The 57,671-nt window shown below is 40.4% G+C and carries 42 protein-coding genes (1 of these 42 running past the window's edge); 24 read left to right on the top strand and 18 right to left on the bottom strand.

All coding sequences use genetic code 11. The annotated features are described in order from the left end of the window. A protein-coding gene (locus tag B5X70_RS11805; RefSeq protein ID WP_079558110.1) for a PLP-dependent transferase crosses the window boundary here: on the bottom strand, positions 1-1,193 show its 5' portion. It extends 43 nt beyond the left edge of the window; only the first 1,193 of its 1,236 coding nucleotides appear in the window; its start codon is at positions 1,191-1,193; its stop codon lies beyond the left edge, outside the window. 453 nt (positions 1,194-1,646) lie between these two features. Here B5X70_RS11805 and B5X70_RS11800 point away from each other — a divergent pair, with 453 nt between their 5' ends. The 5 genes from B5X70_RS11800 to folK all read left to right on the top strand — a co-directional run bounded on the left by B5X70_RS11800 (position 1,647) and on the right by folK (position 4,351). Then, positions 1,647-2,165, top strand: a complete 519-nt coding sequence (locus B5X70_RS11800) for an RNA polymerase sigma factor (protein ID WP_079558109.1) — start codon at positions 1,647-1,649, stop codon at positions 2,163-2,165. Between the two features lie 255 nt (positions 2,166-2,420). Then, a complete protein-coding gene (locus tag B5X70_RS11795) occupies positions 2,421-2,885 on the top strand; it encodes a GAF domain-containing protein (RefSeq protein ID WP_079558108.1) in 465 nt (154 codons plus the stop codon). Positions 2,886-2,888: 3 nt separating this feature from the next. Beyond that, positions 2,889-3,611 (top strand): SDR family NAD(P)-dependent oxidoreductase, encoded by a 723-nt coding sequence (locus B5X70_RS11790; RefSeq protein WP_079558107.1) that lies wholly within the window; start codon positions 2,889-2,891, stop codon positions 3,609-3,611. 4 nt (positions 3,612-3,615) lie between these two features. Then, entirely contained in the window at positions 3,616-3,966 is a 351-nt protein-coding gene (locus tag B5X70_RS11785; RefSeq protein ID WP_079558106.1) for a FolB domain-containing protein, read from the top strand. 10 nt (positions 3,967-3,976) lie between these two features. Beyond that, positions 3,977-4,351, top strand: a complete 375-nt coding sequence (gene folK / locus B5X70_RS11780; protein ID WP_079558105.1) for a 2-amino-4-hydroxy-6-hydroxymethyldihydropteridine diphosphokinase — start codon at positions 3,977-3,979, stop codon at positions 4,349-4,351. On the opposite strand, the gene B5X70_RS11775 is transcribed toward folK, so the two are convergent. The 3 genes from B5X70_RS11775 to B5X70_RS11765 are packed head-to-tail and all read right to left on the bottom strand — an operon-like array spanning position 4,348 to position 6,858. Then, on the bottom strand, positions 4,348-5,019 hold the full coding sequence (locus B5X70_RS11775; protein ID WP_079558104.1) for a DUF4956 domain-containing protein: 672 nt from the start codon (positions 5,017-5,019) through the stop codon (positions 4,348-4,350). The genes folK and B5X70_RS11775 overlap by 4 nt on opposite strands. Positions 5,020-5,035: 16 nt before the next feature. Next, the gene (locus B5X70_RS11770; protein WP_079558103.1) at positions 5,036-5,776 is read right to left on the bottom strand and encodes a polyphosphate polymerase domain-containing protein; all 741 of its coding nucleotides are present in this window, start codon (positions 5,774-5,776) and stop codon (positions 5,036-5,038) included. Between the two features lie 5 nt (positions 5,777-5,781). Then, a complete protein-coding gene (locus B5X70_RS11765; RefSeq protein ID WP_079558102.1) occupies positions 5,782-6,858 on the bottom strand; it encodes an HlyD family secretion protein in 1,077 nt (358 codons plus the stop codon). Between the two features lie 373 nt (positions 6,859-7,231). On the opposite strand from B5X70_RS11765, the gene B5X70_RS11760 reads away from it, so the two are divergent. After that, positions 7,232-9,670 carry a TonB-dependent receptor gene (locus B5X70_RS11760; protein WP_079558101.1) on the top strand — a complete coding sequence of 813 codons (2,439 nt, stop codon included), beginning with the start codon at positions 7,232-7,234 and terminating at the stop codon, positions 9,668-9,670. A gap of 240 nt (positions 9,671-9,910) precedes the next feature. Here the strand turns inward: B5X70_RS11760 and tsaA are convergent, their stop codons facing one another. Then, the gene (gene tsaA / locus B5X70_RS18075) at positions 9,911-11,017 is read right to left on the bottom strand and encodes a tRNA (N6-threonylcarbamoyladenosine(37)-N6)-methyltransferase TrmO (protein WP_079558100.1); all 1,107 of its coding nucleotides are present in this window, start codon (positions 11,015-11,017) and stop codon (positions 9,911-9,913) included. A gap of 219 nt (positions 11,018-11,236) precedes the next feature. On the opposite strand from tsaA, the gene B5X70_RS11750 reads away from it, so the two are divergent. Then, on the top strand, positions 11,237-11,617 hold the full coding sequence (locus tag B5X70_RS11750) for a hypothetical protein (RefSeq protein WP_079558099.1): 381 nt from the start codon (positions 11,237-11,239) through the stop codon (positions 11,615-11,617). Here B5X70_RS11750 and B5X70_RS11745 read toward each other — a convergent pair. From B5X70_RS11745 to B5X70_RS11725, 5 genes are all read right to left on the bottom strand, one after another. Beyond that, on the bottom strand, positions 11,606-12,361 hold the full coding sequence (locus tag B5X70_RS11745; protein ID WP_079558098.1) for an ABC transporter ATP-binding protein: 756 nt from the start codon (positions 12,359-12,361) through the stop codon (positions 11,606-11,608). The two genes, B5X70_RS11750 and B5X70_RS11745, sit on opposite strands and share 12 nt — an antisense overlap. A 1-nt stretch (position 12,362) precedes the next feature. After that, on the bottom strand, positions 12,363-13,403 hold the full coding sequence (locus B5X70_RS11740) for a FecCD family ABC transporter permease (protein WP_079558097.1): 1,041 nt from the start codon (positions 13,401-13,403) through the stop codon (positions 12,363-12,365). Further along, positions 13,391-14,473 (bottom strand): ABC transporter substrate-binding protein, encoded by a 1,083-nt coding sequence (locus B5X70_RS11735; RefSeq protein ID WP_079558162.1) that lies wholly within the window; start codon positions 14,471-14,473, stop codon positions 13,391-13,393. The genes B5X70_RS11740 and B5X70_RS11735 overlap by 13 nt, the downstream gene beginning before the upstream one ends. Before the next feature lie 25 nt (positions 14,474-14,498). Next, entirely contained in the window at positions 14,499-14,897 is a 399-nt protein-coding gene (gene nikR / locus B5X70_RS11730; RefSeq protein WP_079558161.1) for a nickel-responsive transcriptional regulator NikR, read from the bottom strand. Between the two features lie 733 nt (positions 14,898-15,630). Further along, entirely contained in the window at positions 15,631-17,046 is a 1,416-nt protein-coding gene (locus B5X70_RS11725) for a LamG-like jellyroll fold domain-containing protein (protein WP_079558096.1), read from the bottom strand. 611 nt (positions 17,047-17,657) lie between these two features. Between B5X70_RS11725 and B5X70_RS11720 the strand changes: the two genes are divergently transcribed. The 4 genes from B5X70_RS11720 to B5X70_RS11705 all read left to right on the top strand — a co-directional run bounded on the left by B5X70_RS11720 (position 17,658) and on the right by B5X70_RS11705 (position 21,997). Next, a complete protein-coding gene (locus tag B5X70_RS11720) occupies positions 17,658-20,036 on the top strand; it encodes a TonB-dependent receptor (protein ID WP_079558095.1) in 2,379 nt (792 codons plus the stop codon). Between the two features lie 53 nt (positions 20,037-20,089). Further along, on the top strand, positions 20,090-20,554 hold the full coding sequence (locus B5X70_RS11715) for a DUF4625 domain-containing protein (protein ID WP_157666443.1): 465 nt from the start codon (positions 20,090-20,092) through the stop codon (positions 20,552-20,554). A 29-nt stretch (positions 20,555-20,583) separates the two neighbouring features. After that, on the top strand, positions 20,584-21,066 hold the full coding sequence (locus B5X70_RS11710; RefSeq protein ID WP_079558093.1) for a DUF4625 domain-containing protein: 483 nt from the start codon (positions 20,584-20,586) through the stop codon (positions 21,064-21,066). Between the two features lie 166 nt (positions 21,067-21,232). Further along, positions 21,233-21,997: an Eco47II family restriction endonuclease gene (locus tag B5X70_RS11705; protein WP_079558092.1), complete on the top strand. Its 765-nt coding sequence runs from the start codon at positions 21,233-21,235 to the stop codon at positions 21,995-21,997. Here B5X70_RS11705 and dcm read toward each other — a convergent pair. After that, positions 21,973-23,211 (bottom strand): DNA (cytosine-5-)-methyltransferase, encoded by a 1,239-nt coding sequence (gene dcm, locus B5X70_RS11700; protein ID WP_079558091.1) that lies wholly within the window; start codon positions 23,209-23,211, stop codon positions 21,973-21,975. The two genes, B5X70_RS11705 and dcm, sit on opposite strands and share 25 nt — an antisense overlap. Before the next feature lie 269 nt (positions 23,212-23,480). Between dcm and B5X70_RS11695 the strand changes: the two genes are divergently transcribed. Together B5X70_RS11695 and B5X70_RS11690 are read left to right on the top strand one after the other, a co-directional pair. Beyond that, entirely contained in the window at positions 23,481-29,369 is a 5,889-nt protein-coding gene (locus tag B5X70_RS11695; protein ID WP_079558090.1) for an alpha-2-macroglobulin family protein, read from the top strand. Between the two features lie 141 nt (positions 29,370-29,510). After that, a complete protein-coding gene (locus B5X70_RS11690) occupies positions 29,511-30,491 on the top strand; it encodes a tetratricopeptide repeat protein (protein ID WP_143255073.1) in 981 nt (326 codons plus the stop codon). 420 nt (positions 30,492-30,911) lie between these two features. Here the strand turns inward: B5X70_RS11690 and B5X70_RS11685 are convergent, their stop codons facing one another. Next, positions 30,912-32,732 (bottom strand): glycoside hydrolase family 15 protein, encoded by a 1,821-nt coding sequence (locus B5X70_RS11685; RefSeq protein WP_079558088.1) that lies wholly within the window; start codon positions 32,730-32,732, stop codon positions 30,912-30,914. Positions 32,733-33,180: 448 nt separating this feature from the next. On the opposite strand from B5X70_RS11685, the gene B5X70_RS11680 reads away from it, so the two are divergent. From B5X70_RS11680 to galB, 4 genes are all read left to right on the top strand, one after another. Further along, on the top strand, positions 33,181-35,394 hold the full coding sequence (locus tag B5X70_RS11680; RefSeq protein WP_079558087.1) for a bifunctional alpha,alpha-trehalose-phosphate synthase (UDP-forming)/trehalose-phosphatase: 2,214 nt from the start codon (positions 33,181-33,183) through the stop codon (positions 35,392-35,394). 25 nt (positions 35,395-35,419) lie between these two features. Further along, the gene (gene hflK / locus B5X70_RS11675) at positions 35,420-36,406 is read left to right on the top strand and encodes an FtsH protease activity modulator HflK (protein WP_079558086.1); all 987 of its coding nucleotides are present in this window, start codon (positions 35,420-35,422) and stop codon (positions 36,404-36,406) included. 12 nt (positions 36,407-36,418) lie between these two features. Next, positions 36,419-37,360: a protease modulator HflC gene (hflC, locus tag B5X70_RS11670; protein WP_079558085.1), complete on the top strand. Its 942-nt coding sequence runs from the start codon at positions 36,419-36,421 to the stop codon at positions 37,358-37,360. 227 nt (positions 37,361-37,587) lie between these two features. Then, entirely contained in the window at positions 37,588-40,326 is a 2,739-nt protein-coding gene (galB, locus tag B5X70_RS11665) for a beta-galactosidase GalB (RefSeq protein ID WP_079558084.1), read from the top strand. A gap of 78 nt (positions 40,327-40,404) precedes the next feature. Here galB and B5X70_RS11660 read toward each other — a convergent pair whose 3' ends face one another. After that, a complete protein-coding gene (locus B5X70_RS11660; RefSeq protein ID WP_079558083.1) occupies positions 40,405-41,697 on the bottom strand; it encodes an aminotransferase class I/II-fold pyridoxal phosphate-dependent enzyme in 1,293 nt (430 codons plus the stop codon). A 485-nt stretch (positions 41,698-42,182) separates the two neighbouring features. Here B5X70_RS11660 and B5X70_RS11655 point away from each other — a divergent pair, with 485 nt between their 5' ends. The 6 genes from B5X70_RS11655 (at position 42,183) to trhA (ending at position 49,798) form a co-directional block, all read left to right on the top strand. After that, the gene (locus tag B5X70_RS11655; protein ID WP_079558082.1) at positions 42,183-42,842 is read left to right on the top strand and encodes a LuxR C-terminal-related transcriptional regulator; all 660 of its coding nucleotides are present in this window, start codon (positions 42,183-42,185) and stop codon (positions 42,840-42,842) included. Positions 42,843-42,887: 45 nt separating this feature from the next. After that, positions 42,888-44,441 (top strand): T9SS type A sorting domain-containing protein, encoded by a 1,554-nt coding sequence (locus B5X70_RS11650; RefSeq protein ID WP_079558081.1) that lies wholly within the window; start codon positions 42,888-42,890, stop codon positions 44,439-44,441. 176 nt (positions 44,442-44,617) lie between these two features. Continuing rightward, positions 44,618-47,419 (top strand): LamG-like jellyroll fold domain-containing protein, encoded by a 2,802-nt coding sequence (locus B5X70_RS11645; protein ID WP_079558080.1) that lies wholly within the window; start codon positions 44,618-44,620, stop codon positions 47,417-47,419. Between the two features lie 163 nt (positions 47,420-47,582). Beyond that, complete coding sequence (locus tag B5X70_RS18340; protein WP_232468361.1) at positions 47,583-47,957, top strand: SulP family inorganic anion transporter; 375 nt, start codon at positions 47,583-47,585, stop codon at positions 47,955-47,957. Between the two features lie 84 nt (positions 47,958-48,041). Beyond that, a complete protein-coding gene (locus B5X70_RS11640; protein WP_317045067.1) occupies positions 48,042-49,154 on the top strand; it encodes a SulP family inorganic anion transporter in 1,113 nt (370 codons plus the stop codon). After that, positions 49,151-49,798 (top strand): PAQR family membrane homeostasis protein TrhA, encoded by a 648-nt coding sequence (gene trhA / locus B5X70_RS11635; RefSeq protein ID WP_079558079.1) that lies wholly within the window; start codon positions 49,151-49,153, stop codon positions 49,796-49,798. The genes B5X70_RS11640 and trhA overlap by 4 nt, the downstream gene beginning before the upstream one ends. 97 nt (positions 49,799-49,895) lie before the next feature. Here trhA and B5X70_RS11630 read toward each other — a convergent pair whose 3' ends face one another. From B5X70_RS11630 to B5X70_RS11610, 4 genes are all read right to left on the bottom strand, one after another. Further along, positions 49,896-51,182, bottom strand: coding sequence for an O-acetylhomoserine aminocarboxypropyltransferase/cysteine synthase family protein (locus B5X70_RS11630; protein WP_079558078.1), 1,287 nt, complete (start codon positions 51,180-51,182; stop codon positions 49,896-49,898). A 353-nt stretch (positions 51,183-51,535) separates the two neighbouring features. Next, complete coding sequence (locus tag B5X70_RS11625) at positions 51,536-51,964, bottom strand: OsmC family protein (protein WP_079558077.1); 429 nt, start codon at positions 51,962-51,964, stop codon at positions 51,536-51,538. 423 nt (positions 51,965-52,387) lie between these two features. After that, a complete protein-coding gene (locus tag B5X70_RS18180; RefSeq protein WP_198314200.1) occupies positions 52,388-53,668 on the bottom strand; it encodes a flavin reductase in 1,281 nt (426 codons plus the stop codon). Next, positions 53,665-54,813, bottom strand: a complete 1,149-nt coding sequence (locus tag B5X70_RS11610) for an FMN-binding protein (protein ID WP_079558076.1) — start codon at positions 54,811-54,813, stop codon at positions 53,665-53,667. The genes B5X70_RS18180 and B5X70_RS11610 overlap by 4 nt, the downstream gene beginning before the upstream one ends. 508 nt (positions 54,814-55,321) lie before the next feature. Here B5X70_RS11610 and dinB point away from each other — a divergent pair. Beyond that, entirely contained in the window at positions 55,322-56,494 is a 1,173-nt protein-coding gene (gene dinB, locus B5X70_RS11605) for a DNA polymerase IV (protein ID WP_079558075.1), read from the top strand. A gap of 223 nt (positions 56,495-56,717) precedes the next feature. Here the strand turns inward: dinB and B5X70_RS11600 are convergent, their stop codons facing one another. Next, complete coding sequence (locus B5X70_RS11600; RefSeq protein WP_079556234.1) at positions 56,718-57,617, bottom strand: IS1595 family transposase; 900 nt, start codon at positions 57,615-57,617, stop codon at positions 56,718-56,720. Positions 57,618-57,671 lie beyond the last annotated feature (54 nt).

Genomic DNA, 57,671 nt, shown 5'->3' with positions numbered 1-57,671 from the left:
CTTACATCTTCCAGCCCAACAGATAGTCGCAGCATGTTGTCATTAATTTTCATCAACTCTTTCTCTTTTGCCGGAGTATCCCAGAAAATGGTGGAAGCCGGATGTATGATCATCGATTTATTATCGCAGAAATTGGTGCCACGCCTTATCATTTCAAGGTTGTTCATAAACCGAAAACAGTTCTCTTTTCCATCGAGCTCCAGGTTTATTAAACATCCTGATTTCCCTTTTAGGAATTTTTGGGTTAAATCGCAGTATTTAGCCCCTTTTAATGCTGGGTAATCCACATGTTGTACTTTATCAGAGTCATTGAGGAATTCAGCAGTTTTGAGTGCGTTTTCGCATATCCGGTCAATTCTCAGGGTAATGGTTTCCAGACCAAGTAGCTGTAAGAATGCACTGTTGGGGGAGAGGCATGCCCCGGTATTTCTGTAAATTTCTTTGTGCATGCGTTTGTAGAACGCCTGCTGTCCGAATTTATCGTATTGCTCTGCAAGCTTGGGAACTGCTGCCCACTTATCCGATGGATAGCAAAGTATTGTGCCACCAATGGAAGTGGCTCCACCTGAAATGAATTTTGTGTTTGAAAAAATCTCTATGTCAACTCCAAGGTTTTTACTTTCAAATATGTAGGGTGTAAGCACGCTGTTGTCGGCAATCAATGGAATGTTTTTGTCTGAAGCGATATGAGAGATGGCTTCAAAGTCATATACGATCAATTGAGGATTGGTAAGTACCTCCATAAATATTGCCCGCGTATTGCGGTCAATGTTGCGTTCTATTTCTTCGGGGTTTTCCAGATCGACAAATCTCACTTCAACGTTGAACTCTTTCAGGGTCTTTGCAAAAAACGACCAGGTGTTACCAAACAGGTAAGGAGAGGTAATAATATTATCGCCACTGCTACATAACGTGAGGAATACATTTGACACGGCCGCCATTCCAGAACTAACGCAGAGTGCATTGTCTGCATTACTGAATAGAGCAAGCCTTTTTTCAAGTTCTGTCACTGTTGGATTTCCTATCCGGGAGTATATATATGCTTCACTCTCGCCACGAAAGGCCTTTTCGGCATCCTCTGCGGATTCAAAATCATAGGATGCTGTCTGGTATATGGGGGTTTTCAGACTTCTGTATTGCTGATCTTCTTTTCCGGATGATCCGTGTATTAGTTTTGATGTAATATGTCGCATAATAGTTTAAAATGTCCTTTACTTTTTCCGCGAAGAGTGAATTATGTCTCAATGTCGCTAATGGTGTGGTTCGCGATGAATTGATTGTAAAGGTATTTATTTTCCTTCACTTTTCAATTTTAAGGACAGTTCAAAATATATTCTTTTTGTTTTGGAGCCCCATTATTTTCATTTTGATAGTTCAAAACCCCTATCAAACAGGTAAATAGGTAATATAATAAGTGAATGTGGTTATTGTTTATGAGAGAAAGTGAATTGTTTAACGCTGGGTTAACGTCGAAAATGCAATTGTTACATGGTAGGTGTATATGTGTATTGATTATCAATACATATAAGTTTTGGTTATTTGTAATTGATCTAATTTATATAAAAAAAAGCAGTAAAACTATTTGCATCTGTTTATATATTACATATATTTGTTATACAAAAATAAACCAAAAAAAATCTTCAGCCATGACGACAATTCAATTTAACAACCATTTGTTAGGATTACAAGACAAGTTGCGTTATTTCGCGTTAAGTTTAACAGCCAACGATGAAGATGCACAGGATTTATTACAGGAAACCATCTTGAAGGCTTTAACCTACCGGAATCAGTTTACGGCCAATACCAATTTCAAAGCATGGGTGTTTACCATCATGAAAAATACTTTTATAAATAACTACCGCCGTAATCAAAAAACAAAAAACACCTTTGATGGTGGAGACGATGCCAACAGGTTAGCTTACCGTAGTAATTATGCATCTGAAACCCCTGAAATGGTTCACAGTGTTACTGAAATGAATCGCTACATTGACCAGTTGGAAGATGAATTTCGCATTCCTTTCAAAATGCATACAGATGGTTATAAGTACAAAGAAATTGCCGAACAGCTTGATTTACCCATAGGTACAGTAAAAAGCAGAATTTTCTTCACCCGCAAAAAGTTGCAGGAAATGTTAAAAGATCGTGAAGGAAGCTATGTCTACTAATTTTTTATTAAAATAATTAGGTATTAAAGAACTTAATTCATTAAATTTGCATAGTTTTGGGTTTAGGTTTAGTAGATGAGTGAACAACCGGTTTTGACAATGGTCGAAACCGGTTGTTTTTTTATAGTGGTTTATTTGAAAACAAATAGACCGTATTAAACTCCTTCTTCATTATTCTTCTCAATCGAACCATGAATTTATCTGTTCTTATCTTATCTTTGGTTTTAACTTTCAAAACAATAACATTAATTACGCATGAGTACTGATAAATCTAAAGCAGGACGATATGATCGTGTATATGATCAAATAAAAGAATTGGTCTTACCTGTAAATAATCCGGTTTCGCGTATGTCAACCATCGCTGCGTTGCTGCATCATAAAATGAAAGGTTATTTCTGGACCGGATTTTATTTTCTTGATGAGGGGGAATTGATTGTTGGTCCATACCAGGGACCAATTGCTTGTCTCAAACTTAAAAAAAATATGGGGGTTTGCTGGGCCGGAATTAACTCAGGGGAATCGGTCGTTGTTGATGATGTTCATCAATTTCCAGGTCACATTGCCTGTTCATCACAGAGCAACTCAGAAATTGTGGTGCCCGTAAGAAACAGCCACAACAAAGTTGTGGCCGTTCTGGATGTGGACAGTCGTGAATTTGCTATGTTTGATGAAACTGATCGCATTCATCTCGAAAAAATAGTCGCATTGATTTACATGTAATTTATGAGAAAAACTGTTCTGATTACCGGAGGAGCACAAAGAGTGGGAGCCGCTCTTTCACGTTTTTTTGCTCAAAATGGATGGAATGTGGTGATTCACTATAATCGCAGCAGTGATGTTGCCAGGGAATTGTCGAAGGAGCTTTCCGGTATATATCCGGAGCAGTATTTTCCAGTTGTTTGGTGCAATCTGTCTGAGTTCCCTGAAAAAATGATAGAGTTTTTCAATCATTTACCACAAGAACTGAATTCAATTGATGTATTGATTAACAACGCATCGGTATTTGATCCGGGAGTACTGAGTGACACAACACCAGAGCTGCTAAAAAGCCAAATGAGCGTCAATTTTGAGGCACCTTTATTTCTGATGCAGAGCTTTGTTAATTGTTTTAAATCCGGCGTTATCGTTAATGTTATTGATACAAGGGTAACCGAAAACAGCTTTTCGCATGCAGCATACAGCATATCTAAGAAAGCACTGATGCACCTGACAAAAATGGCTGCTTTGGAGTGGGCGCCAGATGTCAGGGTAAATGCTGTTGCTCCGGGGCCGGTTTTGCCTCCACCGGGCAAAACCGATGATTATCTTCATGCAGTTATTAAGGAGACTCCTCTAAAAAAGCAGGTAAAACTTGATAATTTGTCGGAAAGTGTCTATTTTTTGGTGGAAAATGATTCCATTACCGGCCAGATCATCTTTTGTGATTCCGGAACACATTTAACCTGAATGAATGGCACAAATAAAAATCAAAAACTTACTGTTGAGAACTCAGATCGGGTTCAATGATCATGAAATAGGGAAGAAGCAGGATTTATTGCTGAATATAATCATTGATTATGACTTGGAAGGAGAGGAGGTATCTGATGAACCCAATCAGGCATTGAATTACAGAACTATTTGCAAGGAGGTGATTCGATTGGTTGAAAACGGCCATTTTAACCTGTTGGAGAGAGTGGCTGAAAAGGTTGCATCATATATCATCTCAATAGACAGGGTAAAAAGTGTTTCTCTGGAAGTTGATAAACCGCATGCCCTTCGTTTTGCCGAGAGTGTGTCTTTTTCTTTAACAAAAACTAAGTAGGAGAAGAGCCATGAACAGAATGATCATCAGCATTGGATCCAACATTGAACCATTTCACCACATAAAGGTGGCACTGGGAAAATTACAGAATCATTTTGAGGTTCTGTCTGTCTCATCCTTGCAAACCACCAAACCCATTGGCATTGTTGATCAGGCAGATTTTATTAATGGTGCTGTTTTGGCTACAACGAATGAAGACAAGAAGAAGGTGAACACCATTCTTAAAAAGATTGAGAATGAAATGGGGCGCGACCGAACAGTTCCTAAGTTTGGCCCACGCAACATTGATCTGGATATCTTAATCTGGAACGATGAAGTGGTGGACGATGACTATCATACACGTCCGTTTTTGCAGGAAGCCGTTAAAGAACTTCAGAGCATTTAATCTTCATCAAAGAACAGGTTAACCTGGTGAACACCCTCAATTTTTCTGAGTTTTGAAACCAGTTCACTTCCCTTTTGCTGATCTTTTAAATTCACATAATAGGAGTACTCCATAATTTGATCGTAATCGTCGCCAATGGTTTTAACATTTACCAGTTTATGTGTTTTACAGTATTGCTTAAATGAGTCTCCAAAAGGATTTTCCGGTAGACCATCCCCTTCGGTGGTGATGTGCATTAAAAATTCTCTTTTCCCCGAAAGGGAAAAGCTGAACTGTGTAACCAGTAAATAGGCGGCTCCAACCATAAATGTTCCTAAAAATGCAATAGCATAGAGTTTTACGCCGGCTGCCAGACCGATTGCCAGAGCAAAGAAAATGAACATGATATCTGATGCGTCTTTAACAGCCGTTCTGAAACGTATGATCGACATGGCTCCAACCATACCAAATGCTCTTGCCAGATTGTTCCCAATAACCATGATGACAATGGCTGTGATCATGGTCAGCATAATGATAGAAATGGTGAAGGCCGAAGAATAATTTAATCCTTTATAGGTGTGTTTGTATAGTAATGCAATTATGAAACCACAGGTCATTGCCACCAATACGTTGGCAAATACATCCCGGGCTGTTATACTAAATGTGAAAATCGATTGAATATCTTCCATTCTGATGTTGTTGTTTTTAATAGGTAAGCTTCCGATTATACTTGCTTACATCGTATCCAATAGTATATTTTGAAATAGCATCGTTGCGGAGTTTGAACTCCTGCACCAGCGAACGAGCCCATATGGGCATTTCGTTGGTGAAATATTTTATTTCAAGAACAAAGTGGTTGTTAAACAGTCTTTTAAGGTGCTTGTCTTCGTATAAAGCATCAAGTTTTGGGTAAACCTTGCTTCTGATGTTCTTATCAAATGTAATTCTTACGCCGGCATCTATTTTTCCCTGGTAGGCTTCTCTTTCATAGACTATCAGATTACTGGGACGGTACTGTTTTTTCTTCAAATGGAAGAAAAAACGTTTTGCATCGTCTAATGCCTCTTTTCTACTTCCCGTAATGATGTAATCTTCCAGTCGTGAGTATTTCATCATGTCCTCCAAATCTTTATAAAGAAGTGTGGAGCGATGTTTTTTTATGCGATTTCCTATTTTTCGTTTAATCTCCAGGATGACTTTGCTTTTATCGTTGAGCTTATCATAACCCCTGATGCGTAGTTTGCGTCTCAGTTTTATTCCACTGTCCTTCTGTGTATAGCATTCCATGTCCAAAGAGTCCAGGTAGATGCTGCGGACTGTATATTGATGTAAACCATGTTTATTGGGATGAGCATATTTATCGGGCACAACAAATGGCATCAAACGCTTGCGCAGTGCATCCATTTGCTCATTAGGAACCAGATATTTTCGCTCGTATCTAAGCATTACAATTAGTTGTGATATATGTTTTTACTCATTCTGATTATGTACTGTGCCAGTGAAATTTTCCCATAGTCGATCCGCGCATTTACTTTCAGGTTGGGGCGCAGTTGTCCATCGGGATTTTCAAAAATTGCAGTCACAAATACTGCCTGCCGCTGGTTGATATGCTCTATGTTATCATCTATATGGATGATATTCCCCAAAAGGGAATTTCCTATATTATCAATGATTACTGCCATTCCATCAGTTACATAGTCCAGGTTGTAAACTTCAACCGGCATTAACAAAACCATTTGCTGGTTTTGTATTACTCGCATGAGGGTTTCATTGCTGGTTGTGTTTCTTATTCCTGAAGAAACTGTACCCGAAATCGGAGAGGTGATGTAAAAGGCTTCGAGTCTTTGGTTTACATTTTCGATTTGTTCATTGATGGCTCCTATAACGGCTTCCACCCTTTCTACCTCTTCGCGTTTCGCCCCCGATGTAAGCACTTCATAATTGGCTGTGGCTATATTGATTTGTTGTTTCTTTATGTTGTAGCTGTTTTGAGCCAGTTCATACTCCTGAAGTGCAATGACGTTTTCTTCATAAAGGGATTGTGCCCGTTCCCATAGTTTTTTCTCAGTTTCGTATTCGGTTTGAGCCAAAATCATGTGCTGATAAGCAGCTGCAATTCTTTCAGGAGTTTCACCCGTAAGGGTTATCTGCTTCACTCTCATTTGCTCTTCCAGATTTCCTTTTAGTTCAAGAAGCTTGAAATATTCCAGGTGAGAATGAATTTTTCCAATGGTATCGCCGGCAGTAATTTTTCCGCTCTGGTTTATCTCGGCAAACTTCCTGAATTCAACGTGATCGCCACGTTGGAATTCGGTGGCAGAGAATTTTGGGATGGTGTTGGTTCTGTTATCTTTAAGAGTATTTACAATAGTTCCGTCAAATGATTTCTCCAAACGCCATTCCATTACTGGCAGCAAAACCCCATTTGTATTAATGGTGTACGGTACTTTGATGTAAAATGTTACTGGTATTAAAAGTAGAAAAAATACTATAACAATAATTGGTCTCAGACCCTTTCCAATATTCATCCCGTATGTTTGTGTTTTGATTTTAATGAGATGCGAAAATAGTCAAAAATACTCCCTTAAGCAAATATCTATGAGTAGATGTTAAGCAATTGTTAAATTTGTATTACATTTTTTTAATTTCCTGACTTTCTTTAGCTGTTTTTGTTTTTCTGACAGGAATATTTGAAAAATTATGGGCCTTGTAAACAATCGTCAAAATATTGCCAACATAGGAGCCTCGACCAAAAAAGTATTTACAAAATCAAAATTTTAATGTTTTCTGTGCTTATTTTTAATTTGAATGATTGCATGCGCAATCATTTTTTTATCTTTGCATCGTGTTACTATATTTGTCTTTCGTAACACTATTAGTATTAATAATTAATTTTTATCAATGAAGATACCAGTAAAAGATTCGCATTTTATTATTCTAATCATGCTATTCGTTTTTTTTAACGGCAGTGCTCAAACAATAAGAGGCGTGATTACCGATATCGAAACATCCGAACCACTGTCGGGTGCTAACATTACCATTGAGGGTTCTAATGAGGGAGCAATAAGTGATTTAGATGGAGCTTTTCTGATTGATATCATAGATTGGCAAAATAATACTCTGAATATTACTTTTATTGGGTATCAAAGTAAAGAGATTAATCTGGCCCCTCATAGTGCCGATCATGTTTTGAATATTCAACTGTACCCCGACCACCATACACTTGGAGAAATCACTGTTGACGGAGTCATTTCTAATCCTGTAAGAAGAAATGGCGATGCACTTTTTACCGGGACAGCGCTCACTTCCAAAGGACTGAGTATTGGTGGAGCACCCGCATCTACCAGTGTTTATCATGCGCTTGACATTCTTCCCGGTGTGTTAATCGAAGGCGTCGACGGTTATGGTTTGTCCGAAAAGTCGGTGCGAATCCGGGGCATTCGCAGCTCTTTTAGCGGGATGACATTGGAAGGTTTTCCTAATTACGGAATTATGCCCATTGGAGCCCGGGATGATATTTACGATATGGAAAATATAGAAAGCATAGCTTTGTATAAAGGGGCATCCCCGGCCGATTTAGGAACCGCAACCGGTAGTAAAGGTGGTGCCATTGAATTGAGATACCGCCGGCCAAATGAGGAGTTTGGAGCAGAAGTGAATCAATCAATTGGCAATCATAATTTTTTCAGAGCATTTACAAGGGTTGACCTGGGTAAAACTGCATTTGGAACATCGGCATTCGTATCTTTTTCGGCAACTGAAGCTGATAAATGGAAAGGCCCTGGGAAAATGGGACCCCGATACAATGCAGTAACAGGAATTACTCAGCAATTTAATGAAAATTTTGAGGCCGAAATATTTGTGAATTACAACACCATTAAACGAAATGCTTACAGGAGATTAAGCTATTCAGAAGCCATTAATTTGAAAGAGAATTATACGAAAGGTTTTTCATCAGAATTAACAGGGGTTGCGTCGCAAGATTTTTATTATTACGGTTACAATGACGGAACATTTACGAATATCGATTTTATGGGAATCGTCAGATATACTCCTGATGATAATACTTCTGTTTCGATAAAAGGATATGTTTCCAATGAAGAAGCTGACTACGATGGGACAGTACAGCGTGGACCTAATTTCTTCAAGACAACCAGTTTTAGAGATATTAGCCGAATGGGTATAATACCTGAAGTTCAGGGTAGAATGAATCAAATTTCATATTCTGCAGGTTATTGGTTGGAAATTTTTGATAATGATGCGCAAGTATATAACACGCGTATTGCTGATCAGGGACTAATCCCCGTTGGCTATGGTTTTTTCTCAGTGAATGAAAAAAAAGGGATAATCCACAGCCCTTATGCTAAAGTGGCATATTCTCCGGGCAGGTTTAACCTTCAGGCCGGCTTGAAATACTTCCACTTTACTGATCCGGCAACAGACAGGTTCAATTCAGTTTCAGCGACTGAACTATCCGAAACACCAAACGAGTCATTATATACAAGAAAAATGACGCACCACGCATTACTGCCTTCATTTGGTATTGGATACTCTCTGAAAGATAATATGCAGTTATACATTAACTATGGAAAGAACTATATGCGCCCTTATATGTATAATCCCATTATATCGTTGTATGTGAACAATATGGCAACATTTGCTGATGCCGGGATGGATCTGCAGGACATTTTCGACAATTGGAAAATGGAAACCTCACATCATTTTGATTTTGGGTTTAGATACGTATCCAATTACCTTACTTTGTCGCCGTCAATCCATTATGCCAGGCACAATAATGTGTTGGCTTCAGCCTATGACTCCACTGTTGAATTGGACTATTTTCAAAACGTTGGCGAACAAACAGCCTGGGGAGTTGATACTGAGTTTTATCTGCACCCGGTTTCGTGGTTCACTTTGATTTTCAATCCCACCTACACAAATATAAGCTATGATAAAAATCTGGAACGTCAGGATGGAATCATTGAGATAAAAGGCAACCAATCGCCTGCCACACCCCGTTTCAGCCTGAAATCTGGGGCTTTATTCTCAATGAGCGATATGGACATATCATTAATTTACAAACACATTGGCAAAAGATACGGCGATGCCACCAACATCGAAAAGATCGATGCTTACGGACTTTTTGATTTCTCAATAAATTACAGTTTTGAGAACATAAACATTTTTAGAAATATTACCGCAGGAGTCTATGTTAAGAATGTTTTTGACAAAAAGCACATCGGAATTATAAATACATCGGATGACAGCCGTCAGGGGAGTGCCACATATTTCGCAGGGCCTCCAAGGATTCTTTCAGGAAAAATTAGTTTGAAGTTTTAGCGGGTAGAAATATAAGAGGCTGTCTAAAAAGTAAATTTAAATTTTCCTTATCTTTCAAATCGTAAATTACACGTTAATAATTCACCCCTAAATCGCCCAAGGGGGACTTTAAGCCTCCCACTTGGGGGAGGTTTGGAGGGGTGAAAGCAAGGTTGTTTTACAAATTGTAAGTATTGGATATTATTAACAGACTTTTTAGACAGCCTCTATTTTTTTAAAAAACATCGAGTTTTTGCACCTTCATGTGGATTTTATTCCATGGCCATCCAAAACATATTGAGAGGTCGAACTACAGTCCAGACATAGTTTCTCATTATTCTCTTCAACAGTTCTCGATTTCATCGTATTTTCTTTGCAATTATCACAAACAATACTTTCCATAATGGGGGCGTAGGGAGGGATGTTGGTTTCTTTGTCTTCAATATTAAAAATATCGTCGAAAGGAATGGTCAGTGTTGCAAAAGATGCTTTGGAAGCTGCTTTTCTGAATTCTCTTTTGATGTTTTCATCATGGTTCTGTTCAATGACTACCTGTTGGAAGAGAGAACTGAATTCGGGCGACTTTTGATTGATGATTTGTCTGGATTCGTTTCTTGCACAAACTCTTATTCCTTTACCATTGCGGGTGGTTAGCGTGAAAGCATTTTTCCCAATATCCCGAAAAATTAGAGCATTGTTGCCAAACGAACAACCTGTTATGTACTGAATACCATCGGCAAAGCAGTTGTTGGTTTCGGTAATCGCCAAAAGGTCTTCCATGCCGTCCGACTGACTTTTCATAAGGTTCATGGCTTTTACGGCAGCTATAACACCCATGGCTAAGCCCGGACAGTAATGTCCGTGTATTTGAGCTGCACCAATGAGTAGTTTTTCCAGATTTTCTGATTTAATATCCATGATGATTTCTGCTCTGGGGTTACTCTTTAACCGTTCAACGCGGATTTCATTCTCTGATTTGCTGTTTTCGTAAAAACTGTAATCAGTTGGTTTTATATCGAGTATGGGTGTTCCATTCATGGCGTCGAGGCCTGAAACGGTGAGTTGGTTGCCTTCTACTGAATGTAGTTTTACCGTAGTAACTCCAATGCCATTTGGTCGGTGTGGACTTCGACTGGCAAAAACTCCTTTAATTTCTCCGGTATAAATGGGGGTTATCAGTTTATAACTCTCCGAAAGGTGGAAGTTGAACACGACATCAACAGCCGGTAGTTCATTTAAGTTTTGCAAACCATCGGAAAATTCAGGCAGAATCTCGAGAACGCTCTTCTCCTTTTTCAATGGAAACCCGTCTTTGGGGTCAATGATTTGATTTTTAACGTATCCTATTGGTTGGAATTGAATCTTCATAGTTGTCGGTTTTTATTTGATTACGAATGTTATATATTTGCTTATTCACAATGGGTTGTTAGGCTAAAAGTATGATGAGTGCAGCGAAGACCCGCATGGTGGGATAAGAGCAATAGATTGGTTAAATGATTTACATATTTCTATCCGGATATATAAATCAGGACTACGTTACACTTCGTCTATCAGTCTAAATTTTGAAAACTCTAATAGTCTTAAAAAATGGTTATTACTTCATTGGAACAGGTTAAGGATATCAGGGAAAAGAAACCCAAAGAGGTTTCTTTTGATATTGCCGGATTTGACGATGATTTTAACAGCGAATGGACTCAGCGTTTCAATCATCTTCTTGCCGAATGCGGATGCAGTTCCGGTCAGCAATACATCATGTATGCATCCCCAGTTTTTCTGCTGGCATTAATTGCTCTGGCCTCGTTCAGTTCATTGGGTAAACCATTGATTGTAGGTCTTTTCCTAGGTGCCATTGTTGTTACCGGTGCTACCGGAAAAATTGCCGGCCTTATTGAAAAAAACAACAAACTTAAAGTTCTTACCCAAGAGTTGTATTCAGCCACTGGTTATATTGACTCATCAAACGGGTAGGATATAGGTCTGGGTACCATGTGATATCTTCTGAACTTCTGTTTCGTAAAGGGTTTTTATATTTTCTTCATTGATGACTTCTTTTCCACCATGGGCAATTATGCGGCCTTTTTTCATTAAGATAAATCTGTTTGCATATCGGGTTGCCAGATTTAAATCGTGAATGACTGTTACGATGGTTATCTTTTTGTTTTCAGATACCTGTTTTAAAAGCTGCATTACCTCAATCTGATATTTTAGGTCGAGGCTTGATGTGGGTTCATCAAGCAGCAGTACAGACGGTTCCTGCGCCAGAGCGCGCGCAATCTGCACGCGCTGAAGTTCACCACCACTGATTTCATCAATGTTGCGCATTATTAAATCGGAGAGTCCTAGTTCATCAATAATCCGATTAACCAGCTTTCTGTCCTTTTCTCCGGGGAGCCATCCCACATGGGGTCTGCGCCCAAGCAATACGGTGCTGAACACATCTAACGGAAAAATAATTTTAGATGTTTGAGCCACGTAAGCCACTTTTTTTGCGAGCTCTTTCTTTCGGATTTTTTTTATGGATACACCGTCCAATTCAATGGTACCGGTATGTGGATGCAGTATGTTGTCCAAACATTTAATAAGCGTGCTTTTCCCGCATCCGTTGGGTCCCACTATGGCGTAAAATCTTCCGGATTTTAAATCTCCGGATACGCCATGCAAAACATCCTGGTTTCCGTATGCAAATTTTATATTTTGAAATGATATGGTCATGTTATCTTTTTTTGATACGGTTAAACAACAGGTAAAGGAAAAATGGAGCACCTATAAATGAGGTGATAATTCCCACGGGAATTACCACCGGAGCCACTATGGTGCGGGCCACAATATCGCTGGCAAGGAGAAACAGTGCGCCAAATATGGCCGATCCGGTTATCACGTAAGTTTCATTAAAACCCACCAATCGACGTGTTACGTGAGGAATTATCAACCCCACAAACGCAATTACCCCAAAAAAAGCAACGGTAACAGCCGTGCAAAGAGAGGCCGTTAGCACGGTAATCATTCTTAAACGGTTCACGTTAATTCCAAGACTGGAGGCCACTTCATCGCCTGCATTTAGGGTACTTAAGTTAAACGTATTGTATATAAAATAGGCCATGGAGGGAATTATGACGACGAGCAGAAATAGGGTGTTTTGGTTGGTGGCTTTACCTAAATCGCCAAACATCCATGATACAATGGCTGCCAGTTCCACATCATTGGAAATATACTGCATCAGTGAAGTGGCAGAGCCAAAAAGTGCTGAAAGTATTATTCCGGCCATTATTAGTGTCTCAGGAGAGGCTCCACGCCATCGTGCAAAGCCTGTGATGAGAAATGTACATGCCATTCCCCAGATAAATGCCGATAAGGTAATAAGATAAGGACTGTTTTTAAGTGATTGGGCGATGCCATGTTGCGCTGCGTAACCTAAAAGCACAATTGCCAATGCCGCACCAAACATGGATGCCGCACTTAGACCAAGTGTGTAGGGCGATCCAAGGGGATTGCGAATAACAGTCTGAATAACCGCTCCCGATACCGAAAGAGCTACTCCTGAAAGTATGGCAGCCAATACGCGTGGCCACCTGATGTGAAACAGAATTTGTCTGCTTACTTCGTCTCCCTTTCCCAGAAGAAGTTCCGGAATATTTAAAATGGTCAATCCCGAACTGCCAATGGTCAGTCCTGCAACAGACAACAACATCAGAACAATAAAGCCTGTCACCAGAATAATTATTCGATTTCGTTTTTGTCTCTTTATTGCATGCATACCCAGCCGTTGTACATATGTATCAATTCTTCACTCACGTCATTCCCAAGCACATACTCATAAATGGTTTTGCTTTTTTCTTTAAACAGTTGCGGAGTAACCGCATCAGGATATAGTACTGAAGCAACATACCATGCGTTGGTTAGAATTGTTTCGTAATTTGTAGAATACCAGTTATGTGGCATCAGGAAATGAATCTTGTTATTCTGAACGGCTTGAAGTGTTGCATGAAGAGGTGTCCCATCAGCAATTTGAGGTTGAACCAATTCTCGTCCTGCAGCGTCTATAAAAATCCTGTCTGGATTCCATGTGATAAGTTGTTCAATATCAATTTCAACTGTGGAACCAATGGTGAGTGGTAGATTGCTTTTCAGGGCTAACTCTGAAGCTACATTTTCAGCATTTACAAATAAAAATGCATCAAAAAGGGGTATGGTGGAAGTGATGCTGCGTGCACCGCTATAGGAAATACCACCGGCATAAACCGTTTCAGTTTTTTTCCGGCTTTGGGCTGACAGTCTGTTTAGTTCTTCAATTTGATGATCAATAAAGTGTATAAGGGAGTCGGCTCTGGCCTCTGTGCCGGTAACTGCGGCAATGGTTTTAAGTGACTGGTTAAAATCGTTTCGCCGGTTTGTTAAGTTCCCGGGTTGAATTACCACAACAGGAATTCCGGTTCTTCGCTGAAGGTCATTGGCTTCTCCTATGGTGGCGTTGGTCATAAATATTACATCGGGGGCATTTATGGCTATCAGCTCAGCATCGCCTCCATGCATTGGGCCTATTATTGGCTTTTCAGTAAGTTGTGGTTGTGCAAATGCGTATGCTCGTCCGGGGCGCCGTTCAACATCTTCAACGCCTGATATTTTTTCTGTTAGTCCCATGTAAACCAACATTCGTAAGGCTCCGGCTTTTAAGCCAACAATCCTCTCAATATTAACGGGGACGATAACTTCTCGGCCTAACATATCGGTGATGGTAACGGTTTCCTGACCAATGCGCGGTTGAGGACTCCCGCATCCCAAAATGAGAATGAAAAGAAACGATAGTATTTGTTTGCTGTTTGTCATATATGGGTGCATGTAATTCTCAAAATCAGGCTCTGCTCATGGTCAGTTTGCCATGCTGAATACCTTTTATGGCAATCAGTTTGTCCGACAACTCTGTTAATAGTTTTGCTTCACCTTTTACGGCAATTATCTCCATACATTTTTCATGATTCAGATGAAAGTGTTGCGAAGAGAGTATTTCATGATGATAATGGTGCTGTATATCATGGAGTTTGTGAACCAACTCCCGTTTGTGGTGATCGTATATTAACGTAATGGAACCAACCACTATGTTGTTACACTCCCATTTGGAGCGTGCAGTGTTCTCTGCAATCAGTTGTCTGATGGCTTGTGAGCGATTGGTGAACCTGTTCTTTTTTACAAATTCATCCAGGTCGTCCAATAACTCTTTTTCAAGGGATACTCCAAAGCGTACTACACTCATGGTGTTACAAATTTTAATAATCGTGTTATTTTTACAAAAGTATTCTTTTTTGATGTTCCATCCAATATTTTGGAAAGAGAGTTTTTTCGATTGGATGTATGGTTTATGGTTGGAGGGTTGAATGAAGACTGGAAACCGGACAAAGGTTTGGGTTGTTAGTTTATGGTTTCTCATTGACAAAATTTTAGGTCATTAGGTAAATAGGTCAAGAGGTTCTTAGATTAAGGGAGAGTGTATAGTCGATGGTTGAGTGGTTTCGTAGCGATGCGGAGTTTCACATGGCGAAGCCGGAATGAAACAATTTCCGAACCTTTTGGGAACACTGAATAACTCCGCCGTAGGTGGTAAATGTTGATAGAATCTCAATTTTCATAATGATAAAAGCACTCCGATGGTGTGCAATTATTTTAATCAAAGAATGAGCTTCATATTTGTATGTATGGGCTAAAACTCATGAAAATGGTAGATATGCTTTTACAAAGAAAATATGAGGCTGTCTAAAAAGTAAATTTAAATTTTCCTTAACTTTCAAATCGTAAATTACACGTTAATAATTCACCCCTAAATCCCCCAAGGGGGACTTTAAGCCTCCCACTTGGGGGAGGTTTGGAGGGGTCAAAGCGAGGTTGTTTTACAAATTCTAAGTATTGAATATTATTAACAGACTTTTTAGACAGCCTCATTCTTATATTAAAAGTGTCTGTTGTTTTAGGAATCAACTTATACTATAAACCTATTTCTTAATAAATTTAAGAACTTCAGACTCATCTTCAGAGCTAAGTTTTATGTAATATATTCCCTGTTCAAGCTGTGATATATTAATGGAGGTTTTACTCATGAATTCGCCTGTTAGCATGGTTATGCCTTGTGAATTCAATATTATAAACGTTGTTACAACATTACTTCTTTCTGTTTCTATATTTAGCTGATCTGATGCGGGATTTGGGTAGATGACCGTTTTGTTATCCTTTTTTAATTGATCAACGTTTGTTGCTATTTCAAATGCAGCAGTTAGTTCAATGTCTCCCACTTCTGTAATCAACTCAATATTTCCTTCATCAACCCATAATCCTTGTTCTAAATGGTTAATGATTGTGATTTGCGCGGGAGAGAGTGCATAGTCGTATATTCGCATTAAATCAAGTTTGCCCTGCATTTGATGTTTTTCGTGCCATCCATCCCAGTTCCAGGCTCCAAATCGGCATGTTAAGTTGTTGTGGTATGAAATTCCTCCGGGTGAGTTTCCTGTACTTTTTAGTTCTCCATTGATGTATAGGCTTCTTTCTACGCCTTTTTCCCAGGTAGCAACAACATGTAGCCAAGTGTTAAGGGGCACGTTTGTTGAAGCTGTAACTCCGCCGTCTTTTATGCCAAAAACAATTCTTCCACCTTCATGGATATTGCTGCTTATGGAAAAGTCGTTTGCGGTGTTTTCGTTTCCGTAGTTTGCTCCCTGAACAACCAAAATCCCTGCCTGACTGGCAGGTCCATAGCTCTCAAGTTTTGTCCAAAAGCTGAAAGAAAAGGCATCAGTAAAATTGAAATTTGTATTGGTATCGATGTATCTAACACCTCCGTCAAAATAATATGCACTATTCGGCTCGCTTGTAATGCCGGTTGTTAAAACTGCCCCGTGATTGGTGGCATTATAATTACCGGTTTCATCATTTGTGTTTCCGTTAAATTTGTAATATGCTATATAGTCTGCAGCTTTATCTTTTACCCATCCTTTAAAAGAGAATCCTTGTTTAGAAGCACTATTTAATTGTATGGGCAGATCGTTTACGGTAAAAGTAGTGGGATTATCGTGAGTGGTTCCCTCAGCGTTTCTATAATTAATTTGATAAACTATGGCATCGCTCCATTTAGCCCATAACTCAATGTCGGTTGGCTCATTTAACTCTGTTAAAGGCTCTCCGTTATATAATTGGTTATTATACCATCCTTCAAAATTGTAGCCGGATTTTTTAGGATTTTCCAAAGAGAGTGGCAAAACATCGGTAAGAAATGTTTCCGGGTTTTCCGGATGATTCTCACCACCATTTAAATGGTAGGTTATGGAAAAGGATTCTCCTAAGGCCGGAAAGCATAAGAATCCTGTCATTGTTGTTAAAATAACAACAATTAAATCTAGTTTAGCGCTTTTCATGGTTGGTTTAATATTTAACTGGTTGCTAATGGTTTTAATTGATTTCAAAAATACTGATAATTCTCTGTTTTTTTGCTATAGTAGAATTATAGTGATTTGTTGAATTACTTTTTTGGCTATACTTACCCAGATGTGTTGACAGATTATGCTGTTTTTTTATCAACATAATTAATATTGATTTGACTTTTAAGATAATAGTTCGTTAAGCTTTTATATTTAGCTGATTTTAAGGTATATATAATCATACGCTAAGTAAGTAATTTGCTTGTAATTAAGTATTTGTCTATGTCTATGTCTAAATTTCTAATCCCAATGCATCGGGACTAACGATCTATTGTTAAGATGAAGGATTATGATATTCATTAGTGCATTCTCCTTTTAATAAAAAAAGAAACGAGTACCTAAAAGCCTGAATATCAGTTTTTAGTTTTCTTAATCCCTATTTTTAGGTATAAATTTTCGTCGAGACATGTAAGGCGCTTAAAGATAGGGCGGTAGAAATTTGGTTCAGTTTTTAAAACCCCCATTAATGGGGATTGTGAGGTCTGAACGGTAGATATATTTTTGCTGTTGTTTTAGGTCAACCAAATTAAAGCATAGCTTGTCTGAATATGATAGTTAATCCCGCAAAGATATTGACATTCCTGTTTCTGTTAGTGTGCAGTAGCATTTACGGCAATGATTACGGTTTGTCGGTAAAAGGGATTGTGTTGGATGAGAACAACAATCCTGTTCCCGGAGCCAATGTTGTTATCAATGGAGGGTCAATGGGTGCTGTTACCGATGGCAATGGTAGTTTTGAGATCAGCAATTTGCCAATTGAAAACCATGAGTTGGTGGCTTCATCATTGGGATATGAGGCTGTTACTTATAATTTGGAGAGTAACGTTGCGGAATCTTTCATAACCATTCGATTAAAACCATCTGAATACCTGCTGAATGAAGTTCAGGTAGTGAGTAGTCAGCGAGATACCCGACGACGTTCTGAGAGTGTGGCCGTTGAAGTGATAAATCAGGATTTCCTATTCAATAATTACTCCGGCTCATTGATGCAAACATTGCAACGTGTACCGGGAGTTAATTCAATGGATGTGGGTTCGGGCATATCTAAGCCGGTCATTCGGGGGCTTGGGTTTTATCGGGTTGTGGTTGCTGAAAACGGCATCAAACACGAAGGACAGCAATGGAACAGTCACAGCGGGTTGGCCATCGATCAGCAGGGAGTTCATCAGATTGAAATCATAAAAGGCCCGGCATCCTTACAATACGGTTCGGATGCCATTGGTGGAGTTATAAATATTTTACCGGCTCCAATTCCTCAGGAGGGAGAGGTGAGCGGAAATGTTTCACTTACCGGAAAAACCAATACTGAATGGATTGGTGGAGCTGCATCCGTAAGTGGCCGCACTGGAGATTTCTACTTTCATACCGGATTTACTCATAATAATTTTGGAGATTTTAAAATTCCTGAAACAGGGGATTTTGTGCTGCCGGCACCTGTCAGTGCCGCAGAAGCGTCACATCGGGTTCCCTTGGGAGATCAGGTTTACAACACCGCAGGTCGCGAAAATGCTGCTTCATTAACCACGGGAATTGTAAAACCATGGGGAACAAGCTATTTTGATATGAGCTACTACTCCAATAAAACCGGGTTTTTCGATTATGTGGGGCTTCAATATGAAGATCAGCGTGCTGCACATGCCAAAAACAGACGTGACATAAGGATTCCTTATCAGAAGGTGGATAACTATTCGGTGAACCATTTTACCAATGTAGCTATTGGTGAAAATCGTTTTCGGGTGGCATTGGGATACCAGTACAATGAATCGGCAGAGCATAGTTTCCTGTTCGACAGAACAGGAAACAGATACGAAGATTTAATCTATTACCGTGATAAAGATAACCTTGAACTACTGTTGAAACTTCATAATATAAGTGCCAACTTTTTGTATTCCATCCGAAGTTACGAAAATCACACCATCGATTTTGTTCTGAATTCGCAATATCATTACCACACTACCGACGGCTACAGCCATATTTTACCGCATTACAACCGGATTTCTGTTGGTACCGGCATGTTATACAAATATGAGTTTTCACATCAATGGATGTTTAACGCCGGAGCAAGGGTCGATTTTAACCGATTTGAAATGGAGGAGTCGCTCAATCCTGACCCTGCCTATGGTGAAGCAGTGTTTAATCCCGATTTCAATAAAAATTTCAATGGGTCATCTTTTTCCCTAGGAGTAAATCATTTGCCGGACAACAATACCATCTGGAAATTGCATGTTGGTAAGAGCTACAGAGTTCCCTCGGCTTATGAACTCGGTGCTTACGGTTTACACCGTCATGAGGGGCGTTTCGAAAGGGGAGACCTGAACATTTCTCCTGAACAAGCCTGGCAGATTGATGCCGGATGGGATAAACGCATTGGTGATTTGGAGTTTTCAGTCTCTCCTTTTGCCAACTATTTTACCAATTATCTGTTCCTGAACCCGACTCCTGTATTGCGACCCGAAGGACAGGTTTATGAATACCGAGAAACAGAGGCACTTCTTACCGGCGGTGAAATAAGTCTGGACTACAATTGGCGCCGTTTTCAGTTTAATGCTACAGCGGAATATGTTTACGCGGTTAACCTTGAGCTGGAGCGACCTTTACCTTTTACGCCGCCTTTTTCCGCTGTAGTTGGTGTTAACTATCTGTTTAACGATGGAAATGTATTTAAACGCAGCAGCGTTGGGCTGGAAGCATTGACTGTGGCCGATCAGAATATGACTGTACCAAATGAATTGAATACACCGGGGTATCGAATATATAATTTCAATGCCCGCTCCACGGTTGCTTTTGGCAAACAGGAGGTTAATATGCGTTTGACTGTGCGAAATTTATTAGATGAGCAATACTTTAATCACATCAGTTTTTACCGAAGAATGCGCATCCCGGAGCCGGGACGCGATGTTCAGTTATTTGTAAATATACCTTTTTAAATAGTTTAAGTTTAACCAAACCCTGCATGAGCAGGATTAAAATTTTTAAGATTATGAAGTTGTCAGTTAAATTGTTCGGATTATTGTTTTTATCTCTATTTGTTTTCGCTGCCTGTAGCGACGATGATGATACATCCACTCCACCTGAGATCACCAATTTTAGTGCCGGATTGCATTATGGTGCAGGTAATACCATAGTAAAAGAACCTGGTGCGGAGATTATCGTGGATTTTGATGCCCGTTCCAGAAATGATGGCCGATTGGTAGCATATCACATTGAAATCCATGATCACCCTGAGAGTGGTGATCCTGATGATGAATACAAGATCATTGATGAAATGTTTGAAAATGACCCTAAGTTTTTCAATACACGAAATGCTTCGATTCACAAGCATATTGCAATTCCTGAAGATGCACCTCTTGGAGAGTATCATGTAGAAGTTATCGTATTTGATGAATATGGTAATACTACTGATGTAGATACCATCATCTTTCTGGTTGCACCTACTGAAGAGTAATATTGTAATAATAAAAAATAGAATCCTTAATGAAGCGCTTGATTTTTGTAAGTTTGATTTCTATACTTTTTGTTTCTGCCTGTGTGAAAGACTCAGATACAGAGGCTGAAGCACCAAAAGTTGAAATACTATTGCCGTTTCCATGTGATACCATCTATTACGGCGAAGATTTTATCTTTCGTTTAAAGTTGACCGATAAGAATGAGTTGGGCAATTTAAGCATGGACATCCATAATAATTTTAATCATCACAGTCATGGCGATAACATCACATGCCAAATGGATGATCGAAAAGAGGCTATTCATCCTTTTTCCAAAGCCTGGATCCATTCGTTACCTAATCAGCGTGAATATACATTTGAGAAAGTTCTAAACTTTCCGGTAAAAAATCAGGATGATAAGGTACATGACCATGGTGATTACCATTTTCATATATATGTAACCAATGAAGATGGCTACCAGGTTTTCACCACTTTGGATGTGAAAATTCTACACAGGGAAGATGTTGATTGATTTTGCTATTTGTTTTAGAGATTTACTTGAAAAAGGGGAGCCGATTGGCTCCCCTTTTTGCTCTTTTATCAAAATGCACCCAGAAGGTATGGTGCCGGTGTTTTCGTAAGATATTGAAAATTAGAAAATATTTCTATATTTGTAGAAAACCTCTTTTTACTCAATTATGCAAAATAAGTATGTTGAATTTATCTCCGATGAGCATTTATTAAAATGTATTGAAAACTTATACGGTTCCTATTTAAGAGCCAAGGCCAAAATATCCAAAAAGAAGTTTTATAATAATAAAATCGATACCATAAAACTAACTTTTGATGCCAAATTCAATAACCTTGATGAAGAAAGCATAATTGAAACCGAAATACTGCGTCAAATTGATAAATCTATTAATAATTCTATTGGAACTTTTCATGAACAAGTGCTTGGGGAAATTGAAGGTTTCGAAATTGGAAAATTGAGTGGTTTTGACATAAAAGCTTCCGATAATACCTTGTTTGCTGATATTAAGAACAAACACAATACAATGAATAGCAGTGCTTCCGAAGCCCTTTTTCAAAAATTAGCACGTTATGCAGATGATTATAAACACGCTAAATGTTATTGGGTTCAAATATTAGCTAAAGGCAGTTTCAACGAACATTGGAAAGGAGATATAAATGGCAAAGAGTATAGCCATAGCCGGGTATTTAAGATCTCTGGAGATCAATTCTATGCGCTTCTTACGGGAAGAGAAAATGCGCTTTTCGAATTGTATAAAGCATTGCCGTGTGCCATTGATGACTTTCTGAAAAGAGTTGAGGAGGAGCAGTTTATACCTATAAATTCTGCGCTTTCTGAAATTAAGAATGAAACTGACATAACAAATCGCTCAATACTTGACCAGATTACATTCGAAAATTATAGTTATTATCTTGGTTTTGATGATTTATAGAACTCATTCAGAAGTTTAACGACTGAATGACCAACTTCTTTTGCAAGGTTTACAGGTACGGCATTCCCTATCTGTTTGTATTGTTGAGCCAATGAGCCGGCAAATTGCCAATCATCCGGGAATGTCTGAATTCTTGCGTATTCTCTAACTGTAAAAGGTCTGGTTTCATCAGGATGACATCTCTCTGTTTGTTTTTGCGCAGGACTACATGTTAACGTTAAAGATGGTTCGTCCCAACCTATTCTTCGAGCCATTCCGGTTTTTCCACCTCCAAGATAAAAGCTTCCTCCCATATAATCCTTTTGAATATCTAAGGGCAAATCACGCCAGTAGCCTTTTTGTGGAACTAAATCAAGTACCTTTTTTTTATAATCAGGATAGTTGGCTCCTTTTGACTTGGGCACATCACATTCGTATAGTTCTCCTTTTTTTAGAGCATCCGCTAAATTGTATATTTTTCTGTGTGGTTTTGGATATTCAAACTCAATGTCAATATCTTTTCTAACACCAACAAGTATCAATCTCTCTCTCTTTTGCGGCACTCTGTAATTTATCGCTTTCATCACTTGTACCGGAGCTACGTTATAACCAATTTCATTAAGAATTGAAATCATTCCATTTAGGGTTTTTCCTTTTTCGTGGCTTATAAGGCCACGAACATTTTCTCCAATGCATATAGCTGGTTTAACCTCCTGAACTACTCTTGCGAATTCGTAAAAAAGGGTTCCTCTGGCATCATTCAAGCCTAATTTTTTTCCTGCATAACTAAATGCCTGGCATGGAAAACCACCTGTAACAACATCAACCTTATTCTTATAATCGGAAAAGTTGAACTCTCTAATGTCTCCTTCTAATACATTCCAGTTTGGTCTGTTTTTTCGAAGTGTTTCACATGCCCATTTGTCAATTTCGTTTAGTGCAACGCACTTTAAACCTGCTTTCTCTAAACCTATGGCTAAACCACCTGCTCCGGCAAATAATTCTAAAACTGAGTATTCGTTTTCAGGTTCAACGCAATTTGAAACATCATCTTCAATAACATCATTAAAAAGACTGCCTAATAAATTTTGCACATCTGACTTTCGATAAACTCTGTAGTTGGAAACAGGCTCACGAACAGCGTTTAGAATACCTTCTTTATCCCATCTTCGTAAAGTTTCCTTACTTTTACCTATAATTTCTGATGCTTCAGATAATGTTAAATAATCTTTCATGTAACCAAATTGTTAAACCTTACACAATGGTTACAAATATATGAATAAGTTTTATAAAAGGAGTAAAAAAGTTTCAGAATGCATCACCATCCATTTCTAAATCTTTGATAAAATGGTATTATACATTTGGATATTATGTGAGTGGGGTTTTGATCTATTCCATCTGGAATTATTATCTTGAATTTTGTAGAAATATCTCTTTTTATTTTATAATATTAAGTCATTAAAATTCATTACAATAGTGATCTTTTAGTAATTGTATTAATTCCATGCATAAAATTATATTTTTACTCTCTATTACAATCGGGATTTCAGTTGGTTGCAGAACTTCCGATACCATTTTTCATGCAGATTTTTCCGAACTATGGCATCATACTGATTCCCTTAAAAATTTAAACAGGCCACAATCCACCCTGGAGGTGGTGAATGAAATTGTAAAACAGAGTCATGAACAACGAAGCACAGAGGATTACATCAAGGCAATTGTTTTAAGATTTCAATTGAAGCAGCAGGTTTATGATAATGCGTTGGAAGAAACCATTGCAGAGCTTGAGTCGGATTTAGTCAATCTGTGGATGCCGGCCAAACAGATGGTGCACAGTATTCTTGGCGATTTGTATCACCAGTTTTATATGCAAAACAGGTGGAGGTTACTTCAGCAACCACTTGCTGAAACTTCTGCATCTCAATTGGTAGAGATGAGTGCCTCAGAAATTTCCCGTTTAGCCATACATCACTACTTGTCTTCAATGGAAAACCGTGAAGCTCTGGCTTCTGAGCCATCAATAAATTATGATGCTTTGTTGAAAGGTGATAAGGAGAAATTGCATTTGCGACCTACCGTGTACGATTTGCTGGCCAATAGATTAGTTGAACAACTCTTGAGTGATGCTTTGTTTGAGTTGCCCGGTTCCGGATTCTATTCTTTTTCGGATGACTTTTTGCTAAATCATCGGGAACAGTTTATTTGTGCTACAATAGATGAGAAGCATCATAGCGAAGCGGCTGTAATGGCGCTGCAAATTTTACAGGAATGGTTAAGGTTCAGGATGAATGCAGGTGATGCAGAGGCTTTGGCCGATGTGGATTTATTACGTTTGCGGCTGATGTATGATAAGTTTTCGGGTATTGATGGTTATCGAAAATATGAACAGGCTCTGAAACATCTTGCTTCTGAGTCGGTAGGTGCGGAAGTTTACTCTTCCGTTTTGTACCAACATGCCACCTTTTTGGCGACTCAGGCAAATATTAATGAATTTGAAGATGACGAAAGAAACTACTATGGTGAGGCACTGGAACTTATTCGGAGAGCCATTGCAGCCTGGCCTGAGAGCGAAGGTGCATTGCTGGCAGGCAATTTGGAAAAGGAAATTTTGAAGCCCTCGCTTCAGCTGTTGGTTGAGTCTGTTGTGATACCTCAAAAGCCCGTTTTATATGCCCTGCGATATAAGAACATCGATACCCTTTATACGGGATTGTTCCGTTTGGATATGCCGGATTTTGCTTCAGCGCGTTTTGATGATAGGCAGAATGTAATGAAACAGATTGGGGAGAAGAAGCCGTTGTATACTGGAAAAGTTGCTCTGCCCGATTTTGGTGATTTCAGGGAGCGTATCGCCGAGTTTAAGTTTTCGGAAGGAGAAGATGCAGGTTATTACTGTCTGGTTGTATCCAATGAACCAATCGACCATCAAAATCTGACAAAGAATGAGTTGTTTCATATTGCTCCATTTCTGGTGTCGAATCTTGCTTACAGTGAGCATGTTCGGGAAGAAGGCCTTTTGATTTCTGTGGTTGACCGCTCAAACGGTCAACCGGTTAAAAACGCCGGTGTCATGGTTTATCGGCATCGAACTTCAGGTCGAAACCAACAAAATAAGGAGGTCTTTTTTGCCAATGAAAAGGGGCGAGTAACACTTCATGAAGACGAATATGCAGATAATACAATAAGACTGGTTATTCAAAAGGATGATGATGTATTTTTCCTCAGAGACTCAAGATATTTCTCTTCTCAGTCGCAGCGTCGAATTTCTGCACGAACACAATTTTCGATTTTTACTGATCGCCAGATATATCGTCCGGGGCAGTTTGTCCATTTTAAAGGGGTAATGCTTGAAAACCGGGATGGCGTTGTCAATGCTGTTGCCAATGAGCGCGTACAGGTGTTTTTGCGCGATGTAAACGGACAGGAAGTGGCATCACAATATTTTGTAACCAATAATTATGGCTCGGTATCCGGCAAGTTTTTATTGCCAAGAGGCACACTAACAGGAAGTTTTAGTTTGGGGTCGGCCTATGGACACAAATCATTTAGCGTGGAGGAATATAAACGTCCCCGTTTTGAAGTGGTCGTTGAACCCCATGACGATATTGCGGTGATAGGCGACTCCATATCATTGGTCGCAAAGGCCAATACCCTCACCGGATTACCATTAAACGATGCTTTGGTTAACTGGACAGTGACCAGATACAGCTATTTTGTCTGGCGTTTCCCGAATGTTTATGAGACTCAAATTGCTGCCGGAACCGGAAAAACTGATGATAACGGAGTGGTATTGGTGAAATTCAATACGGACGGAGAAAAAAAAGATTTACACGGAGGTTGGTTTCGGTACCAGGTTGAAATAAGTGTAACGGATAGCAATGACGAAACCCAAACCGGCTCGCAATCTGTTCTTTTAGGTAAAAACGGTGTACGTGCTAATGTAACAACAAAGCCATGGTATTTGGCTGATGAACTCAAAGAGTTCAGGCCTCAGTTTGAGGTCAGGAATTACTCCGGAGAACAGGTGAAATCGGAGGTTCTGTATAAAATTGAGAAAATGATTGTGGATGAGTTTGTTCTTCCTGACAGGCTTTGGGGTGATCCCGATACGCTTATGTATTGTGATTCGCAGAAGTTTTTTTCTTTAGAAAAAAAAACAGAGCAGGCTGTTGATTATCTGGTGATAAATGGACGGACAGATGTTTTCGGATTACAGAATATTGCCATCAACTGGCCTCAAAAGCCTGAACCCGGACAGTACCGAATTTCCATGATGGTTCCGGATGTTTCAGGGGATACATTAACGGTTTCTTCCAGTTTTTTTGTGGTTAATCCCAATGAAAAACCTTACGATTTGGGAGAGGCTCTCACATTGGTAAATCTGAGCAACAGGGTTTTGAAACCCGGTGAAACGGCCTCTTTTTTAATTGGTACAGGTTTGGAATCTGCACGTGTAAAGTTGTTGGCAGCTACCGAGGCCGGGATTGTTATTGATGAGGAGTATCATTTAAACAAAGCATGGCAACAGGCTGCTTTTCGCGTCACTGAAGAGATGGCAGGACATGTTTTGATTCAGGCAGTTCTGTTTTATAATAACAGATCTTATTCCAAAGAGCTAAATCTGAATGTGCTGAAGCCCGAAGATCAGCTCAACCTTGAATTAAGTGAATTTAAGGAGGAACTGTCGCCCGGAGAAGATAATTCCTGGACTTTAAAGTTGACCGATGGAACCGGGCAACCTGTACAAACTGAATTGCTGGCTCTGATGTACGACGCCTCTTTGGACGCATATCAGCCCAATTCTCTAAATCTGAATGTTCCATCTTTCCATCGTCCTGTTAGTAAATGGCAATGGCAGAGCTCATCACTGTCGCGCATCGATGGACGAATGTACATCTGGCATCGTGGAATTACTCAGAAACCATACCCACGTTTCTTTTGGGAAGAGATTATTGGTTCGTCACACAATATACTTTTTATGCGTGCAGCTGGTTCAGATTCTCAACTGAAACAAGGAGCCGCTTTAAATATTGTAGATGATTCTGTAGAAGAAATCATCCCAATGACCAGACAAGAGGAGGTCACAGTTCCTCCTCCGCCTGCTCCTGCTGCGCCATCATTGCAGCTGCGCCGGGATCTAAAAGAGACCGCCTTTTTCCTTCCTCACCTAGAAACCAATAGTGAGGGTATTGCAAGGTTCGATTTTAAAATGCCTGAATCCCTCACCCGATGGAGGTTTATGGCATTGGCGCATCGGAAAGATGGAGTTTATGCCACCACCGAGGCGTTTGTCACCACGGTATTGGATTTGATGGTGGTTCCCAATTTGCCCCGCATAGTTACCGAAGGCGATGAATTGGTGTTTGCAGCCAATGTGCTGAACAACAGTTCGGAATGGATGGAGGGGATTGCCCGGTTGGAGATCAAGGATGCCATTTCTGGAGAAAAGATAGATTTAGTTGGAGAATCAGCAAGCAATTGGCAAGTCAATGCCACTCAATCAGTGCCGGTTAGTTGGCGGGTGAAAGTTCCCAAGCGCGTCAAAGCATTGGAAGTTTCTGTTTCTGTCGTTTCCGGTGAAGTTTCAGACGGCGAAAGGCACATCATTCCGGTGCGATTATCCCGTACGCTTGTGACCGAAACCAAACCGGTTATGCTCACCAATTCCGGTGTTCATACAATGGAAATGGCTGTAATTAATGATACTGAAAACAGAAACTTTGAGCGTTTTACATTTACCTACACCCAAAATGCTGCATGGGAGGTGCTGAGTGTGCTACCATGGTTGATGGAACGCCCTGTTGAGAGTGCCGATCAGGTTTTTAACCGACTTTTTGCAGCATCGGTGGCCAGAGAAGTCCTGAGACAACACCCACCCATTGAGCGGGTGATAAAAGCATGGGCTGCTGAATTGGAAGGTGATGAGGATGCTTTGCTTTCAGCCATGGAACGCAATCCGGAATTGAAATCGACCCTGCTAACCGCAACCCCCTGGTTAACACAAGCTCAAAATGAAACAGAGCGCCGCCGCTACTTTGCGGCGATGGTTAGGGACGGACATCTGGAGACTGAAATCAGTGAGGCTATTTTATTATTGAAAGAGCTACAACTTGACAATGGTGCCTGGCCGTGGTTCAGTGGCATGCGGCCGTCAGAGCAAACCACTGTTAATATTTTATCAGGATTGGGATATCTGCATAAGCAAAACATTGATGTGTCAGATGAGTTAGAAACGATGGTTAATAAAGCCAATCAATGGCTGATTGAGCATCTAAGGGAGATGAGGGAAAGGGGACATATCTCAGATATTTCTATTTCAGTTATAGGAAAGTTGTATGCGCTTAGTTTTACACCTGATGCTTTAAAGCATCAGGATGTTCAGTTCTGGATAGAAAAAATGCGGGAAGAACTTCCTCGCAATCCGGTTTCAAATCTGTCTTATGCGGCTGTTATATTGAATAGGTCAGGATTTGAAACTAAAGCTCAAAAGTTTCTGACATCTGTTCAAGAAAGAATGATAAAAGGAGAAAATCAAACCCTCCATTTCCGTTTGCCACATGGGCCATATTGGTATCAGGCACCTGTTGAAACGCACGTTGTAGCAATGGAAGCCATCCGGGAAATGGATCCCAAATCAGAAGCTTTACCGGGATTGGAAAATTGGCTGATTCAGCAAAAACGCACCCAATCGTGGCCAACGACCCGAGCCACGGTTTCAGCAGTTTATGCTTTGTCCGCTTCAGACCGGGATTTGTTTGCAATAACGCAGCCGGATAAGGTTTTGGTTGGGGGAGAGGAGCTGGTTCCACCAAAGGTGGAATCAGGTACGGGATATTTTAATTATCATTTACACGGCAAAAGTATAAATGCAAAATCCACAGCAATAGAAATCCATAAGCAGTCCGACAATCCATCTTTTGCATCCATGCATGTAAGTTATTTTGAGTCGATGGATAGGGTTGAAGCCGGCGGATTTTTGGATGTCAGGAGCTATGTTTACAAACGGTCTTTGGAAGATGGGCAGGAAGAGTGGCATACGGTGAATAATAACACCATTTTGCAACCGGGCGACCGATTGATGAATCGTTTGGTGGTTGAAACCCCCCAAGCATTGGATTTTGTGCACGTGGATGCACCACGTGCAGCCAATCTGGAGCCGGTGGATTTATTTTCGGGCTACCGCTATCAGTCGGGGTTAGGTTATTACATGTCGGTGACAGATGCAGGCTCATCATTATTTATCGATCATCTACCCAAAGGACGATACACCTTAACATGGGAAGTTACCGTGTCACACAGAGGAGAGGCCGTTCAGGGGCCAATTAGGGTTTCTTGTTATTATGCGCCTGAATTTGCAGGACACAGCAAAGGTGGCACGATTCGTGTACATTAGGATTGAAAATCAGGTTTATATTAAAACCGGGTTTCACTTCAATGGGAATAGTTTGTTTTGCATGTTTCCCCGGTTTCTCAAGGGGGAATCTATGTTTGACATTACAATTATGAAAAATTAATGATTATTACATCATCAAATATGAAGATTCTTATTTTAAGTTTTTTATTGTTGGGAGTGGTTTCACAACCCGGCATTAGTCAAGTGGGAGGATTTGAATACAAACTCCGCGGTTTGGATTTTTTACAGGCAGGCAAGGTTGATTCGGCAATGGTTTATTTAAATCAGGCCACCTTGCTTGGTTTGAATGATGGAGAGGTTCTTGGTGGGTTGGCTTTGGCCTATATTCTGCAGGGAGATGCTCAAAGAGCGCTGGAAAAAGCTGTTGATGCCCGAAGAGACCGAACCAACCCATCGCAGGATGCTTATCTGGCCGGATTTTTGGCTCATGAGCAATTGGGAAATGTGCGCCAGCGAAATCGTTGGATGGAGCAGGGGTTAGACCTTTTTCCTGGAGATTATCTGTTACTGTTTCATGCCGGACGAGTGCTTATCCCATTTGACAAAGAAGAAGGAGAACGCCTTTTGTTGAAATCCATTCACGCAGAGCCTGGATTTGCTCCGGCGCATCTTTTGCTTGGGGAACAGATGCACCGAAGAGGTGAAAATTTAAAAGCAGCATTGCCATTGTTATACTACCTCATGTTGCATCATGACACTCCTGAAAGTGCTGAGCTGGTTCGTGTTCTTGAAAGGTTATATGACTCCTGGGCTGCATCATCGGCAAGTATTTCGCGGCACAGCAATGTGAGCCGCGGCTTTTCAGTCCCTTTTGTGCCGGAATTGCCCGACAAGAGGTTGGTTGATGATGAGTCCCGTGCCAATTGGTATGTAAATCAGACCAATGCATTACTTCAAAGTTTGCAGCTTGCAGATGTAACCTCCGAAGATGCTCTGTGGGTTTTTTATTCTGACTTTTTTGCGCAAGTAGCACGGCTCAACTTTTCTATGCCACTGGCCATGCATACTGCCTATAGTCGATATCCCTCAGAAGTTATGGTTTGGATGTCGGAAAATGCACGACAGTATGATATGTTAGCCAATTGGTTGCTGATTCAGTGATTAGTTATCAGAACTTCAAACCGCAAACCTAACCACCATGGACACTAAGAATGCACAAAGCACACAAAGAAAACATTGTGTAAACCTTTTTGAACGTTGTGGTTGATTTTTAATGCACATAAGACATTTAACGGAAATCGGAAGGGTAACAAGGTGACAGGGTGGGAAAGGAGAATCGGAGACAGGAAGTTTTAGGTTTAAAGTTTCAGGTTCAATGTTTAACATAAACCCTCAACTTTAAACTTATAACCTTAAACCTCCAACCTTAAACTTTACCGCCCTAAAAGCGGAACTCCAACCGCACAACTCATTTTCACCAGAACCACAAACCATCAACATTAAACTCCCCAACCTAAAACATTAAACTTATAACATTGAACTTCAAACCTCAAACTTTGAACTTTTTAACCTGTTAAAGATTTAATGCAACATTTGCAATAAAATCTCCTCTCTGCTCAATTGGCCTCCACCAAGGATCATGGCTGTTTCAATTAATGCCAGATGAGAGTATGCCTGGGGAAAATTTCCGAGCAGTCGTTTGGTTTCAAAATCCAGATCTTCACTAAAAAGCCCCAGGTGATTAGAGTAGGAGAGAAGCTTCTCAAACTTCTCAATGGCTTCCTCTTTTCTTCCAATCATATACAAACTTTTTATCAGCCAAAAAGAGCAAATGGTGAAAGCCGAAGATGGTTCACCAAAATCATCTTTGTTTTTGTATCTGTACATCAAGTCTTTGTGCTCAAGTTCTTTTTGAATAGCCAGGACTGTACTTACATATTTTGGATCCTGAGGTGACATAAACCCATAGGTTTCCATCAACAGAACCGATGCATCCAAATCTTCATGCCCATAAGCCTGTGTAAATGATTGTTTCTCTTCCGACCAGGCATTTTCCATGATGTCGGCTTTTATTTTATCTCGCAGAGGAAGCCATTCATCAACTTGTTTGTTTTGTTGAAGTAGCGAGGCAATTTTTACTGCCCTGTCAATGGCCACCCAGCACAGCACTTTACTAAAGGTAAAGTGCTTGTTGTTTTGCCGCATTTCCCAAATCCCTTTGTCAGGTTTGTGCCAGTTCCTTTGCACGGATCGCACCATATTTCTGGTGATGGTCCAGAGCTCTTCGCTATGTTCCAACGTTACCGAAAAAAGGTGGAAATGCTGGTAAATCACATCCATCAGGATGCCGTAGATATCGTTTTGCTTTTGTTTGTATGCTGCGTTTCCAATTCTTACCGGTTTGCTGCCACAATAACCTTCGAGATGATCCAGTTCAAATTCCGTCAGCTTTTTCTCCCCATTAATGCCATACATTATCTGTATTTTTTCATCTTTCTCAGGCAATAAATGGGTTATGAAATTCAGGTATCGGTTGGCAAGTTTGTGGTGATCCAGGTCAGACATGATTTTTATGACCATGGAAGCATCCCTGATCCAGCAAAAGCGGTAATCCCAGTTGCGGACTTCGCCAATGGTTTCAGGAAGGGAGGTGGTAAGAGCGGCCAACACTGCGCCGGTTTTCTGGTAGCTTAGAAGTTTTAAAACCAATGCGCTGCGATCAATGATGTCATTGTATTTTCCGTAATGCGTTGTTCGGTTGGACCATGTAAGCCAGTAGGCTTTTGTTCTCATCAATTTCATATAGGAACGTTCCATGGTTTGTTTCAGCAGTTTCTGGTTGTAACTCACCAGGATAAACTCATCACGATAAAGCGTAATGAGTTGCTGACAAGCCACATCCGAATTGTTCATGCTGGTGTAAAGGTACATCGAATCGTAATTACCCTTGGTGGTTTGCGCCTTTACATATTTGTCATAAATCTGAATTTTCGTATCAAACCTGCCATACTCGAGTCTTGGATTAAACTTTATCCGGAACTTGGGTGCTCCCTCAACGTGTTTAAAAAATCGAATTAAATCGGGTGGTGTGTAGTATTGTCCATTATCCAGTTTATATCGTGGCATGAAGTCGTGTACCTCAAAAACTCCATCTTCACAATGAAACCTGGTAATTAAAATGTTCGTGTTCCCATCGTAAGTTTGAATGATGCGGGATTCCGTTTCAGTGATTATTTCAAAACTTCCACCATTTTTATCATCAAGAATTTTTCCAAAAACTGAGGCAGAATCAAACTTTGGCAAACATAACCAATCGATACTTCCTTTGTCGGAAACCAAAGCACCACTTCTGCAGTTACCAATAATTCCATAGTTCAGATCCTTTTCACACAATTGCTTCATACGCGCTGTCAAAATTTCAGTATTCAATTAAATAACTATTTACTTTTGCATCATCAAAAATCAGGAATTTATCTCTGTTTTGAGCAAAAAAGTCCTACTTTTTTTTATCTTTGTTAGAAACCGGATTAATCTTTCTATAAACTAAACCGGATTAGCGGTTGATTTGTTAAAAGTAAGACCACTCAAAAATTTTTTAGAAAATTTTTGACTTCAGTTATACTCAATGGTTTTTCCAGCTGTAATGGCGTTTTACCAGAAGTAAATCCATTTCTCTTTAAACGAATGAGAACGACGTTTGGGTTTATTAAGAGATTATAAATGATTTAAATCAAACATAAATTGATGTTTTAACTTGTTTATAATTAGTCAATACCTGAAGGTTGCAGAGTTCAGTTTGCGCATGCAATAAAGGTGGAATTTAGAATAATCCTCAAAATTTTTATTTATTATGAAGAAACTCCATATTGTTTCAAACCGATTACCTTATAGTGTTGATTTTGTTGATGGTAGCCCTTTGTTAACTCCCAGTGTAGGAGGTCTTGCTACCGGGATGAATTCCGTTTATAAAGAATATAACGGAAATTGGATAGGATGGCCCGGTGTTGCTTCTGATAGCCAATCGCCCGCAGATTTAGCCCGAATTGATGCTTTGCTGGAAAAAGAAGGGTGTGTTTCGGTGCATTTGAGCAATCATGAGGTCGAGGAGTTTTATGAAGGGTTTTGTAATAATACCATCTGGCCTTTGTTTCATTATTTTGCTCAATATGTGGACTTTCATGCGGAGTTCTGGGATGCATATGTGAAAGTAAATCAAATATTTGCCCACAAAACTCTTGAAGTGATTGATGATGGTGATTATGTTTGGGTACATGATTACCAATTGATGTTGGTTCCGGAAATGATTAAAAGCAAGAAGCCGAACATCACCATCGGTTATTTTTTGCATATTCCATTTCCATCCTATGAAGTATTCAGAATTCTCCCCTGGCGGGATGAATTGCTCAAAGGGTTGTTAGGAGCCGATCTGATCGGATTTCATACCTATGATTATGAGCGACATTTTCTCAGCAGCGTTCGTCGTTTATTCGGATATGAGATTACGTTTAACGAAATTCACATTGATGATCGCATTATTCTTGCCGATGCATTCCCTATGGGAATTGATTATAAGAAATTTGAAGATGCTGCTATAAAAATCAACCAAACCCCGCTTAAGGAACGTTCCGAAGTGCATCGGGAACTGGAAAAATATTTCCTGATGGATCCTGACCGGAAGCTGGTGTTGTCTATCGACAGGCTCGATTATTCCAAAGGGATTCCGAACAGGCTGCGTGCTTTTGGACGTTTTCTGGAGAATCATCCCGAATACCGTGGAAAGGTTACCCTGATTTTGCTTTCAGTACCTTCACGAAACAATGTAATACACTATCAACGTTTGCGCAGTGAAGTAGAAGAACTTGTGGGAAGCATAAATGGACTTTATGGTAATATAAACTACACCCCGGTTTGGTATTTTTATCGCACCATGCCTTTTCAGAATTTAGTAGAACTATACAGCATGTGTGATGTGGCTCTGATTACGCCGGTTCGAGATGGTATGAATCTGGTGGCCAAGGAGTATGTGGCATCAAGAATTAACAAAACCGGGGTCATGGTGCTGAGCGAAATGGCCGGTGTGGTGAAAGAGATGGGAGAGGCAATAATTATTAATCCCAACGATGAGAATCAGACAGAAAAGGCAATTCTTCAAGCATTGGAAATGCCGGTGGATGAACAAAGAAAACGACTCGCTACCATGCAGGAGCGATTAAAGCGATATGATGTTTTTAAATGGGCAAAGGAGTTTGTTGGGTCTCTACAACGGGTAAATAAAATTCAAAAGGATTTTCTTGCCAAGAAAATTACTCCGGAAGTTGGAAAATCCATCATCGATAAATTTGAAAACGCAGGAAAACGCGCCATCTTTTTGGATTACGATGGGACTCTTACCGGTTTTAAAGCCGATCCGCAAGAGGTTCAACCCGATGCTGAACTGAAAAAGCTTATTGATGAACTAACCGAATCGGAAAAGAATATTGTCACTATTATTAGTGGACGTGATAAAGAGACGCTTTCAAAATGGTTTGAAGGACATCAAGTTAATCTGATTTGCGAACATGGAGTATGGCTGCGTAGAATAGGTGAAGACTGGAATATGCTCACCAACGCATCCAATTCGTGGATGCCTACCATACGTCCTGTATTGGAGAGTTATGTTGATCGTACGCCCGGATCGTTTTTAGAGGAGAAAAACTACTCACTGGTATGGCATTTCCGTCGAGCGGAAGCTGAGCTGGGTGAACTTCGTGCAAAAGAGCTAAGGGACGAACTTACTGAGTTGGTGGCCAATCACAATCTCGAAATTATGGAAGGAAACAAAGTGGTTGAGGTGAAAACCGGTGGCATCAATAAAGGTGCAGCAGCCAATAGTTTTCTGCTTAATATGAATGCCGATTTTATTATGGGAATTGGAGATGACTGGACCGATGAGTTCCTGTTCAAAGAGTTACCCGAGACGGCTATTACCGTAAAAGTTGGTATTAAACATACCAACGCTGCCTATAAACTCGAAACGGTGGAGGCTGTAAGAGCGTTTCTCAAAAAGCTTTCAAAGAAAAAGTAATTTAAATTTTATACTAATATAATTTATGAATCAACACAGTGAGTTTGATGTTCCTCCCTTTGTGAAGGACATTTTTGGCAACATTCCCCGTTTGGCGGGGATTGTTTTGTTGGCCGTACTGGCCTGGAATATGATATTTCAGATAGCTTCGGAAGAGGTTGGAGTCATCACCCGGTTTGGGAAATTTGAACGTCTTGTAAGCCCCGGCCTTAACTTTAAAATGCCGTTTGTGGAGAAGTTGGTAAAAGTTCCGGTTGAACGTCAACAGAAACAGGAATTTGGGTTTCGGACAGTATCCTCAGATGTGCGCTCGGAGTACACTAAAAGGGGAACATCCGATGAATCTTTAATGCTTACCGGTGACCTTAACCTCGCCGACGTGGAGTGGGTAGTGCAATATCGAATTCAGGATCCTTTCAATTATCTATTTATGGTGCGAAATCCTGAAAGTACTTTGAGAGATATTTCAGAATCTTCCATGCGCCAGATTGTTGGCGATAGAACTGTAAACGAAGTTCTTACCGTCGGACGAACAGAAGTTGCACATACTGTTCGAGATTTGATTCAAGGTCTGGTGGACGAGTATTCATTGGGTCTTCGCATTGAACAAGTGGTTTTACAGGATGTAAATCCACCCGATCCGGTTAAACCCGCATTTAATGCCGTAAATCAGGCTCAGCAGGAGAGGGAGACTTTAATCAATCAGGCCAAAGCTGAATACAACCGGGTTATTCCAAGAGCGCGCGGACAGGCGCAGGAGACCATTCAAAGAGCAGAAGGTTATGCAACGGCCCGTGTGAACAATGCTCAGGGTGAGTCTGCCCGTTTTAATCTGTTGTTTGATGAATACATGCGTGCCCCGGAGATTACCAAGCGGCGTATTTATCTTGAAACCATGCAAAGAGTGATTCCTCAAATGGGGAACAAAATCATCACCGATCAGGATGGCAACAATGTCATTCCATTGTTGCAGATGCAATTAAGTCAAGGTCAGAAAAAAGAATCTAATTAAACTGAGTGAATCATGCAAAAGAATTTAATATACTTAATAGTAGCAGCTGTTATCCTGGTGGTGGTTGTATCGCAAAGTGCTTATGTGGTAAATGAAACCCAACAGGTGGTTGTTACCCAATTTGGCCGGCCGGTAGGCGAGGCCATTACTACGCCCGGATTAAAATTTAAAGTCCCGTTTATTCAAAAAACAAATTTTATTGAAAAACGGTTTTTGGAATGGGACGGTGATCCAAACCAAATTCCTACTAAGGACAAAAAATTTATTTTCGTTGATACTTACGCAAGATGGCAAATTGTTGATCCACTGAGATACTTCATTCGTTTTACAAACGAACGAAGCGCGATGTCCCGATTAGCCGATATTTTGGATGGTGAAACGAGGGACTTTATTGCCAGTCATAATCTCGAAGAGGCAGTAAGAACCAGTAATCGGGAGCCTGTTTCGTCAGGAATTATTGGTGATATGATCGGTGACTCTTTGATGCATATTGAAGTAGGTCGGGATCGCATTCAACGAATGATTCGTGAATCGGCCAATGAGCAGGCACGCGAGTTGGGTCTTGAAATCCTCGATTTCAAGATCAAGCGGATCAATTATGTTCCTGAAGTACGAGAGCAGGTCTATAATCGGATGATCAGTGAGCGGATGCGTATTGCCGATGAATTTCGTTCTGAAGGACAGGGAGAGGCATCGGTCATCAATGGCGAGAAAGAGCGGGAGTTGCAAACCATTCAGTCGGTAGCATTTCGTCAGGCCGAAGAGATCATGGGAAGAGCCGATGCTGAGGCTGCAGCCATATATACCGCAGCCTACAATCGAAGTAATGCTGCACGTGAACTCTACGCTTTCCTTAAATCGTTGGAAACTTTTGAAAAAACTTTGGATAAAGAAACTCAGGTTATTCTATCCACAAACAGTGATTTGTATAAGTATCTGAAGAGGATGCATTGATTTTTATCAGAAGATTTTGATAAGCCAACGCCTGATGTGAAAACATCAGGCGTTTTTTATGCCTTAAAGTGTAAAAATCTGTTAGATTAGATGTGATTTTTTATTTTTAATGGAAATCAGCTAGTAAATAACTAATTTGTAATTAGAAAATCATGCATAATTTTATGCATCATGCACCCCCGTTACCACGAAACAAAATAAAGTGCAATTTAACAAAATTCAATTCTATGTATTCTATTACCAGTTTCAGGAGACAAAGGCAGTTATCTGTTTTTGGTTTCTTTTTTGCTATTCTTTTTTTCTATTCATGCACTGAAAGGCCTGATCATCAGGTCAGAGAGCGTCTTTCCATCAATGACGGATGGAGATTTTTTAAATACGATGATGCAAAAAATGCTGATGGCTTGATTTATGATGTTCGGTCTGATATTGATGAAGATATTGACCAACGAGAGGCAGATGATCAGCCTGTTGAGGGAGAGTGGGTTGAAGGAGAGGAATCTGTCCTAAAAGCGTGGATCCTTCCTTCCGGGAATGATTTTATTAAAGACTCTGCCAAGCGCCATGTCAGACCTGAAGGATATCCCGGATTTGATTTTCCCTTTGTTCAGGCTAGTTTTGATGATGGTAATTGGGAGAAAGTAAATCTTCCTCACGATTGGGGTGCCCGGGAGCCTTTCACATATGAAGTGAGCGGAAGCATGGGGCGATTGCCGAGCCATGGAGTGGCCTGGTACAGGCGTTCCTTGGATGTTCCTTCTTCGGATGCAGGTAGACAAATTTATCTTGAAGTAGAAGGAGCCATGTCTTATGCCATGGTTTGGTTAAACGGACATTTGGTGGGAGGCTGGCCTTATGGGTATAACTCATGGCAACTGGATTTAACACCTTACATCATACCGGGAGGGAAGAATCAGCTGGCCATACGTTTGGATAATCCTCCCATATCATCACGATGGTATCCGGGTGGTGGAATTTATAGAAATATGTGGCTCATTAAGACCGAGCCTGTACATGTTGGCCAATGGGGCACTTTTATAACAACAAGAGATGTTTCAGAAGAGTCAGCAGTGGTTGATCTGGAAGTTACTATTGATAACAAATCAAATGAGAATGCTGATGTTGAAATTGTAACCTTTATATATGAATTAGACTTAAACGGAAATAGAACTGGTAAAAGAGTCATTGAATTTGCACCTCAAAGTGCAAATGTTGCAGCTGGAACAAAGACAGCTGTAAACAGCAGCGTTACCATTGCTAATCCACGGTTATGGGGATCACTTCCTACCCAAATACCTAACAGGTATCTTGCCGTTACTGAAGTTCAGAAAGACGGAAAAGTAGTTGATGTTTTTGAGACTCCATTTGGAATAAGATCTTTGGAGTTTGATGCGGTTAACGGTTTATTTTTAAATGGTGAGCATATTTATATAAAAGGCGTTAACCAACATCATGATCTTGGTCCATTGGGAGCAGCGTTTAACAAAAGAGCGGCAGAGCGTCAGCTTGAAATTCTGCGTGAAGCAGGAGTAAACTCCATACGCATGGCTCACAATCCTCCCGCACCAGAATTGTTGGAGTTGACCGACAAAATGGGTTTTTTGGTGGTGAATGAAGTGTTTGATGTTTGGGAAAGAAGAAAAGTGCCTTTCGATTTCCATTTGATTTTTCCTGATTGGTATGAGCAGGATTTGCGATCAATGGTACGAAGGGATCGCAATCACCCATCTGTAATTATGTGGAGCTATGGAAACGAAGTAGGAGAACAATATACAGGCGTTGATGGTGCTGCATTGTCTCAGAAACTCAATGATATCCTAAAAGATGAAGATCCAACCCGGCCAACAACTGCTTCCATGAATTTTGCCAAGCCTGATATGCCAATGCCTGCAACCATGGATATCATCAGCTTAAATTACCAGGGAGAGGGCATTCGCATTCATCCGGGATATGAACATTTGCAAGGCATTCGTACACACCCTTTATACTCGGAGTTTCACGAAACATTTCCCAACAAAATGATCATTAGCAGTGAGAATGCTGCAGCATTAAGCATAAGAGGAGAGTACCTGTTTCCCGTTACCCCGAATTCGAGCGCTCCGGTGAGTGATGGAATTGGAGGTGATTCTGAAAGCCTAATTGTTTGTGCTTATGAATTATACACTGCAAATTTTGGATCTTCTGTTGACCGGGTATTTGCAGCCAAGGCTCAACACCCCTTTGTGGCAGGAGGTTTCGTATGGAGTGGATGGGATTATTTAGGTGAACCAACGCCATATTATGATGCAAGGAGCACCTATTTTGGAATTGTAGATTTGGCCGGATTTAAAAAGAACCGTTTTTATCTTTATCAGTCACATTGGCGTCCTGAATTGCCAATGGCTCACATTCTTCCTCACTGGAATTGGCCGGACAGGGTTGGGAAAGTTACCCCAGTGCATGTGTTTACATCGGGTGATGAGGCTGAATTGTTCTTAAACGGAGTCTCTTTGGGAAGAAAAAAGAAGGGAGAGTATGAGTATCGTCTACGTTGGGATGATGTTGTTTACGAACCTGGAGAATTGAAGGTTGTAGCATATAAAAATGGTGAAGAGTGGGCACAAAGTTTTGTTAAGACAACTGGGGCTGCCGAATCTCTGAACGCTGAAGCTGATCGTGACAGAATTAAAGCTGATGGAAAAGATCTTTCATTTGTGACTATTTCAGTAACTGATGAGGATGGATTTGTCATACCGGATGCTAAGCACCCGCTCCGGTTTAGCATTGAAGGGCCGGGTGAAATTGTCGCTACCGATAGTGGAGATCCCCGGGATTTCGAGGCTTTCCCGTCAAATGAACGAAATGCTTTTAATGGATTGAGTCTGGTTATTGTCAGGGGGATTTCTGGTAAACCGGGAATCATTAGGGTTATGGCTGAATCTGATGGATTAAAAAATGCTGTGGCTGAAATACAAACTGTACGTTAAAATAAGATTATTGAGAAATAAAAAACCACGAAAATAGTTTCGTGGTTTTTTTGTTACATTTAGTATGGCTGACTTTTCCTATCTGTTTGCTAGCTCTTTACAAGCAGAATGTATTCCTTCAAAAAGCGTTGGAACATCTTTGGCTGCAACAGCAGAAAATGCCAGTCGTAGCAAGTTGTTGAGGCTTATAACGCCAATGCTGTATTTTTCAATCAACAGTTGACGGACATTGTTGGCATCAATGCCTTCTTTAAGTTCAACGCACATGAAATAACCGGAATTATATGGCAGTGGTTTGAAAAACTCAGCATACTTCGGGTCTTTGAGCACTTCTTTTACTGCTTTATAACGGCTGTTCAGTATATCAAACTTCTCTTTTTTCTCTTCTTTGTAGGTAGGTGAGTCGAAGGCTTCAAGCAGTAATGATTGCGAAAGATTTGATGCATTGGAAATGTTTCCGCGAACAGCACCAGCCGTTTTATTTTCCAAAGCACTATAAAGCTCTTCTGTACCTCCTTTAATTCCGTAGGTGATAAAACCTACTCTGAATCCCCAAACATAATCCTCTTTGGTTGGACCGTCCACTTTCACGGCCAATACATTTTCATGAAGATTGGCCAGCCAGGCAAAAGGTGATTGGGTTTCAATACCTTCTTCAAACACAAGTCCAAAATAGGCATCGTCACAAATCACCACCACTTTTTTACCAGCATTGGCAGCTTTTTCCACTGATGCAACGATCTCCTTCATTTCATTAACAGTGGGAGAGTATCCTGTGGGGTTGTTTGGGAAATTTAACAGCAATATTTTTTTGTCGCCTTCACTCATCAGTTCAGCGCTCATGGCTTCTATGTCCAGACCGTTGTCTTTGAACAGGTTGTATGGCTCTATTTTGGCATTGTAAGCATTGATGAAGGTTAAATTGTAATTGCCCCAGAAAAGACTTGGAACAAGAACTTCATCTCCCGGATTTGCAAACATGTAACCGGCCATACTTATTCCGTGGGTTAATGCATTGGTCACAATCGGAAGACTAATGGGAGCTGTCCCCAAAGCCGGATTTTTCTGATAAATCATTTCCTTCCAGCGGGCACGGATATCCGGTCTTCCAAAACTTGGAGCATAAGGAAATGCTTTAGATGCATCAATATTCAGGTTTTTACTGATGGATTTCAGGCGCATGGGGGAGTTGTCGTCTTCAATGGCTGCCCCGATGGTTGCATTAATGGTTGTCCCTTTTGCTTCAGCACTTTGACCAAGAATTCCTTTTTTTGGAAAAAAGATGGCTTTTCCCCGTTCCGACAGCATGTCGAATAGAGCCGGATTCACCTCTTGAAGTGTTTTGTTGAGTTCCTCTGCCTGAATGTTCATACTAAATTTCTTTTTTATAAGTTAAGTGGTTGTGATATTGGTATTTGTATACAGAATGATGTTTTGAATACAATGTAATACAAAAATACTCTTTTTTAGGGATAAATCCTTTTATAATTTCGGAAGGTAAAGAGATATAATTCAATGAAATGTTGAAAATCAGGGGTTAAAACCCTGATTTTTTTGAAAAAATGAATGTCATTTAGAATCTAAATAATGTTAATCTGCTTTTAATTTGATCATAATTTATAGAAATTGGTGTTATTCCGAAAGTTTGTGATTTGAGTGTAAAAAGCCATTACTTAAATTTAATGGACATTTATCCTTTTACACTATCATAGCATAAATCTACTATCTAAGAAAGAAAAGCTTACGCAGGAACTCTTGTCGAAACTGTCGGGACTGCTTAAACTCACCAATATTTCACTAAGCGGCTTTTTTTATTATTTTTGAATTTCTATTCTCATCCAATCTCTTAACTTAATATGCCTGATAAAGCTTATAAAGTAGTCGTTGCCGATTCCCAATACCTGGTAACTGAATCACTGAAGAAACTGATTGCTGAATCAGACAAATATTGTCTGATAGGAGTTGTTGAATATCTGTTTGAACTGAATGAATTGCTCCGGAAGGAAAGCTTTGACCTGTTGATTACTGATTTTGCAACTATGGATTATAACGGATTTGAATCTATTTCAGGAATGGTTCAAACCTTTCCTGATATGGGAATTTTAATTCTGACCAACCAGGTGTTGAAACACGATTTTAATGAGCTGAATAAATCAGGAATAAAAAATATTATTTGCAAAACAACCGGCAAGGACGAGCTATTCATGGCTATGGATGCCACCATCCGACGACGTAAATTCTACTCTGAAGAGGTGCTTGAAATCATCATGGATGAACCCAAAGCCAAACCAAAGAGTGAAGAAATTCATTTAACTGCAACAGAAACTGAGATTGTGAAAATGATAGCAGAAGGGATGACTACCAAGGAGATAGCAGCCAATAAAAACATCAGTTTTCATACCGTAATGACCCACCGCAAAAACATTTTTCGTAAACTTAGCGTAAACAGTAGTTCAGAATTGATTATGTATGCCATCCGGGCCGGGTGGATAGATAATATTGAGTATTATATATAGTTAGTGGTGGTGATTCACTGAATTTCTTCATCTAATTTTTGCTTTATGAATTATAAGTTTTTTGCTGTTTTTATTTTAACAGTTGTTCTTGGATTTTTTTCCTTTGTTAATGCTACTCATCTCAACGTGTTTAACGGAGAGATACCACAAGGCGACCGAATTTTTTATGTAGCGGTGGATGGTGACAATGAAAATGCCGGGACAAAAGAGAGTCCTTTTGCGACGCTTGATTATGCTGTAAGTCTTGTTGCTCCGGGAGATGTAATAGTTGTGAGAGGAGGGGTTTATGAGCACAATGATATTATTCGTATGAATGAGCCCGATGGGACTGCATCTAAACCAATTGTTGTAACTGCATACCCGGGTGAGGTTCCGGTTTTTGATTTTAATTCACAACCCAAAGAGAGAAATTATCATGGCATGAGATTAAATGCCAGTTATTGGCATTTAATTGGGTTAACCATTAAAAATGCTTCTCATAACGGAATCAGAATGGATGGAAGTCATAATATTCTTGAACAATTAACAGCAACAGGGAATCACGATACAGGAATTCATTTAGCAGGGAGCGCTTCTCATAATTTAATTAAGAACTGTGATTCTTATCTGAATTTTAATTATGACGTAGAAAGAACCCCAAGGATAGGTAATAATGCAGACGGATTTGGCGTTAAATTTAATGACATTGGTCCTGGTAATCGTTTATATGGTTGTCGGGCGTGGGAAAACTCTGACGATGGATATGATTTTTGGCGAGCCTTAGAGACCATAATCGTTGAAAACTGTTGGGCTTTTGGAAATGGAGATCCGGCTTCTTTCGGCAATCCTGCAAACTTTGATGGTGGTGGTAATGGATTTAAACTTGGAGGTAATCATGAACCTGGACCTCACATCATCAGACGCAGTCTTGCCTTTGATAATAAAGGTAAGGGTTTTGACCATAACAATAACACGGCACCTTTAACATTGCTTCATAATACAGCCTATAACAATGATCGTAATTTTAGTTTCCCTCGAAACCCGGATAGCGGGCAGTCTGTTTTTAGAAATAACTTGAGTGCTAAGGCTCGTGTTTTGGCTGAAATGCCTTCAAATGCAATTTTAGTAGGTAATAGTTGGCAACAAAATGTAGCAATCACAGATGATATGTTTGCGAGCGTTAATACTGCTCTTGCTGCCGGGCCTCGTGAAATAGATGGCTCGTTACCGGAAATTGATTTGTTGAAACCTGTTCCGGGAACGGTTATTATTAATGGCGGTGTTGATTTTGGCGAACCGTTTTATGGAACAGCACCTGACATGGGAGCTTATGAGCTAGAGTCTGATGACGATGCGACTTCCGTTTCCGAAATGAAACAAAATGATAAGATCGTGTTTTCGAACCCTGTTGAGAATGGGGTTCTATGGATTAAGTTTAGCGAGATGGCGGAAGTCTCAGTTGTCAGGATTTATGATTTAAGTGGAAATCTTGTCACTGTGAGAAATGTTATGGCCGGATCGCAAATCTTGGAAATAAATATAAGCGTACTCCCGGGTATATATATATTACAGATAGAGAGTAATAACGGATCTGTCATGGATAAAATTATTGTGAAATAGATTGTTCTGATGGTTATTCAATACTGAAAAAGCCTTTATGCAGCAACTTGCTGCATAAAGGCTTTTTTTACATCTCGTATTAATGTGAATTTATTATAGTTGTTTGTGAAATTTGTGACATTCATTATCGCGACGTTCTGTTAATTTTGTTTGTAAAAATTGAAATCTTTATAATTATGAAAAATCATTATCTGTCTTTGGCGATTCTGGCTTTCTTGTTCTTTCATTATCCGTCAACAAGTGCTCAGAAAGCCAATTCAATGAAAGAATCTGAAAGTACAAGCAACAATCTCAGAACTCATCAAATCCCGGACCGTTCTTTATTCTTTAATCTTTTTGATGCCGGTGTCTCAATGCCGATAATTTGGGGGTTAGATTTAGCCTGGCTTAGTGAATCAAATATAAGAAGAGGAGTTGCATTTATGGGGGAAGATAAGGTTGATCTGGTTCGATCCTCTTTTACCCCAACAGCACCATTAATTGATGGCGAATTGCAGGCAGAAGAGATGGCAATTCTTAATGAACGGTTACGGATCATTGATCTATTGCCATCCACCACTCAAGTTGTTCTGAATTGTGATCATCCCTCTGTCGATCCATGGTTCAATGGTAATGCAGAGCATTGGGCTCAGTTGATAGATGTAACTACCAGGCTCCATCAGGAACATGGACGTACCGTCGTTACCGTTTCTCCTTTTAATGAGCCTGATTATGGATGGGGACAGGGATTAGTTACTGATTTTTATAATATTGCAGGATTATTGAGAGAAAACCCTCGTTTTGAGAACATCAGAATTTCGGGAGGAAATACCCTTAATGCTGATCAAGCATTGGTTTGGTATAATCAATTAAAGGATAGGTTAGATGAAGGAAATACACACCAATTAGCCGGGAGCTTTAATAATTACGCATTATTTTTTGAAACAGTGAGAGCCAATGGACACCACGCCACGAATGATGAGCTACACAATGTGATGGAAGCAATGGTTGGTGTTGAATATGGAATGCAAACCGGAATATGGTGGGGTACTGCCGAATATGCACGTGGTGAGTTTGTAAAGGCAAGTGATGGAGAGCGTTTAAGTTATGCTGAACACCGACCTAATTGGACTGCGGCTTCGGTTTACAGATCTCCTGAAGGTAAAATACAGGCTTTTGGCGGAACGTCTGAAAGACAGGCAGTAACCACCTCTTATCGCTTTGTTTCGAAAGAGATGGATGTTTTTTTTGATGGACACGGGCCTCAACGGGAATACACCATGGTGTTGCCGGGAGGAACAGGCTACCAACAAGGACAAACCAATGCAGAACGGGTGGTTAATATTACCTGGGGTGACGATATTCAACCGTTAATAGATGGACAATATGTAATTGTTAATAGAAACAGCCGAAGAGTGATGGAGGTGGCTGGCGGATCCACCAATCCCGGATCAAATTTAAGGCAGGGAACGTTTATAAATGCAGGTTACCAGCAGTGGAATGTTACTCCGGCAGACTCAAGGATCGGCGGCGACTTTAGTTACTTTACCATTACAGGTGTTCATAGTGGCCTTGCACCGGATGTACTTAATTGGTCCCTTGAAGATGGAGCCAATGTCATAGTTTGGAATGATGTAAAAGGAGGAAATCAACAATGGTATCTTGAATATGCTGAAGATGGTTGGTTTTATATCCGAAGCCGGCATAGTGCAAAGTGTCTTGAAATAGCCAACTCCAGTACAGCTAATGGTGCAAGTATTGTTCAGGGAACTAAAAATGGGAGAGCCAACCAACAATGGCGATTTATTCCCGTTGGCGCACCACTAGAATTCAACGCCCCGGAAGCTCCTCAAAACCTCACCGCCATTGCAAATGCAACTTCTGTGAGATTGGAATGGACTCCGAGTGGTGATGCAGATGTTGCCGGTTATACCATTCTAAGATCAGACCCAGAAACTGAATCTTATAATACAATTGCCCGAAATGTTACATCCACTTCGTTTGTTGATAATTCTGTTAAAGTTGGAGTTCAATACCATTATGTGGTCAGGGCGAAGGATTACTCCCTGAATCGCTCCGATAACTCTAATCAGGTAGTTGCTTCTGTCCATGGGGATAATGATCTGGTTGCTCACCTTCTTTTTGACGGGAATACGTTTGATAATACCGAAAATTTAAACCACAGTGCAACTTTTGGAGGAGTTTCATACATCGAAGGAAAAGCAACTAATGAAGCCATACGACTCAATGGAACCAATGCCTTTATTCAGTTGCCCTATACCATAGCGAATCACCGTGAAATCACTATAGCTACATGGGTCCATCCCAATAGAAATGCTATGTGGCAGCGTATTTTTGATTTCGGAAATGGAGAAGATGAGTATATGTTTCTTACAACAGAATCGAATGCACAAGAACTGCGTTTTGCAATCAAAAGTTATGGTGAAGAGCAACGATTAAATGCCCCAATGCTGCCACTTGGAGCATGGTCTCATGTTGCCATTACCTTAGCTGGCTCAGAGGCGAGATTATATGTGAATGGTGACTTGGTTGATGAGTCAGATAACTTTTCCATTAGTCCAATGGATATTAAGCCTGTTTTAAATTATATTGGTCGAAGTCAATATCCAGACCCATTATTTGGTGGAGCAATTAATGATTTTAGAATTTATAATTACGCACTATCTGATTTTGAAGTGAGTTCAATTTCAGAAATTGTTCCTAATCGTATTAATGAATTTGATCAAACCAAGAATCGGACTTTAGATGTTTGGCCGATACCAACATCAGATATTCTATATATAAGTTATAATTCAGGATATACCGAGATGATATCCATAAGCTTGTACAATTTAAGTGGAGAATTAATTTTGCAACAGAGTTTCACAAATCAAAGCGAGGTGAAGTTAAATGTTTTTGGACTTTTGTCCGGAGTCTATGTCCTGAGATTTACAAGTCAAAATGAGTCTGTTGTTGAGAAAGTTATTATAGAACGTTGACATGCACTTTTTGATTTATAATGTTTTTAGAGAAATAGCACGAATACTGTCTGCTAGTTTTTTTGTATAGGATGTTCTTTCTTTTGTAAGTTTTGTTAATTTTGCACCTCAATTTCGATTGGGAATTGCTAGTTGAAGATTACAAAATTAAAAAACAACCTGAATGAAGGAATTACTGAATTTATTTGACTACAGACAAAAAATTGATTACAAGACTGAGATACTAAGTGGAATTACAGTGGCCATGGCTTTGATACCCGAAGCCGTGGCTTTTTCATTAATTGCCGGTTTATCCCCGCTTACCGGTTTGTATGCCGCATTTACAGTAGGATTAATCACTTCTATTTTTGGAGGCCGACCTGGCATGATTTCCGGAGCCACAGGAGCCATTGCTGTTGTAATAGTTTCTCTGGCATATTCTCATGGTGTTGAGTATGTGTTTGCAGCAGTGGTGTTGGCCGGAATACTTCAAATGCTTTTTGGAGTGCTTAAACTTGGTAAGTTCATCCGTCTGGTACCACATCCCGTGATGTTTTGATTTGTGAACGGCTTGGCCATTATCATATTTATGTCACAGTTGGACTAGTTCAAAGAGCGCGGTTTAGGCGGGGCTCTACAATGGATGACTGGAGAGCCTTTGTTTGTGATGTTGGGTCTGGTTTTTTTGACCATGGTTATTATTTGGTTGTTACCCCGGTTTACAAAGGCAATTCCTTCATCATTGGTTGCCATTTTGGTAATTTTTGCCATCGTTGCCGGATTGAACATTGACACTACAACAGTAGGGGATATCGCTTCAATTCAGGGAGAATTTCCTCCTTTCAATATCCCAAAAGTGCCATTTACCTTAGAAACCCTGCAAATTATTTTCCCCTACGCGGCCATTGTTGCAGGTGTAGGATTGATTGAGAGTTTGCTTACCATGAATTTGGTAGACGAAATTACCGGAACCAGAGGTTGGGGAAATAAAGAATCTTTTGCACAGGGAATGGCCAATTTTACAACCGGATTTTTCTCCGGCATGGGTGGATGTGCTATGATAGGACAGAGTTTAATTAACACTTCAAATGGTGCGCGGGCTCGTTTGTCCGGCATTGTGGCGGCTGTAATGCTGTTGGTTTTTGTGATGTTTGGTTCGGGATTGATAGAAAAAGTTCCCATGGCAGCGCTTACGGGCTTGATGATTATGGTTGCAATTGGTACCTTTGAATGGGCTAGTCTAAAAGTTTTTGGCCGAATGCCTAAATCCGACATTCTCGTAATGGCTGTTGTTACGCTGATTACGGTGTTCTTGCATAATCTGGCATTGGCTGTCCTGATTGGAGTGATTATTTCTGCACTGATTTTTGCATGGGAAAACGCCAAACGCATTCGCGCCCGAATGCATGTGGATGAAAATGGTGTGAAGCATTATGAGATTTTTGGCCCCTTGTTTTTTGGTTCGGTGATGGCTTTTAATGAGAAGTTTGACATAGCTAATGACCCGGAACAAGTCATCATTGATTTTAAAGAGAGCAGGATAACAGATATGAGTGCCATTGAGGCACTCAATAAACTTACTGAAAAGTATGCCGCTGCCGGTAAGAATGTTCAGTTGAAGCATTTGAGCCGTGACTGTTATCAGTTACTTCAAAATGCCGATAAAATCATTGATATCAATATAATGGACGACCCAACCTATAAAGTGGCACTTAACATCAAGGATAAAAAGAAACTGGAAGAACGAAAAAAATGAAAAGTACAACAGCCATAACAACATACAGTCCAGCTGAGGAGAAACTAAATGTTCGGAGCCATGCTGTTGGTATTTTGTTTGCTGTTGTAGCTATTGTGTTACTAATGTTGAGAGCCGCTTCCATTGGTGATGTATGGCACTGGGTGGCTTACACCATTTATGGTGTAAGCATTTTTACCGTTTTTCTGGCTTCAACGCTATATCATAACTCGAAAAAAAACACTCAAAGACTTCGGCTCAAAGTATTCGACCACGCAGCCATTTATCTGTCCATTGCCGGCACATACACGCCGTTTACCCTGATAACTCTTCGTGGTGGGTGGGGGTGGACTATTTTTGGCATTGTTTGGGGCATTGCCATTGCAGGCATAGTTCTGAAAATATTTTTCGCAGGACGATACAGACTATTATCCACCATTGGCTATGTAGCCATGGGATGGATTGTGGTGATTGCCATCAAACCACTCATCAACAACCTGCCCTTTGCAGGTCTTATGTGGCTTGCTGCAGGTGGGTTTCTGTACACTTCAGGTGCTGTAATTTACCAGATTAAACGTATTCCGTTCAACCATGCGATTTTTCATTTTTTTGTTTTAGGTGCCGCTGTTTGTCACTTTATCGCTGTTTACTTCTATACAAGTTAATGAAATAATTAATTATTAGGGTTTAAGCAATGAGGGCTTCACTAAAAGTGAAGCCCTCATTTGATTCAAATATTCCTTATGTGGTATAAACTAGTTGTTAAATCTTATCCAGAGCCTGTTCCAAATCGGATTTGATGTCGTCAATGTGTTCAATTCCTGCCGATAACCTTAACACACCCGGAGCAACACCTGCTTTAATTTGCTCCTCTGCACTTAATTGTTCGTGCGTGGTGGAAGCGGGGTGGATGATTAATGTTTTAGCATCTCCAACGTTGGCCAGGTGACTGATAAGTTGCAGACTGTTGATGACCTTGTCTGCAGCATCTTTTCCTGCTTTTACTTTGAATGAAAGCACTCCGCCAAATCCATTCTTGAGATATTTTTTTGCTAGGTCATGGTATGGACTGGATGGTAGGCCGGGGTAGTAAACTTCCTCAATTTTTGGATGTTTCTCTAGCCATTTGGCAAGTTCCAGTGCATTGTCCACTGTTCTTTGAACTCGCAGGGACAAGGTCTCTAAACCCTGAATCAGCTGAAAAGCGTTGAATGGACTCAAAGCAGCTCCGTAATCGCGTAATCCTTCCACTCTTGCCCGAATGGCAAATGCGATGTTGCCAAAAGGACCCTGGTCACCAAATACTTCCCAGAATTTAAGGCCATGGTAACCTTCCGATGGTTCGGTGAATTGAGGGAATTTTCCGTTGCCCCAGTTAAAGTTACCAGCATCAACGATGACTCCCCCTATAGAGGTTCCATGTCCTCCAATCCACTTGGTTGCCGACTGAACCACTACGTTGGCTCCATGCTCAATGGGGCGGAAAAGGTAACCGCCTGTACCAAAGGTGTTGTCCACAACTAATGGTATGTTATGCTTTTTAGCGATGGCTGCAATGGCGTCAAAATCCGGAATGTTGAAACGAGGGTTACCAATGGTTTCCAGAAAGAGAGCTTTGGTGTTTTCGTCTATCTGTTTTTCAAATTCTTCTGGTTTGTCGCCATCCACAAATTTCACTTTGATGCCCAGACGTTTAAATTGCACTTTAAACTGGTTATAAGTGCCACCATACAGGTACGATGTAGAAACAATGTTGTCGCCTGCCTCTGCCAGATTGGTAATGGCCAGAAATTGAGCAGCCTGTCCCGATGAAACCGCTACGGCAGCCACTCCACCTTCAAGTGCCGCGATGCGTTTTTCAAACACATCGGTGGTGGGGTTCATGATGCGGGTGTATATGTTGCCGAACTCTTTCAGGCCAAACAGGTTGGCAGCGTGTTCGGAATTATTAAATACGTACGAAGTAGTTTGGTAGATGGGTACTGCACGTGAATTGGTGGTGGGGTCTACTTCCTGACCTGCATGCAGTTGTAAAGTTTCAAATTTCATAATCTATTGGTTTTTTAATGTTTATAGTTTAATGTTGTTTAGTTATGGCTGTATTGAATACAATTAACCCCGATAGGGGTTATATAAAATAAAAATAACTGTGAGTAAAACTTACGGCTAAAACACTCCCAAAACATTCAACCCCGAATGAGGTTGAACCCTTCCAGTGTTCTTCCTCTGATGAAGTTCTCCCCTTCTTGTTATACCAGAGTATTGAGATATAATCCCGTCAGGATTAACTAAATGACATTGGCTTAAATTAAAAAGTGTGGGAAACCACACTTTTTATATACACATTTGTCTAAATAATCATCTGTAAATCTATTGACCTCTCGACCTCTCGACCTATTAACCTAATAAACCGATGCAAATTTGCTAAAAGCTATAGAAATCGGAGCGTCGGAGTTACTGAGTTCACCCTCTGAAGAACAACGTTCCCTGATGATTTGTTCCCACCGAGATAGCTTTTCATCGTCAGAGTCGGAATAAACCTGAAAATTGACGTTGATATCCTGAAATTTATGGTTTGTGGTAGGAGTGCTCTGATTAAATGAGAAACTCACTTTGCCGGATATTTCTACCCATAGCTTGTTGAGTTTTATTCCCAGTTCTTTAGCAACAATGTGTGCCATCATGTTTAAACAACCAGCTTGTCCGGCCAAAGCCTGTTCAACAGGGTTTTTCTGAATGTTGGTTCCTCCCAGGTTTACCGGTTCATCTATCACCAGACTAAAGAGGCGGGCATCATTGCCGTTTTGTGTTGAAATGGTTGAATGTGTCATGATGAATTGTTTTAGTTATTATTGATATTACAAAGATGGAGGCTTTTGCTGTTTTGTGAAATCCCACAGATGAGGCATTTTATATACCATAAATGTGGGAGGGAGGGGAGGGAAACAGGAGAACGGAGACCGGAAATTGGAGATGGGAGACTGGAAAATGGAATGGTGATAAGGTGACAAGGTGATAAGGTGGGATGGTGAATGGAGACAGAAGATGGGCGAGAGGGTAACAAGGTAACAAGGAGAAAGGGTGGTAGGAAAACGGAAAGCGGGAAAGGGGGAGTTTAAAGTTTAAAGTTCTGGTTTGATGGTAATTGAAGTTCATTTGCTTACTGATTACTGCTCCCTGAATTACTGAAACATTATTAACTAAAAAATCCGCAAGCCATGGAGTGACTTGCGGATTTTTGATGTCTAAAATTTTTACCACTTGTTCCAGTGTAAAATGGATTCGTCCCATTTGTCTTTGTGTTTATCGATGCCTGTTGGGTAGCCAATGGCTATCACATTAAGAGGAACGATATTCTCGGGTAAGCCAAGAATCTGTTTTACGGTTTCTTCGCGCTCTTTAACCGGATGCACGCCTGTCCAAACGGCACCTAACCCCATGCTTTCGGCTGCAAGGAGTATGTTTTGAGTGGCTGCCGAACAATCTTGTACCCAGTATGCCTGCTCGATTCCCGAAAGTGCTTTATCCAAATCACCACCCACCATAATGGCGCCTGTAGCTTGCTTAAGCATGCGTGCGTAGGGCAATACCTCGGCGAGTTTATCGAGCGTTTGGCGGTCGTCAATGGCTACAAATGCCCATGGGCGTTTATCAACAGCTGTTGGGGCTGCCATGCCGCTTCTTACAAGTTCGGTCAGTTGAGCTTTGGTTATTTGTTGATTCGTGAAATTGCGAACGCTTTTGCGGTTGTAAATGGTTGCAAGGGTGTGGTTAAAACTTTCTGACCGGGGCTCAAATTCCGGCTCCATATCATCCATGAAGACTTTAAAAGCATCACTCTGTTTCCCCAATAAAGGCCCAAAACCATAGTAAGCATTCCCTTCGTATAAAATGGGTTGCATTTTTTCTACATCTACACTTCCATCTTCTTTTAAAAGATGAGAATCTATTCTTGTATCAATCACTTTGCCTATGAATTGAACATGCGAACCAAGGTTAATGGTTTGTGTTACTTCGCACTCAATTACAATGGGAAACTCCTCTATGTATGGCGCATTTACGTAATCGCCCTTAACAGGGGTGAGTCCCAAAGAGACAAATTTATTCTCATCGCGCCCTGAAATGTTTCCTACGTAATCCATATGAGCCAGGTATTTAGCCGACGGTACATTAATGGTAAAACTGCCAGTTTCCATAATGTTGCTATACGATAATGTTGCTGGACGCAATGATATTCCGACACTTATTGGATGAGAATTTACAATTCCTGCCCATGCTGCCGTCATAATATTTGGCTGGCCATCGGCACCATATGAGCCTATCACCAGTGCTGGTTTAGGCATAATCCAACCACGGGCACCTACTGATACTTTTTCGGATGGCTGGGGCGGCAGTTCTGATTCATACGTTGGTACATGAACCAAAACCGGAGCTGATTCTTCTACAATGTTTTTATCGGTTTTAGTTATCTGAATAACTAAAACAACTATGATAGCCGCAAGTAGCAGGTTTAAAAGTGTTGATGTATTCTTCATTGTTTTTCAATAACAGGTTTAACAATATCAATGGCGCAACCGGTGGGGCAAAACTGACACCATGGGCGATTAAAGAATATGGAGAGGACAATGACAACTCCACCAAAAAGAAGCATAAATGTGGTCGCCACAGAAAATGAAAATGCCATAAAAGGTTCCATACTCGACAGGGGAAGTGAAATCCCCAGCAATATAGCAACCCAAACAAAGGTTAAATACACTGTTCTTAAATGTATTACCGATATTTTTATGTTTATGGAACGCTTTTTAATTGGTGACATTTTTGAAACAAGCATTTGCAAGGCTCCCATTGGGCAGAGGTAGTTGCAATAGTACTTTTTGTGTCCCAACAGAGCCATGACCAATGCCAGTAGCAAAATGACAATTAATTCAAAATTCGTTTGCCACGGCAAACCGTTAACCAGCCAGGTATGAAAGGCTCCCACAGACAACATTTGCTTTAACCATATGCCCATAATTAATACCACGCCAGCCAAATAGTAATAGTAAAACTTGCGCAATCGTTTACCAATGGTTTGCATTAGTGAAATTACGATTAGAATCAGTATTAAAGCAATTTGAATGCCTCTAACCACTGAAAATGGTTGCCTTTGCGAGGCAACTACCAGATAATTGGCAACCGTTTGGTTAAAGGTGTTGATTATGGCAGTACTGCTCCGGGTAGCACCCGAAACGGCATCAACCTGTTTTTGTACCACAAGAGTATCTAAAGCCATGCCACTCCATTCAGACAGGAGTCCTGTTTCTCTGATGTGCTCGATGTAATGAGATGTTTCGCCATTTGGTAACAGGTAAACACCAGTTATTATTTTATCCTCAGATAATGAAATGACCAGTGGAACTTCACCGGCATAGCCCGAATAACGGGCATCAAGCTCTTCGGATACCAATGCATATCCCAACAAACCCCCTTCGTTATCGTAAACCGAAAAACTTTGGTCGCTGTTCGTGTTAAACGATTCAGCCAAAGGAAAAGCATCCTTAAAATCAGCCAAAGAGTACTCCTTAACCTCCACTGGTTTTAACCACTCAAAAGAAGCGCCTGCTCTTATGGCAATAGCTATTAGAAGCAAAATAATGGTCGAATAATTAATGATGGTTTTAAAAGATAATCTTTTACTCATTGTTTTATTTTTATTGTTTTGCTATTCCGATTCAGTTTTTGCGATACCAATAGAGGTGGAGAGGAATTTTGCTTAGGGCAACCCTTCAAGAAAACGAAGTGTTGGTTTGGGGTACAAATGTACATTTTTTTTTGCCATACGCATTCCGTTCTCCTGTTTCCGCTTTCCGTTTTCCTCTTGGGATTACCCTTATTATGTCTTATGTGTTTCAAAAATCGACCACAATGTCCACAAAGGTTTACACAATGTTCTCAATGTTATTCTTTGTGTGCATGGTGGTTCAAAGTTTTAAGTTTAAAGTTGAGGGTTGAGTTAACATAGAACCTTAAACTTAAAACTTAAAACTCCCGTCTTCAGTTTCCGTCACCTTCCCACCCTGTTACCTTCCCACCTTTCCTTTTTCCGGTCTCCTGTCTCCGATTTCCGTTCTCCGGTTTCCATTCCCTTGCTCATTTTATTAAAATTGATTATATTGAAATCGTAATAAAGATTAATATATAATCAAAACATGGTTTCTGATTACAATTATCAGTTTGATAACCGGCACATTGTTCATATTGATTTGGACACCTTTTTTGTGTCGGTGGAGCGGTTGCAGAACAGTGCCCTTGATGGCGTGCCGGTGATTATTGGCGGTTTGTCTGACCGGGGTGTGGTGGCAGGATGCAGCTACGAATCACGTCGTTTTGGCGTGCATTCGGCCATGCCCATGCGCATGGCTCGCCAGTTATGCCCGCAGGCGGTTTTTATCCGGGGAGATATGGACACTTACAGTCGTTTTTCTAATCTGGTGACAGAAGTTATTGCCGACAGAGTACCGCTTTACGAGAAAGCTTCCATCGACGAGCATTATCTTGACTTAACGGGAATGGACCGTTACTTTGGTTGCTATAAATTTACGCACGAGTTACGGGAAACCATCATCCGCGAAACGGGGCTTCCCATCTCCTTCGGACTGTCGGTAAATAAAACTGTGTCAAAAATAGCCACAGGCGAGGCAAAAAAAGGAACCACCAGGGAATTGTACGTCGAAGCTCCACGGGTTAAGCCATTTTTAAACCCTCTGTCTATTAGTAAAATTCCAATGCTGGGGCCAAAAACTTATCGTTTGTTGCGCTCCATGGGGGTGGATAAAATAGAAACGTTGAGCCTTGTCCCTCCCGAAATGATGGAGCGGGTGTTGGGAAAAAACGGCATTGTATTGTGGCAAAAAGCCAACGGCATCGACCCTTCGCCCGTGGAGCGATACTATGAACGAAAATCCATTGGCACGGAGCAAACCTTTGAGACAGATACCACCGATTTCCGATTTTTGAATGATTGGCTTCTGAAAATGGTGGAAAAACTGGCTTTTGAGCTTCGGGTGCGTAATAAGTTGACCGCATGTGTCACCGTCAAAATCCGGTACGCGGATTTTGACACCCATACCATACAAAAACGTATCCCTTACACCTCTTTCGACCATGTTCTCATGCGTGAAGCACGGGAGTTGTTGCTGCGGCTTTATAAACGGCGGGTATTGGTACGATTACTGGGTGTTAGGTTTACTCACCTGGTATCAGGCAGTCAACAACTGAACCTGTTTGAAGATACTCCTGAACAGGTCAATCTTTATCTGGCCATGGATCGCATACGTAAGCGGTTTGGCAAAGATGCGGTGGGTAGGGCGGTGGGGGGATAAAGTTTAATGTTCGAGGTTTAAAGTTTTAGGTTGGGGAGTTTAGGGTTGATGGTTGTTGTGAAAATGAGTTGTGTGGTTGGAGTTCTGCTTTCAGGGCGGTAAGGTTTGATGTTCGAGGTTTAGTAACTGTTTAAATTTAGTTGTATGCGGTCTAGAATATTTCTAAGATGTCAGGGCTACGCCCCTATTTATTTTATTGGTATAGGCGTTTAAGCCGCCCAAGTTAATTAACTGATTGTAAACGAATAGGATTATTGAAAACCATTCTTTTTATGAGTGAATCGAATATTGTATCCATATTAGACCGCCTATTGTATCTGAAATGGTACTCATCAAGGTATCCTTGAAGACGGTCTTTGCTGCAATGGTGATGAATCCCTCGTAACCATCCTTTGAGGTTCATTATGTGGATATGGATATCCTGAAAACTTTTCCCGTTTTCTGATTTTAGTTGCTCCAGATTGGGATAAGTCTTTTTTAGAGGAATATACCCTTTCCACTCATCGGTTATGACTTTTGTGTCCTTGCTGATGTATGTTTTAAAGAATGGCTGAAAGGAAGCAGCAGAAGCATTGTCGATGCATTGAGCATAGGCACGTCCAACACCGCCCTCAACAATCTCGAGGGCGACAACTACAAGCTTTTTGTCTCCTTTGCTTCGACCTCGTTTGCCTTCTTCCTCCCCGCCGATATAGAACTCATCAACATGAGCTATACCGTTGATTGTATGCTGTTTGCTGCTTTGCATGGCTTGTTGAATTTTCCATTTAAACTCCCAACAGGTCTTTTGGCGCAATTCAAATTCCTGAGATAACTCTAAGGAAGACATTCCTTTCTTCTTGGTGCTTATCTTAAAAGCAATGTGAAAAGCTAAGTGCAAAGAAAATTTACATTTGTCGAACATGGTTCCTGCAGTTGGACTTTCATCATATTTGCATTTCATGCATCGTCTTGAAAATGGTTTTACGCCTTTGTAATACTTTGTATGATTACATTTTTTGCATTGATAACCGTTCTCGAACCATTTGACATCAGCCAGATAACGGTAGCAATCATTTTCAGAAGGAAACGCATTATAGAACTTAATTGAGTTCACGCCTTTAAATTTATTTCGTTCATTCATGCTACTAAAGTAGCATTAAAAAAAATATTGGGCGGTCTAAGCGCCTATACCAAT

Source organism: Alkalitalea saponilacus (assembly GCF_900168165.1).
Classification (GTDB): Bacteria; Bacteroidota; Bacteroidia; order Bacteroidales; family Marinilabiliaceae; genus Natronoflexus; species Natronoflexus saponilacus.
The sequence above is the reverse complement of the archived record's forward strand: the minus strand, read 5'-3'. Positions and strand labels throughout refer to the sequence as shown.

Excerpts from the sequence above, each read along its gene's own strand:
- dcm (WP_079558091.1), bottom strand. The coding sequence starts at position 23,211 with ATGAAAGATTATTTAACATTATCTGAAGCATCAGAAATTATAGGTAAA.
- B5X70_RS11750 (WP_079558099.1), top strand. The coding sequence starts at position 11,237 with ATGGTTATTACTTCATTGGAACAGGTTAAGGATATCAGGGAAAAGAAA.
- B5X70_RS11785 (WP_079558106.1), top strand. The coding sequence starts at position 3,616 with ATGGCACAAATAAAAATCAAAAACTTACTGTTGAGAACTCAGATCGGG.
- B5X70_RS11655 (WP_079558082.1), top strand. The coding sequence starts at position 42,183 with ATGCCTGATAAAGCTTATAAAGTAGTCGTTGCCGATTCCCAATACCTG.
- folK (WP_079558105.1), top strand. The coding sequence starts at position 3,977 with ATGAACAGAATGATCATCAGCATTGGATCCAACATTGAACCATTTCAC.
- B5X70_RS11735 (WP_079558162.1), bottom strand. The coding sequence starts at position 14,473 with ATGACAAACAGCAAACAAATACTATCGTTTCTTTTCATTCTCATTTTG.
- B5X70_RS11645 (WP_079558080.1), top strand. The coding sequence starts at position 44,618 with ATGAAAAATCATTATCTGTCTTTGGCGATTCTGGCTTTCTTGTTCTTT.
- B5X70_RS11775 (WP_079558104.1), bottom strand. The coding sequence starts at position 5,019 with ATGGAAGATATTCAATCGATTTTCACATTTAGTATAACAGCCCGGGAT.
- B5X70_RS11695 (WP_079558090.1), top strand. The coding sequence starts at position 23,481 with ATGCATAAAATTATATTTTTACTCTCTATTACAATCGGGATTTCAGTT.
- B5X70_RS11740 (WP_079558097.1), bottom strand. The coding sequence starts at position 13,403 with ATGCATGCAATAAAGAGACAAAAACGAAATCGAATAATTATTCTGGTG.
- B5X70_RS11685 (WP_079558088.1), bottom strand. The coding sequence starts at position 32,732 with ATGAAGCAATTGTGTGAAAAGGATCTGAACTATGGAATTATTGGTAAC.
- B5X70_RS11770 (WP_079558103.1), bottom strand. The coding sequence starts at position 5,776 with ATGCTTAGATACGAGCGAAAATATCTGGTTCCTAATGAGCAAATGGAT.
- B5X70_RS11650 (WP_079558081.1), top strand. The coding sequence starts at position 42,888 with ATGAATTATAAGTTTTTTGCTGTTTTTATTTTAACAGTTGTTCTTGGA.
- B5X70_RS11765 (WP_079558102.1), bottom strand. The coding sequence starts at position 6,858 with ATGAATATTGGAAAGGGTCTGAGACCAATTATTGTTATAGTATTTTTT.
- tsaA (WP_079558100.1), bottom strand. The coding sequence starts at position 11,017 with ATGAAGATTCAATTCCAACCAATAGGATACGTTAAAAATCAAATCATT.
- B5X70_RS11720 (WP_079558095.1), top strand. The coding sequence starts at position 17,658 with ATGATAGTTAATCCCGCAAAGATATTGACATTCCTGTTTCTGTTAGTG.
- B5X70_RS11710 (WP_079558093.1), top strand. The coding sequence starts at position 20,584 with ATGAAGCGCTTGATTTTTGTAAGTTTGATTTCTATACTTTTTGTTTCT.
- dinB (WP_079558075.1), top strand. The coding sequence starts at position 55,322 with ATGGTTTCTGATTACAATTATCAGTTTGATAACCGGCACATTGTTCAT.
- B5X70_RS11600 (WP_079556234.1), bottom strand. The coding sequence starts at position 57,617 with ATGAATGAACGAAATAAATTTAAAGGCGTGAACTCAATTAAGTTCTAT.
- hflK (WP_079558086.1), top strand. The coding sequence starts at position 35,420 with ATGAATCAACACAGTGAGTTTGATGTTCCTCCCTTTGTGAAGGACATT.
- B5X70_RS11745 (WP_079558098.1), bottom strand. The coding sequence starts at position 12,361 with ATGACCATATCATTTCAAAATATAAAATTTGCATACGGAAACCAGGAT.
- B5X70_RS18340 (WP_232468361.1), top strand. The coding sequence starts at position 47,583 with ATGAAGGAATTACTGAATTTATTTGACTACAGACAAAAAATTGATTAC.
- B5X70_RS11625 (WP_079558077.1), bottom strand. The coding sequence starts at position 51,964 with ATGACACATTCAACCATTTCAACACAAAACGGCAATGATGCCCGCCTC.
- B5X70_RS11790 (WP_079558107.1), top strand. The coding sequence starts at position 2,889 with ATGAGAAAAACTGTTCTGATTACCGGAGGAGCACAAAGAGTGGGAGCC.
- B5X70_RS11795 (WP_079558108.1), top strand. The coding sequence starts at position 2,421 with ATGAGTACTGATAAATCTAAAGCAGGACGATATGATCGTGTATATGAT.
- B5X70_RS11690 (WP_143255073.1), top strand. The coding sequence starts at position 29,511 with ATGAAGATTCTTATTTTAAGTTTTTTATTGTTGGGAGTGGTTTCACAA.
- B5X70_RS11640 (WP_317045067.1), top strand. The coding sequence starts at position 48,042 with ATGACTGGAGAGCCTTTGTTTGTGATGTTGGGTCTGGTTTTTTTGACC.
- B5X70_RS11630 (WP_079558078.1), bottom strand. The coding sequence starts at position 51,182 with ATGAAATTTGAAACTTTACAACTGCATGCAGGTCAGGAAGTAGACCCC.
- B5X70_RS11680 (WP_079558087.1), top strand. The coding sequence starts at position 33,181 with ATGAAGAAACTCCATATTGTTTCAAACCGATTACCTTATAGTGTTGAT.
- B5X70_RS11800 (WP_079558109.1), top strand. The coding sequence starts at position 1,647 with ATGACGACAATTCAATTTAACAACCATTTGTTAGGATTACAAGACAAG.
- hflC (WP_079558085.1), top strand. The coding sequence starts at position 36,419 with ATGCAAAAGAATTTAATATACTTAATAGTAGCAGCTGTTATCCTGGTG.
- B5X70_RS11705 (WP_079558092.1), top strand. The coding sequence starts at position 21,233 with ATGCAAAATAAGTATGTTGAATTTATCTCCGATGAGCATTTATTAAAA.
- B5X70_RS11660 (WP_079558083.1), bottom strand. The coding sequence starts at position 41,697 with ATGAACATTCAGGCAGAGGAACTCAACAAAACACTTCAAGAGGTGAAT.
- galB (WP_079558084.1), top strand. The coding sequence starts at position 37,588 with ATGTATTCTATTACCAGTTTCAGGAGACAAAGGCAGTTATCTGTTTTT.
- B5X70_RS18180 (WP_198314200.1), bottom strand. The coding sequence starts at position 53,668 with ATGAAGAATACATCAACACTTTTAAACCTGCTACTTGCGGCTATCATA.
- B5X70_RS11610 (WP_079558076.1), bottom strand. The coding sequence starts at position 54,813 with ATGAGTAAAAGATTATCTTTTAAAACCATCATTAATTATTCGACCATT.
- B5X70_RS11725 (WP_079558096.1), bottom strand. The coding sequence starts at position 17,046 with ATGAAAAGCGCTAAACTAGATTTAATTGTTGTTATTTTAACAACAATG.
- trhA (WP_079558079.1), top strand. The coding sequence starts at position 49,151 with ATGAAAAGTACAACAGCCATAACAACATACAGTCCAGCTGAGGAGAAA.
- B5X70_RS11715 (WP_157666443.1), top strand. The coding sequence starts at position 20,090 with ATGAAGTTGTCAGTTAAATTGTTCGGATTATTGTTTTTATCTCTATTT.
- nikR (WP_079558161.1), bottom strand. The coding sequence starts at position 14,897 with ATGAGTGTAGTACGCTTTGGAGTATCCCTTGAAAAAGAGTTATTGGAC.
- B5X70_RS11760 (WP_079558101.1), top strand. The coding sequence starts at position 7,232 with ATGAAGATACCAGTAAAAGATTCGCATTTTATTATTCTAATCATGCTA.